The organism is Salmonella sp. SAL04196 (assembly GCF_046550835.1).
Taxonomy (GTDB): domain Bacteria; phylum Pseudomonadota; class Gammaproteobacteria; order Enterobacterales; family Enterobacteriaceae; genus Salmonella; species Salmonella enterica.
Genome location: NZ_JBGDXE010000004.1, coordinates 1 through 57,671 on the forward strand (window position 1 = coordinate 1; position 57,671 = coordinate 57,671).

56 protein-coding genes (1 of these 56 running past the window's edge) are annotated in these 57,671 nt (G+C 53.8%); 21 read left to right on the forward strand and 35 right to left on the reverse strand.

Features of this window, described 5'->3' with window-relative positions:
- The 10 genes from ACLJPE_RS15160 to fkpA form a co-directional block, all read right to left on the reverse strand.
- The coding region (locus ACLJPE_RS15160; RefSeq protein ID WP_072194561.1) for a GTP-binding protein at positions 1-581 on the reverse strand (581 nt) is incomplete at its 3' end.
- 71 nt (positions 582-652) lie between these two features.
- Positions 653-2,767 carry an elongation factor G gene (fusA, locus tag ACLJPE_RS15165; RefSeq protein ID WP_000124693.1) on the reverse strand — a complete coding sequence of 705 codons (2,115 nt, stop codon included), beginning with the start codon at positions 2,765-2,767 and terminating at the stop codon, positions 653-655.
- 96 nt (positions 2,768-2,863) lie between these two features.
- Positions 2,864-3,334, reverse strand: coding sequence for a 30S ribosomal protein S7 (gene rpsG / locus ACLJPE_RS15170; protein WP_001138042.1), 471 nt, complete (start codon positions 3,332-3,334; stop codon positions 2,864-2,866).
- Between the two features lie 95 nt (positions 3,335-3,429).
- Entirely contained in the window at positions 3,430-3,804 is a 375-nt protein-coding gene (gene rpsL, locus ACLJPE_RS15175) for a 30S ribosomal protein S12 (protein WP_000246815.1), read from the reverse strand.
- A 125-nt stretch (positions 3,805-3,929) separates the two neighbouring features.
- Positions 3,930-4,217 (reverse strand): sulfurtransferase complex subunit TusB, encoded by a 288-nt coding sequence (tusB, locus tag ACLJPE_RS15180; RefSeq protein WP_000903402.1) that lies wholly within the window; start codon positions 4,215-4,217, stop codon positions 3,930-3,932.
- Positions 4,218-4,224: 7 nt separating this feature from the next.
- Positions 4,225-4,581 carry a sulfurtransferase complex subunit TusC gene (gene tusC / locus ACLJPE_RS15185; RefSeq protein WP_000820705.1) on the reverse strand — a complete coding sequence of 119 codons (357 nt, stop codon included), beginning with the start codon at positions 4,579-4,581 and terminating at the stop codon, positions 4,225-4,227.
- Positions 4,581-4,967, reverse strand: coding sequence for a sulfurtransferase complex subunit TusD (gene tusD / locus ACLJPE_RS15190; RefSeq protein ID WP_001268010.1), 387 nt, complete (start codon positions 4,965-4,967; stop codon positions 4,581-4,583). Before tusD ends, tusC begins: the two co-directional genes overlap by 1 nt.
- Complete coding sequence (locus tag ACLJPE_RS15195) at positions 4,967-5,689, reverse strand: transcriptional regulator (protein WP_000091471.1); 723 nt, start codon at positions 5,687-5,689, stop codon at positions 4,967-4,969. Before ACLJPE_RS15195 ends, tusD begins: the two co-directional genes overlap by 1 nt.
- A gap of 346 nt (positions 5,690-6,035) precedes the next feature.
- Positions 6,036-6,494 carry an IS200/IS605-like element IS200F family transposase gene (gene tnpA / locus ACLJPE_RS15200; protein WP_052905122.1) on the reverse strand — a complete coding sequence of 153 codons (459 nt, stop codon included), beginning with the start codon at positions 6,492-6,494 and terminating at the stop codon, positions 6,036-6,038.
- Positions 6,495-6,676: 182 nt separating this feature from the next.
- The gene (gene fkpA, locus ACLJPE_RS15205) at positions 6,677-7,495 is read right to left on the reverse strand and encodes an FKBP-type peptidyl-prolyl cis-trans isomerase (RefSeq protein WP_000838225.1); all 819 of its coding nucleotides are present in this window, start codon (positions 7,493-7,495) and stop codon (positions 6,677-6,679) included.
- Positions 7,496-7,714: 219 nt separating this feature from the next.
- On the opposite strand from fkpA, the gene ACLJPE_RS15210 reads away from it, so the two are divergent.
- On the forward strand, positions 7,715-7,933 hold the full coding sequence (locus tag ACLJPE_RS15210) for a protein SlyX (protein WP_001152701.1): 219 nt from the start codon (positions 7,715-7,717) through the stop codon (positions 7,931-7,933).
- 187 nt (positions 7,934-8,120) lie between these two features.
- On the opposite strand, the gene slyD is transcribed toward ACLJPE_RS15210, so the two are convergent.
- The 4 genes from slyD to kefG all read right to left on the reverse strand — a co-directional run bounded on the left by slyD (position 8,121) and on the right by kefG (position 11,372).
- Complete coding sequence (gene slyD / locus ACLJPE_RS15215; protein WP_000861341.1) at positions 8,121-8,711, reverse strand: peptidylprolyl isomerase; 591 nt, start codon at positions 8,709-8,711, stop codon at positions 8,121-8,123.
- 94 nt (positions 8,712-8,805) lie between these two features.
- Positions 8,806-9,006: a YheV family putative zinc ribbon protein gene (locus ACLJPE_RS15220; protein WP_001007735.1), complete on the reverse strand. Its 201-nt coding sequence runs from the start codon at positions 9,004-9,006 to the stop codon at positions 8,806-8,808.
- A gap of 9 nt (positions 9,007-9,015) precedes the next feature.
- On the reverse strand, positions 9,016-10,821 hold the full coding sequence (kefB, locus tag ACLJPE_RS15225) for a glutathione-regulated potassium-efflux system protein KefB (protein WP_000398133.1): 1,806 nt from the start codon (positions 10,819-10,821) through the stop codon (positions 9,016-9,018).
- Positions 10,821-11,372, reverse strand: coding sequence for a glutathione-regulated potassium-efflux system ancillary protein KefG (gene kefG / locus ACLJPE_RS15230; RefSeq protein WP_000081820.1), 552 nt, complete (start codon positions 11,370-11,372; stop codon positions 10,821-10,823). Before kefG ends, kefB begins: the two co-directional genes overlap by 1 nt.
- Before the next feature lie 265 nt (positions 11,373-11,637).
- Here kefG and ACLJPE_RS15235 point away from each other — a divergent pair, with 265 nt between their 5' ends.
- On the forward strand, positions 11,638-13,545 hold the full coding sequence (locus ACLJPE_RS15235; protein WP_039513594.1) for an ABC transporter ATP-binding protein: 1,908 nt from the start codon (positions 11,638-11,640) through the stop codon (positions 13,543-13,545).
- Positions 13,546-13,560: 15 nt separating this feature from the next.
- Positions 13,561-13,782, forward strand: coding sequence for a LysR family transcriptional regulator (locus tag ACLJPE_RS15240; protein ID WP_039513590.1), 222 nt, complete (start codon positions 13,561-13,563; stop codon positions 13,780-13,782).
- Position 13,783: 1 nt separating this feature from the next.
- Here ACLJPE_RS15240 and ACLJPE_RS15245 read toward each other — a convergent pair whose 3' ends face one another.
- Entirely contained in the window at positions 13,784-14,095 is a 312-nt protein-coding gene (locus ACLJPE_RS15245) for a monooxygenase (RefSeq protein ID WP_000047689.1), read from the reverse strand.
- Between the two features lie 197 nt (positions 14,096-14,292).
- On the opposite strand from ACLJPE_RS15245, the gene ACLJPE_RS15250 reads away from it, so the two are divergent.
- The 3 genes from ACLJPE_RS15250 to ACLJPE_RS15260 are packed head-to-tail and all read left to right on the forward strand — an operon-like array spanning position 14,293 to position 16,496.
- Entirely contained in the window at positions 14,293-15,360 is a 1,068-nt protein-coding gene (locus ACLJPE_RS15250; protein WP_001214117.1) for a hydrolase, read from the forward strand.
- Positions 15,357-15,575 (forward strand): YheU family protein, encoded by a 219-nt coding sequence (locus tag ACLJPE_RS15255; RefSeq protein ID WP_000586568.1) that lies wholly within the window; start codon positions 15,357-15,359, stop codon positions 15,573-15,575. Before ACLJPE_RS15250 ends, ACLJPE_RS15255 begins: the two co-directional genes overlap by 4 nt.
- A 51-nt stretch (positions 15,576-15,626) precedes the next feature.
- Entirely contained in the window at positions 15,627-16,496 is an 870-nt protein-coding gene (locus tag ACLJPE_RS15260; protein WP_039513586.1) for a phosphoribulokinase, read from the forward strand.
- 95 nt (positions 16,497-16,591) lie between these two features.
- Here the strand turns inward: ACLJPE_RS15260 and ACLJPE_RS15265 are convergent, their stop codons facing one another.
- Positions 16,592-16,996 (reverse strand): OsmC family protein, encoded by a 405-nt coding sequence (locus tag ACLJPE_RS15265; protein WP_001148919.1) that lies wholly within the window; start codon positions 16,994-16,996, stop codon positions 16,592-16,594.
- 307 nt (positions 16,997-17,303) lie between these two features.
- Here ACLJPE_RS15265 and crp point away from each other — a divergent pair, with 307 nt between their 5' ends.
- Together crp and ACLJPE_RS15275 are read left to right on the forward strand one after the other, a co-directional pair.
- On the forward strand, positions 17,304-17,936 hold the full coding sequence (crp, locus tag ACLJPE_RS15270) for a cAMP-activated global transcriptional regulator CRP (protein ID WP_000242758.1): 633 nt from the start codon (positions 17,304-17,306) through the stop codon (positions 17,934-17,936).
- Positions 17,937-17,984: 48 nt separating this feature from the next.
- Positions 17,985-20,072, forward strand: a complete 2,088-nt coding sequence (locus tag ACLJPE_RS15275; protein ID WP_000269311.1) for a YccS/YhfK family putative transporter — start codon at positions 17,985-17,987, stop codon at positions 20,070-20,072.
- Positions 20,073-20,114: 42 nt separating this feature from the next.
- Here the strand turns inward: ACLJPE_RS15275 and ACLJPE_RS15280 are convergent, their stop codons facing one another.
- The 5 genes from ACLJPE_RS15280 to ppiA all read right to left on the reverse strand — a co-directional run bounded on the left by ACLJPE_RS15280 (position 20,115) and on the right by ppiA (position 23,461).
- Positions 20,115-21,332, reverse strand: coding sequence for an aspartate aminotransferase family protein (locus ACLJPE_RS15280; RefSeq protein WP_000190031.1), 1,218 nt, complete (start codon positions 21,330-21,332; stop codon positions 20,115-20,117).
- Positions 21,333-21,417: 85 nt separating this feature from the next.
- Entirely contained in the window at positions 21,418-21,981 is a 564-nt protein-coding gene (gene pabA / locus ACLJPE_RS15285; RefSeq protein WP_000601879.1) for an aminodeoxychorismate synthase component 2, read from the reverse strand.
- 34 nt (positions 21,982-22,015) lie between these two features.
- Complete coding sequence (locus ACLJPE_RS15290) at positions 22,016-22,618, reverse strand: putative adenosine monophosphate-protein transferase Fic (protein ID WP_052893984.1); 603 nt, start codon at positions 22,616-22,618, stop codon at positions 22,016-22,018.
- The gene (locus tag ACLJPE_RS15295; RefSeq protein WP_039513610.1) at positions 22,608-22,775 is read right to left on the reverse strand and encodes a YhfG family protein; all 168 of its coding nucleotides are present in this window, start codon (positions 22,773-22,775) and stop codon (positions 22,608-22,610) included. The genes ACLJPE_RS15290 and ACLJPE_RS15295 overlap by 11 nt, the downstream gene beginning before the upstream one ends.
- Positions 22,776-22,888: 113 nt before the next feature.
- Complete coding sequence (gene ppiA, locus ACLJPE_RS15300) at positions 22,889-23,461, reverse strand: peptidylprolyl isomerase A (protein ID WP_000920478.1); 573 nt, start codon at positions 23,459-23,461, stop codon at positions 22,889-22,891.
- A gap of 276 nt (positions 23,462-23,737) precedes the next feature.
- Between ppiA and tsgA the strand changes: the two genes are divergently transcribed.
- The 7 genes from tsgA to ACLJPE_RS15335 all read left to right on the forward strand — a co-directional run bounded on the left by tsgA (position 23,738) and on the right by ACLJPE_RS15335 (position 36,921).
- Entirely contained in the window at positions 23,738-24,919 is a 1,182-nt protein-coding gene (tsgA, locus tag ACLJPE_RS15305) for an MFS transporter TsgA (RefSeq protein ID WP_039513579.1), read from the forward strand.
- Between the two features lie 319 nt (positions 24,920-25,238).
- Entirely contained in the window at positions 25,239-27,782 is a 2,544-nt protein-coding gene (nirB, locus tag ACLJPE_RS15310; protein ID WP_000049253.1) for an NADPH-nitrite reductase large subunit, read from the forward strand.
- Positions 27,779-28,105, forward strand: a complete 327-nt coding sequence (nirD, locus tag ACLJPE_RS15315; RefSeq protein WP_000084814.1) for a nitrite reductase small subunit NirD — start codon at positions 27,779-27,781, stop codon at positions 28,103-28,105. The genes nirB and nirD overlap by 4 nt, the downstream gene beginning before the upstream one ends.
- A gap of 194 nt (positions 28,106-28,299) precedes the next feature.
- Positions 28,300-29,109 (forward strand): nitrite transporter NirC, encoded by an 810-nt coding sequence (gene nirC / locus ACLJPE_RS15320; RefSeq protein ID WP_000493576.1) that lies wholly within the window; start codon positions 28,300-28,302, stop codon positions 29,107-29,109.
- Between the two features lie 11 nt (positions 29,110-29,120).
- The gene (gene cysG / locus ACLJPE_RS15325) at positions 29,121-30,494 is read left to right on the forward strand and encodes a siroheme synthase CysG (RefSeq protein ID WP_031602271.1); all 1,374 of its coding nucleotides are present in this window, start codon (positions 29,121-29,123) and stop codon (positions 30,492-30,494) included.
- A 336-nt stretch (positions 30,495-30,830) separates the two neighbouring features.
- Positions 30,831-36,557 carry an autotransporter domain-containing protein gene (locus ACLJPE_RS15330; protein ID WP_052893983.1) on the forward strand — a complete coding sequence of 1,909 codons (5,727 nt, stop codon included), beginning with the start codon at positions 30,831-30,833 and terminating at the stop codon, positions 36,555-36,557.
- A 193-nt stretch (positions 36,558-36,750) separates the two neighbouring features.
- A complete protein-coding gene (locus ACLJPE_RS15335) occupies positions 36,751-36,921 on the forward strand; it encodes a YhfL family protein (protein WP_000472321.1) in 171 nt (56 codons plus the stop codon).
- A gap of 144 nt (positions 36,922-37,065) precedes the next feature.
- On the opposite strand, the gene trpS is transcribed toward ACLJPE_RS15335, so the two are convergent.
- The 12 genes from trpS to ACLJPE_RS15395 all read right to left on the reverse strand — a co-directional run bounded on the left by trpS (position 37,066) and on the right by ACLJPE_RS15395 (position 47,351).
- A complete protein-coding gene (gene trpS / locus ACLJPE_RS15340) occupies positions 37,066-38,070 on the reverse strand; it encodes a tryptophan--tRNA ligase (protein ID WP_000165562.1) in 1,005 nt (334 codons plus the stop codon).
- Positions 38,063-38,821: a phosphoglycolate phosphatase gene (gene gph / locus ACLJPE_RS15345; protein ID WP_000359652.1), complete on the reverse strand. Its 759-nt coding sequence runs from the start codon at positions 38,819-38,821 to the stop codon at positions 38,063-38,065. The genes trpS and gph overlap by 8 nt, the downstream gene beginning before the upstream one ends.
- Positions 38,814-39,491, reverse strand: coding sequence for a ribulose-phosphate 3-epimerase (gene rpe / locus ACLJPE_RS15350; protein ID WP_039513570.1), 678 nt, complete (start codon positions 39,489-39,491; stop codon positions 38,814-38,816). Before rpe ends, gph begins: the two co-directional genes overlap by 8 nt.
- 17 nt (positions 39,492-39,508) lie before the next feature.
- Entirely contained in the window at positions 39,509-40,345 is an 837-nt protein-coding gene (gene dam, locus ACLJPE_RS15355; RefSeq protein ID WP_000742132.1) for an adenine-specific DNA-methyltransferase, read from the reverse strand.
- A 180-nt stretch (positions 40,346-40,525) separates the two neighbouring features.
- Positions 40,526-41,803: a cell division protein DamX gene (gene damX / locus ACLJPE_RS15360; RefSeq protein WP_000343142.1), complete on the reverse strand. Its 1,278-nt coding sequence runs from the start codon at positions 41,801-41,803 to the stop codon at positions 40,526-40,528.
- Between the two features lie 97 nt (positions 41,804-41,900).
- Positions 41,901-42,989, reverse strand: coding sequence for a 3-dehydroquinate synthase (gene aroB / locus ACLJPE_RS15365; protein ID WP_000439820.1), 1,089 nt, complete (start codon positions 42,987-42,989; stop codon positions 41,901-41,903).
- 56 nt (positions 42,990-43,045) lie between these two features.
- On the reverse strand, positions 43,046-43,567 hold the full coding sequence (gene aroK, locus ACLJPE_RS15370; protein ID WP_000818621.1) for a shikimate kinase AroK: 522 nt from the start codon (positions 43,565-43,567) through the stop codon (positions 43,046-43,048).
- Between the two features lie 464 nt (positions 43,568-44,031).
- A complete protein-coding gene (hofQ, locus tag ACLJPE_RS15375; protein ID WP_000832820.1) occupies positions 44,032-45,270 on the reverse strand; it encodes a DNA uptake porin HofQ in 1,239 nt (412 codons plus the stop codon).
- Entirely contained in the window at positions 45,185-45,586 is a 402-nt protein-coding gene (locus ACLJPE_RS15380) for a HofP DNA utilization family protein (RefSeq protein ID WP_000648142.1), read from the reverse strand. The genes hofQ and ACLJPE_RS15380 overlap by 86 nt, the downstream gene beginning before the upstream one ends.
- Positions 45,576-46,049, reverse strand: a complete 474-nt coding sequence (locus ACLJPE_RS15385) for a hypothetical protein (RefSeq protein ID WP_000992486.1) — start codon at positions 46,047-46,049, stop codon at positions 45,576-45,578. The genes ACLJPE_RS15380 and ACLJPE_RS15385 overlap by 11 nt, the downstream gene beginning before the upstream one ends.
- Entirely contained in the window at positions 46,033-46,572 is a 540-nt protein-coding gene (locus tag ACLJPE_RS15390) for a PilN domain-containing protein (RefSeq protein WP_000951377.1), read from the reverse strand. The genes ACLJPE_RS15385 and ACLJPE_RS15390 overlap by 17 nt, the downstream gene beginning before the upstream one ends.
- Positions 46,572-47,351: a hypothetical protein gene (locus ACLJPE_RS15395; protein ID WP_000874737.1), complete on the reverse strand. Its 780-nt coding sequence runs from the start codon at positions 47,349-47,351 to the stop codon at positions 46,572-46,574. Before ACLJPE_RS15395 ends, ACLJPE_RS15390 begins: the two co-directional genes overlap by 1 nt.
- Before the next feature lie 120 nt (positions 47,352-47,471).
- Here ACLJPE_RS15395 and mrcA point away from each other — a divergent pair, with 120 nt between their 5' ends.
- A complete protein-coding gene (gene mrcA / locus ACLJPE_RS15400) occupies positions 47,472-50,024 on the forward strand; it encodes a peptidoglycan glycosyltransferase/peptidoglycan DD-transpeptidase MrcA (protein WP_000673824.1) in 2,553 nt (850 codons plus the stop codon).
- 95 nt (positions 50,025-50,119) lie between these two features.
- Here the strand turns inward: mrcA and nudE are convergent, their stop codons facing one another.
- Positions 50,120-50,683: an ADP compounds hydrolase NudE gene (gene nudE, locus ACLJPE_RS15405; protein WP_000045725.1), complete on the reverse strand. Its 564-nt coding sequence runs from the start codon at positions 50,681-50,683 to the stop codon at positions 50,120-50,122.
- 322 nt (positions 50,684-51,005) lie between these two features.
- Between nudE and igaA the strand changes: the two genes are divergently transcribed.
- From igaA to hslO, 4 genes are all read left to right on the forward strand, one after another.
- Positions 51,006-53,138: an intracellular growth attenuator protein IgaA gene (gene igaA / locus ACLJPE_RS15410; RefSeq protein ID WP_000104092.1), complete on the forward strand. Its 2,133-nt coding sequence runs from the start codon at positions 51,006-51,008 to the stop codon at positions 53,136-53,138.
- Between the two features lie 64 nt (positions 53,139-53,202).
- Positions 53,203-53,871, forward strand: coding sequence for a GMP/IMP nucleotidase (yrfG, locus tag ACLJPE_RS15415; protein WP_001520508.1), 669 nt, complete (start codon positions 53,203-53,205; stop codon positions 53,869-53,871).
- A gap of 10 nt (positions 53,872-53,881) precedes the next feature.
- Positions 53,882-54,283, forward strand: a complete 402-nt coding sequence (gene hslR / locus ACLJPE_RS15420) for a ribosome-associated heat shock protein Hsp15 (RefSeq protein ID WP_000660718.1) — start codon at positions 53,882-53,884, stop codon at positions 54,281-54,283.
- 24 nt (positions 54,284-54,307) lie between these two features.
- Positions 54,308-55,186: an Hsp33 family molecular chaperone HslO gene (hslO, locus tag ACLJPE_RS15425; protein ID WP_001135571.1), complete on the forward strand. Its 879-nt coding sequence runs from the start codon at positions 54,308-54,310 to the stop codon at positions 55,184-55,186.
- Positions 55,187-55,296: 110 nt separating this feature from the next.
- On the opposite strand, the gene ACLJPE_RS15430 is transcribed toward hslO, so the two are convergent.
- Positions 55,297-57,006 carry a DUF4153 domain-containing protein gene (locus ACLJPE_RS15430; RefSeq protein WP_031602073.1) on the reverse strand — a complete coding sequence of 570 codons (1,710 nt, stop codon included), beginning with the start codon at positions 57,004-57,006 and terminating at the stop codon, positions 55,297-55,299.
- Positions 57,007-57,385: 379 nt separating this feature from the next.
- Between ACLJPE_RS15430 and pckA the strand changes: the two genes are divergently transcribed.
- Positions 57,386-57,671 carry the beginning of a phosphoenolpyruvate carboxykinase (ATP) gene (gene pckA, locus ACLJPE_RS15435; protein WP_001265685.1) on the forward strand. The gene runs 1,334 nt beyond the window's last position, so only the first 286 of its 1,620 coding nucleotides appear in the window; the start codon lies at positions 57,386-57,388; the stop codon falls past the right edge of the window.

The following is a 57,671-nucleotide window of genomic DNA, read 5'->3' on the forward strand; positions in this document are numbered from 1 at the left end:
CCAGCCAGTTCGATGATTTTCGCTTCCCACTCTGCGTCGCCTTCCAGCGCTTTCAGAGCAGAACCACGAACGATCGGAGTGTCGTCGCCCGGGAAGTCGTACTGAGACAGAAGTTCACGAACTTCCATTTCAACCAGTTCCAGCAGCTCTTCGTCATCAACCATGTCGCATTTGTTCAGGAACACGATGATGTACGGAACGCCTACCTGACGACCCAGCAGGATGTGCTCACGGGTCTGCGGCATCGGGCCGTCAGTCGCAGCAACAACCAGGATCGCGCCGTCCATCTGAGCAGCACCGGTGATCATGTTTTTAACATAGTCGGCGTGCCCCGGGCAGTCTACGTGTGCGTAGTGGCGGGTCGGGGTATCGTATTCAACGTGAGAAGTGTTGATGGTGATACCACGCGCTTTTTCTTCCGGAGCGTTATCGATCTGGTCGAATGCACGAGCAGCACCGCCGTAGGTTTTAGCCAGTACGGTGGTGATTGCAGCGGTCAGGGTAGTTTTACCGTGGTCAACGTGGCCGATGGTGCCGACGTTAACGTGCGGTTTTGTACGTTCAAATTTTTCTTTAGACACGGCTATATTCCTTACTATAGCGCTCTCCCCTTCAGGAGAGAGCACGGGATTTTGGTTTTTAACCCTGCGGCTTATTTACCACGGGCTTCGATTACGGCCTGAGCAACGTTGTTCGGCGCATCATCATACTTCAGGAATTCCATAGTGTACGATGCGCGACCTTTGGTCAGAGAACGCAGCTGAGTTGCATATCCGAACATTTCAGACAGCGGTACTTCAGCGTGGATCTTAACGCCTGTAACTTCAGATTCCTGACCTTTGAGCATACCACGACGGCGGCTAAGGTCGCCGATAACGTCACCGGTATTCTCTTCAGGTGTTTCTACTTCAACCTTCATGATCGGCTCAAGCAGAACTGGTTTTGCTTTCTTAAAGCCTTCTTTAAAGGCGATAGACGCAGCCAGTTTAAACGCCAGCTCAGAGGAGTCAACGTCATGGTAAGAACCGAAGTGCAGACGCACACCGAGATCAACTACCGGATAACCCGCCAGCGGGCCAGACTTCAGCTGCTCCTGGATGCCTTTATCAACGGCCGGGATGTATTCGCCAGGAATTACACCACCTTTGATGTCGTTGATGAACTCGTAACCTTTCGGGTTAGAGCCCGGCTCCAGCGGGTACATGTCGATAACAACATGACCATACTGACCGCGACCACCAGACTGTTTCGCGTGTTTACCTTCGATGTCGGTAACTTTCGCGCGAATCGCTTCGCGGTAAGCAACCTGAGGTTTACCCACGTTAGCTTCAACGTTGAATTCACGCTTCATACGGTCAACGATGATATCCAGGTGAAGTTCACCCATACCAGCGATGATGGTCTGGTTAGATTCTTCGTCAGTCCATACGCGGAATGACGGGTCTTCTTTCGCCAGACGGCCCAGAGCCAGACCCATTTTTTCCTGGTCAGCTTTGGTTTTCGGTTCTACCGCGATGGAGATTACCGGCTCAGGGAATTCCATACGTTCCAGAATGATCGGGTTTTCCGGATCACACAGGGTGTCACCGGTAGTCACGTCTTTCAGGCCGATAGCAGCCGCGATGTCGCCCGCGCGAACTTCTTTGATCTCTTCACGTTTGTTGGCGTGCATCTGAACGATACGACCGAAACGCTCACGTGCGGTTTTCACGGAGTTCAGTACGGTATCACCAGAGTTAACCACACCGGAGTACACACGGAAGAAGGTCAGGTTACCCACAAACGGGTCGGTAGCGATTTTGAACGCCAGCGCAGAGAACGGCTCGTCGTCGCTTGCGTGACGCTCAGCCGGAGTATCTTTACCGTCGTCCAGAATACCGTTGATCGCAGGTACGTCTACCGGGGATGGCAGGTAATCAATTACCGCATCCAGCATCGCCTGAACACCTTTGTTCTTGAATGCAGAACCACAGGTTACCAGGATGATTTCGTTGTTCAGAACGCGCTGACGCAGAGCTTGTTTGATCTCTTCTTCAGTCAGTTCTTCACCACCCAGGTATTTTTCCATCAGCTCTTCAGAAGCTTCTGCGGCGGACTCGATCAGGTTCTGGTGCCATTCGTTAGCCAGGTCCTGCATGTCAGCCGGGATATCTTCGTATTCGAAGGTAACGCCCTGGTCGGCATCGTTCCAGTTGATGGCTTTCATTTTCACCAGGTCAACAACGCCGGTGAAACCTTCTTCAGCACCAATTGCCAGCTGCAGCGGAACCGGGTTCGCGCCCAGACGGGTTTTGATCTGACCAACAACTTTCAGGAAGTTCGCGCCCATGCGGTCCATTTTGTTAACGAACGCAATACGCGGAACTTTGTATTTGTTTGCCTGACGCCATACGGTTTCAGACTGCGGCTGAACACCACCAACTGCGCAGTAAACCATTACCGCACCATCGAGAACACGCATGGAACGTTCTACTTCGATAGTGAAGTCAACGTGCCCCGGGGTGTCGATGATGTTGATGCGATGCGGTTCATACTGCTTAGCCATACCAGACCAGAATGCAGTAGTCGCTGCGGAGGTGATAGTAATACCACGCTCCTGCTCCTGCTCCATCCAGTCCATGGTAGCTGCGCCGTCATGAACTTCACCGATTTTGTGGTTTACACCGGTGTAGAACAGAATACGTTCGGTAGTAGTGGTTTTACCGGCGTCGATGTGCGCACTGATACCGATATTACGGTAGCGTGCGATGGGTGTTGTACGAGCCATTTGATTCCTCGTTGATATCTTTAGGCGTTCAGTTAAGTTATCCAAAACGGGCGACTTACCTGAAGCGCCCGCCTGGTGACTATGACTCCGAAGGGATTACCAACGGTAGTGTGCGAACGCCTTGTTGGCTTCTGCCATACGGTGAACGTCTTCACGTTTCTTAACTGCAGTACCTTTGTTGTCTGCAGCGTCAGAAAGTTCGTTCGCCAGGCGCAGAGCCATGGATTTATCACCGCGTTTACGAGCAGCTTCTACGATCCAACGCATTGCCAGAGCATTACGACGGACCGGACGGACTTCAACTGGTACCTGATAAGTAGAACCACCTACACGGCGGGATTTAACTTCTACAGTCGGGCGAACGTTTTCGAGAGCGACTTCGAAAGCTTCCAGTTCAGATTTACCAGAACGCTGAGCCAGGGTCTCCAGCGCGCTGTATACGATTGATTCTGCAGTAGATTTTTTACCATCTACCATCAGGATATTGACAAATTTAGCCAGCAGTTCTGATCCGAACTTCGGATCCGGCAGAATTTTACGCTGACCAATGACGCGACGACGTGGCATGGAAATACTCCGTTGTTAATTCAGGATTGTCCAAAACTCTACGAGTTTAGTTTGACATTAATTTAAAACGTTTGGCCTTACTTAACGGAGAACCATTAAGCCTTAGGACGCTTCACGCCGTACTTAGAACGAGCTTGCTTACGGTCTTTAACGCCGGAGCAGTCAAGCGCGCCACGAACGGTGTGGTAACGAACACCCGGGAGGTCTTTAACACGACCGCCACGGATCAGGATCACGGAGTGCTCCTGCAGGTTGTGACCTTCACCACCGATGTAGGAAGTCACTTCAAAACCGTTAGTCAGACGAACACGGCAAACTTTACGCAGTGCGGAGTTCGGTTTTTTAGGAGTGGTAGTATATACACGAGTACATACGCCACGTTTTTGCGGACATGCTTCCAGCGCAGGCACGTTGCTTTTCGCAACTTTGCGAGCACGTGGTTTGCGTACCAGCTGGTTAACTGTTGCCATTAAATAGCTCCTGGTTTTAGCTTTTGCTTCGTAAACACGTAATAAAACGCCCTCACACAATATGAGGACGCCGAATTTTAGGGCGGTGTCGAAAAGGTGTCAAGAAATATACAACGATCCCGCCATCACCAGGCCATCTGGTTGGCATACTTAACCGTGAGTCTGACAAACTCAGTATAGTCAACCCTGACGACACTGTCTGAAATTTGACCACCCAGGCCGCGGGCGTCAATGTCTTCTTTCAAGGCATAGACCGTTATGGGGGCATCGCGCAGACTTTCAAGGTAGCGGTTACCTTCAATCGCGACGGTAACGCCATCCTGGAGCAACAAAAGCGCATCGCCCTCTTTTAGCAGGCGCAGCAAAGCGGGAAAATCAACGCTCGAAGCGCAATGAGGTAAGGTATGCAGCATAAACGACTCAGAATCTCAGGATGACATCATAGTTGCCAAGCTCGCGGCGTAGCGCCACGGGTTCCAGCGGCGTGGCGTCTACCACAAAATTAACGTTTTCCAGACCACGCTCGCGCAGCGATGCCGCGCAGATCCAGCATTGATCAATATCGTACAAATCAAAGAGCTTGAAAGTAGCAATATAATCACGCGCCAGCACAGCGTCTGGTTTTTGTCCCGGTAATAACTGAAAGACGCCGTCGCTGATAAAAAAGACGCCCAGCGCTTCCGTTAGCGCTGACGTCGCCAGCAGCGCATCCAGTCCTTCACGGCCTGAGGCGCTGCCGTGCGGCGCGGTGGAAAAGACAAATGCAATACGTTTCATTAAAACTGCACCACCCGATCGCAGGTGAGAGATGCCTCCGCCAGCGCGCCCAGTCCGCTTAGCGTAAAGCCCGGCTGAAGATTGGCGGACGGCAACGCCAGTCTGCCAGCTTCAGTTTCATCAATAATACCGCGACGAAGCGCCGCCGCGACACAGATGTTCAGCGCTACGCCATGCTGCGTATTCAATTTCTGCCAGGCGCGTACCAGATCATATTCATCGCTCGCCGGCGAGGTCAGGAGATTGGCGTTATAGACACCTTCCCGATAGAAAAAGACGCTGGCTAACTCATGCCCCTCATTGAGCAGCGCGTGGGCGAACTGCAATGCGCTGCTGGCCTGCTGGGTGCCATATGCCGGCCCGGTGACCATAATGGCATAACGCATTATTTATCCTGCCCCTGAAAATCGCCGCTTTTGAACTGGCGAATATAGAGGTAAACCGTGTGTTTTGAGATATTCAGACGATCGGCTACCTGGTTAATGGCGTCTTTAATATCGAAAATGCCTTTTTCGTACAGGTTAAGGACGATCTGACGATTTTTCGCGTTGTTAGAGACATTACGATCGGCATTCACTTCTTCGATCGTGAACTCCAGCGTCTGGGTGACTAAATCTTCGACTGAGGAGGCAAAATTAACCGCTGAGCCGACTTCCGGCGTTTCCGGCGGAATAAAGGTATTCATAATCTGTGAAAATGGCACATCAAGATTCATGTTGATGCACAGTAGACCAATGACGCGCTGCTCGCGGTTGCGAATGGCAATCGTCAACGACTTCATCAAGACACCGCTTTTCGCGCGCGTGAAATAGCATTTCGACACGCTACTGTCCGCCCCTGTCATGTCGTGCAACATGCGCAACGCCAGGTCGGTAATCGGCGAGCCAATTTTACGGCCCGTATGTTCGCCATTGGCAATACGAATGGCTGAACATTTTAGATCCTGCAAAGAGTGCAATACGATTTCACAATGGGAACCTATAAGCATCGCTAACCCGTCCACTACCGCTTCGTAGGATTTCAGAATATCGAAGTCGGTTTGCTCGAAGGGACGCTGATCCAGCAAATCAAGTTCACTGGTTTCGTTGGTTAAAAGCGACCTGGACATGAAAAAAAACACTCCTTTTCAGGAGCCTGTCGTTATGTTTTCAGGGCAGGCTCATTATTTACGCGGATGATTAAATTAATACAGTGAGGGTTCATCTTTCCAGTACTAATTTGCTCGTCTATTTCAGACTACGTGCGCGTTGGCGGTCATTCAGCCTACGGTCTCGCCCTTAACGACCAGCACAAGCGCCGTTATCCGCAAATCAAATTATGGTGAGTAATATATCCGGCCTGCATAAATAAATATCCTCCGGCATAGCCGGAGGTTTTTCAGATGCGCCTGTAAGGCTCTCTTACCAGCCGCGCCCTAACAGGCGCATACGATCTGACATTTGCATCAAATTTCGTTACTTACGGCCCGTAAACGGGCTGCCCGGATAAGGGATCGATAATTGCTCACCCATTTTATCCTCTTCAAGCTGGTGCTTTATGTAGTCCTGTATCTTCGCCGTGTTCTTACCCACCGTATCGACATAGCACCCTCTGCACCAGAACTCCCTGTTCCTGTATTTGAATTTTAGATCCCCAAACTGCTCGTAAAGCATCAGACTACTTTTACCATTCAGATATCCCATGAAGCTCGACACACTCATCTTCGGCGGGATCTCCAGAAGCATGTGAATATGATCTGCACAACATTCCGCTTCCAGAATTCGTACGTTTTTCCATTCACACAATTTTCTTAATATGCTGCCTACTGCCCTTCGCTTCTCTCCATAGAACGCTTGTCTTCGGTATTTGGGCGCGAAAACTATGTGATATTTACAGTTCCATCGGGTGTGCGCTAAGCTCTTTTCGTCCCCCATTGGGACCCCCTTTTGATTTCTTGTTGAACTTTTGCAGTTGCCAGACCGCAAGATGTTTTAACAAATCAAAAGGGGTTTTAATAACTGACTTAAAGCTGAAAGCTTTCCGGAACCCCCAGCCTAGCTGGGGGTTTTCCATAGACAAAAAAACCGCCGCTATTACAAGCGGCGGCTCTCAGTTTTTATTTTTTAGCAGCATCTGCGGCTTTAGCGTCAGCCGCATCGGCAGGTTTAGCATCCGCTTTCGGCGCTGGTTTGATATCCAGCAGCTCTACGTCGAATACCAGGGTGGAGTTCGCCGGGATACCCGGAACGCCCGTTTTACCGTAGGCCAGCGCCGGTGGGATAACCAGCTTGATCTTGCCGCCTTTCTTAATATTTTTCAGGCCTTCAGTCCAGCCAGGGATAACGCCGTCCAGACGGAAGGAGAGCGGTTCGCCGCGCGTGTAAGAGTTATCAAACTCTTTACCGTCGATCAGCGTACCTTTGTAGTTCACCACAACGGTATCGCTATCTTTCGGCGCCTCGCCTGTGCCTTCTTTCTCTACTTTGTAAAGCAGACCGGTAGAGGAGGTTTTCACGCCTTTCTCTTTAGCAAAAGCGTCGCGGAACGTTTTACCTTTTGCTTCGTTATCGGCAGCGTCTTTTTCCATCTTCGCCTGAGCAGCGCTCTTCACACGTGCTTCAAACGTCTGCAGCGTTTGCTCAATTTCCTGATCGGACAGTTTGCTCTTATCGGCAAAGGCATCCTGAACGCCGGCAATCAACTGATCTTTATCCAGTTTGATGCCCAACTTTTCCTGCTCTTTAAGCGAATTTTCCATGTAACGACCCAGCGAGGCGCCCAGCGCATAAGCCGCTTTTTGGTCGTCGTTTTTAAATGCTGCTTTGCTATCAGCGGTAGCTGCCGGTTTCGCCGCATCAGCAGCAAAAGTGATCGGTGCGTGCATAGCAACGGCCATCGTAGTTGCCAGCAGCGTGGCTTTAAACAGTGATTTCATCCATATCTCCAGGGCCGGGGCATCTCGCCCCATGTTAACTTACGTAAGAAGCGTACTATAAATCGTTGCAGAACAAATCAACATACGAACACGCCCTATTATCACTTCTTTTCAGACTCTTTTTGTTTAAATTAGTTTCGTAGTGCGCGTAATGGTTGCTGTGAAAGCCGGTAAAGTTAAGTAGAATCCGCCGACGGAGACAACATAAAGAGGTACATCATGCAGGATATCACGATGGAAGCTCGTCTGGCTGAACTGGAAAGCCGTCTGGCGTTCCAGGAGATTACCATAGAAGAACTAAACCTGACGGTAACCGCACATGAAATGGAGATGGCGAAGCTGCGCGATCATCTGCGTTTGCTCACGGAAAAGTTAAAAGCCAGTCAGCCGTCAAATATCGCCTCTCAGGCAGAAGAAACGCCGCCGCCGCATTATTGAGACGAAAAAAAAGCGGGGATAACCCGCTTTTTTGTGCCCGATGATTTATCGAACCAATGATAATACCCTAAGGATTTCGAGTCACAGCAAGGCGGCAAGCTTGAAAATTCCCCGGGAGCATAGATAACTATGTGACCGGGGTTTGAAAGCGTAGCCAACACCGCGGTGGCTTGAAAGACGACGGGGATTAATGGCAACCGCAGCCGCCTTTACCACCGCCACCGCAGCAGCCTTCGCCGCCGTGCTCGTGACCATGGTCATGACCATGACCGCCACAGCAGCCGTCTTCACCGTGATCGTGGTGGTGATCGTGCGCGCCGTGAACATGGCCGTGAGCCAGTTCTTCTTCAGTCGCTTCACGAATCGCAACAACTTCGACGTTAAATTTCAGATTCTGGCCCGCCAGCATGTGGTTACCATCAACCACAACGTGATCGTCTTCCACTTCGGTAATCTCTACCGGTACCGGGCCCTGGTCGGTTTCCGCCAGGAAACGCATCCCTACCTGCAGTTCATCAACGCCCATAAAGACGTCTTTAGGCACACGCTGCACCAGATTTTCGTCATACTGGCCGTAAGCGTCGTTCGCGCCAACAGCGACATCAAATTTGTCGCCGACTTCATGGCCTTCCAGCGCGGTTTCCAGACCAGAGATCAGGGAGCCGTGACCGTGCAGGTAATCCAGCGGCGCACTCACCGGAGACTCATCAACCAACACACCGTCTTCTGTACGTACCTGATAGGCCAGGCTGACCACCAGGTCTTTTGCTACTTTCATGATATCTCCTGAGCATGGGAAGAATAGTGGCGCAGATTGTAGCGGAATTCTGCAGCCGTGTACCCCTTAGCTTAAAAAAACCTGCGGCATATCGCTAGTCCGGATGAAAAATCCCGATCACTTGCTCTTCTTTGCGAACATGCTCGCGAACGTCTTTATCCGCTTCCCGCATTTGATGCCCGCACTTAACGCATTCAACAATATCGACATTATTTTCACGCCACATCGCCATTGTATCCTGCGCCTGACAGGCCGGACATTTCGCGCCTGCAATAAAACGTTTACGGATTGCCATTGTTCACCTCTACTCAAATTCATCCCAGCCATCCAACTGGCGCCGTTCCTGTTGCATTTCGCGCTGAAAAATCTCCTCCAGTTCGCGTCGGGCCTCTCTGGCGCGCGAAATCTGTACCATGTCGCTATGCTCCGGGATCAGTTCCCGCAACATTCGCATATCCAGCCGACGAAAATGCAACTGCGCGCGTTGCGCCTGATGCGGATGCATACCTAACGACACCAGAGTTTTACGTCCCAATTCCAGCGCGCTGGAAAACGTTTCACGGGAAAACTGCGTGACGCCAGCCTGTAATAACTCATGGGCCTCCACACGTCCACGCGCTCGCGCAAGAATATGCAGATGAGGAAAATGCTGCTGACACAGCGCCACCAGCTTCATCGTGTCTTCCGGTTCATTACACGTGATGACTATCGACTCCGCCGCCTCCGCGCCCGCAGAACGCAGCAGCTCGACTTGTGTAGCGTCGCCGTAATACACTTTATAACCATATTTGCGCATCAGATTAACGGCGCCGATATCGCGTTCCAGCACGGTGATACGCATCTTATTCGCCATCAATAAGCGAGCGATCACCTGACCAAAACGGCCAAAGCCGACGACAATTACCTGGGGCTTATCATCCTCAACCCACGGCTTTTCATCATTCTCTTCCGGGCCATTAAGGCGGCGCGATAACCACTTATCAATCCCTTTCATCAGTAGCGGCGTGGTCATCATTGATAACGTGACAGTCACCAATAATAACGCCATCTGATCGCCCTGAAACAGGCGCTGAGAAGAGGCGGTAGAAAAGAGCACAAAAGCGAACTCGCCCCCCTGACTCAGCACGCTGGCAAACTGCATCCGTTCAGAACTTCTTATTCCATATAGCCGCGCCAGCAGATACAGCGTCAGCATTTTTATGACGACCAGAATAACAACGCTCGCCGCCACCCACAGTAAATGGGTATAAAGTACGCCGAGATTTAGCGACATACCGACGGAGATAAAGAACAGCCCAAGCAGTAAACCTTTAAAGGGATCGATAGCGTTTTCCAGCTCATGCCGGTATTCGCTCTCTGCCAGTAAAACGCCGGCAATGAAGGTTCCCAGGGCCATCGACAGTCCCAGCGCGTCCATAAATAAGGCGGCGCTCAACACCAGCAACAACGTCGCGGCAGTGAAGACCTCCCGCACGCCGGACGCAGCAATAAAACGAAATACCGGGCGCAACAGGTAACGACCGCCAATCAGCATTACCGCGAAGGCCAATACCTTCATTGCCACTTTAAACCAGTCGAAATGCTCGTCGGCCGATCCCGCCAATAAAGGCACCAACGCCAGTGCGGGGATCACCGCTAAATCCTGAAACAGTAAGACGGAAAACCCTAACTGCCCGGACTCGCTACGGTTCATGCCTTTCTCGCGCATCAGTTGTAGCGCCATCGCCGTCGAAGACATCGCCAGGCCAATCCCGCCGACGACCGCCGCCTGCCATAAGAAATCAGCAAGCATCAATAACCCCGCCAGCACCGCCGCGCTTAACAGCACCTGAGCAGCGCCGACGCCGAAGATAGAGCGCCGTAGTTGCCAAAGCCGGGACGGATTGAGTTCGAGACCAATGATAAACATCAGAAACACGACGCCCAGTTCGGAAAAGTGCAGGATCTCGTCAACGTCGCTGATAAATCCCAGCCCCCACGGACCGATGGCGATTCCCGCCAGCAAATACCCTAGCACCGCGCCGATGCCCAGCCTGGCCGCCAGCGGCACCGCCGCCACCGCCGCGAAGAGAAACAACACTCCCGCTGTCAATAAATCAGCACCTTCCATCAATAGCCTCCCGCGCTCACAGGATTCGCCAGCCACTCGCCATAGGCTTTCGCATGACTGGCCAGCGTCTGCGGCGACTGGCGCCGCGCCCAGTACACAATAATGGGCGGCATCCAGTGCATCCGGCACATGGCCGCGGTCAATTCAAAGGGGCGCAGTACATCGCTCATTGGATAGCGGTTTAGCGCGTCATACCGGTAAGCGCTCTCCGGCTCGCCGGTCGTAATCACGCTACGCCAGTACTTTCCCACCAGTTGGTTTCCCCCTGGTCCGCTGGCGAACCCCCGACTCAAAACGCGATCAAGCCATTCTTTCAGTAAAGCCGGACAGCTATAGGTGTAAAGGGGATGCTGAAAAACAATGACGTCGTGCTCACGTAACAGGGCTTGTTCATAGGGCGTGTCGATAAAAAAATCAGGATAGCGCGCGTAAAGATCGTGCACGGTTACGTTATTGTGCTGTATGGCCGGTTTAAGCAGTACCCGGTTAGCAACCGAGTCCTGAGATTCCGGATGGGCATACAACAGCAAGACTTTCGCTGGCTGAGACATCAATCCCCCTCCCGGTTGTTTTGGGTCGATACATGCCATTCTTCGGGCCGCTTCTACGTTGACAGCGTTTGTTCAACTCAGGAACGTACTCTATGTCCGCCGCTGGGGATTAATGAGAGATATTCTTGTCCCTCACCAAAGGCGGCCTGAATGATTTTGTGTATCGTTGTTGTTTTGAGCTACCATTGCGCTCCAGCGCGGCGGTACGCCCGAATATTACATTATCATAATGATAAATTAACATAGTCTGAACATACGGCGCCTTATGATTGTTTTCTCCTCGTTACAAATTCGTCGCGGCGTGCGCGTCCTACTGGACAATGCCTCGGCTACCATTAATCCAGGCCAGAAAGTCGGCCTGGTGGGTAAAAACGGCTGCGGTAAATCTACCCTGCTGGCATTGCTAAAAAATGAAATCAGCGCCGATGCCGGGAGTTTTACCCTGCCCGGAACCTGGCAATTAGCGTGGGTGAATCAGGAAACACCTGCGTTGCCTCAGCCAGCGATTGAGTATGTCATTGACGGCGACCGTGAATACCGGCATCTGGAGGCGCAGCTTAACGACGCCAACGAACGTAACGACGGACATGCTATCGCCTCCATACATGGCAAGCTGGACGCCATCGACGCATGGACCGTTCGTTCGCGCGCCGCCAGCCTGCTACACGGTCTCGGCTTCTCTAACGATCAGCTGGAACGTCCGGTCAGCGACTTTTCCGGCGGCTGGCGGATGCGCCTTAACCTGGCCCAGGCGTTGATTTGCCGTTCCGATTTACTGCTGCTCGACGAACCGACCAACCACCTCGATCTGGATGCCGTTATCTGGCTGGAAAAATGGCTGAAGAGCTATCCAGGCACCCTGCTTCTGATCTCCCACGATCGCGATTTTCTTGACCCGATAGTGGATAAAATTATCCATATCGAACAGCAGACTCTGTTCGAGTACACCGGCAACTACAGCGCGTTTGAAGTTCAGCGCGCCACGCGCCTGGCGCAACAGCAGGCGATGTATGAGAGCCAGCAGGAGCGTGTGGCGCATCTGCAAAGCTACATCGACCGTTTCCGCGCCAAAGCGACCAAGGCCAAGCAGGCACAAAGCCGTATCAAGATGCTGGAGCGTATGGAGCTGATTGCGCCAGCTCATGTCGACAACCCGTTCCATTTCAGCTTCCGCGCGCCGGAAAGCCTGCCGAACCCGCTGCTGAAGATGGAAAAAGTCAGCGCAGGTTATGGCGATCGCATCATTCTGGAATCCATCAAGCTGAACCTGGTGCCCGGCTCGCGTATCGGCCTGCTGGGCCGCAACGGCGCGGGGAAATCGACGCTGATCAAGCTGCTGGCGGGCGAACTGGAACCGTTGCACGGTGAAATTGGCCTCGCCAAAGGCATTAAGCTCGGCTACTTCGCCCAGCACCAACTGGAGTTCCTGCGCGCCGATGAATCCCCGTTGCAGCATATGGCGCGTCTGGCGCCGCAGGAACTGGAGCAGAAGCTGCGCGACTATCTCGGCGGCTTCGGCTTCCAGGGCGACAAAGTAACGGAAGAGACGCAACGTTTCTCCGGCGGCGAGAAAGCGCGCCTGGTGCTGGCGCTGATCGTCTGGCAGCGTCCAAATCTGCTGCTGCTCGATGAACCGACCAACCACCTGGATCTCGACATGCGTCAGGCGCTCACCGAAGCGCTGATTGATTTCGAAGGCGCATTGGTCGTCGTGTCGCACGACCGCCACCTGATTCGCTCCACCACTGACGACCTCTATCTGGTTCACGACAAAAAGGTCGAACCGTTCGACGGCGACCTGGAAGATTATCAGCAGTGGTTGAGCGATGTGCAGAAGCAGGAAAACCAGGCCGACGACGCGCCGAAGGAAAACAACGCCAACAGCGCCCAGTCACGCAAAGATCAGAAGCGTCGCGAAGCCGAGCTACGCACTCTGACGCAGCCGCTGCGTAAAGAGATTACCCGTCTGGAAAAAGAGATGGAAAAGCTCAACGCCCAGTTAGCGCAGGCGGAAGAGAAGCTCGGCGACAGCAGCCTGTATGACCCCAGCCGTAAAGCGGAGATGACCGAGTGTCTGCAACAGCAGGCCAGCGCCAAATCCGGGCTGGAAGAATGTGAAATGGCATGGCTTGAGGCGCAGGAGCAGCTTGAGCAAATGATGCAGAACGACTAACGCGCGGGGCGGACGATGAACCTGTCAATCACCGATGACATTACCTTCCGCAAGCTCACCATCTTCATGATGTTTGTGGAGAAAGGTAACATCGCCCGCACCGCCGAGGCGCTGCACACGCTGGAAAAGAACGTTCGTTGTCCGCTGTTCGTCCATAAAGGCCTCTTCGGTACTCGTCCCGGTATAAAGATTACCGTTGCGGTCGGCAGCACCGGAACAGAAGCCTGCGTTATGTGATTTAGCGGCAAAGGTTGCCGTGATTTATTTTCGTCAGCGCGTCGTTCACGCCAAATAATTTAAACGTCACCTCATCAACGCCAAGATTTTTCAGACGCGCAGTGTGTTTTTTAATATAAGCCTGCGCCGTTTCTTCGGATTCAAACAAGTAAATGCCGCCAGCTTGCTGGTTTTTCTCGCTTTCTGTCCAGATTTTCCAGATGAAGCCCGGCTCCTCATTGATAGACTCCGCCAGCCCGACCAGTTGCTGGGTCATCTCCTCGCCAAAAGGGCCGCTAAAGTTAAAATGGATCTGTAAAAGTGTCTTCGACATGCCTTCTCCTTGAGTCGCATAACTATCGTGTTGCCACACTACCACGATTAATTCGGCTGATGCAGGGGTTCACGCGATTTCTGTGGGGTATTGCGCGCGCCTTGCATACCGCCCCCTCTGGTGAAATGAGGCGCAATTTTATTTCGCCAGACGACCAATTGAACGGAAAATCACATATTGACTAATCTGTGAACCTTATGCGCGGTATAGTATTGTTTCCAATTATCAATTGTTCTGGTGCTATGGTTGAGATCACGTCCACAGAAATGACCCCGCCTGTCAATGACTCTCATGAATTTATTCCCATGCGTGGCATTCGTAATCGCCATTTACAAACTATGCTGCCGCGCTTAATCCGCCGCAAAGTGAAGTTCAACGCCCACTGGCAGCGGCTGGAGCTACCGGACGGCGATTTTGTCGATCTGGCATGGAGCGAAGAACCGCAACAGGCAAAGCATAAACCGCGGCTGGTGGTCTTTCACGGTCTGGAAGGCAGCCTGAACAGCCCCTATGCCCACGGGCTGATTGAGGCGGCGCAAAAGCGCGGCTGGCTGGGCGTGGTGATGCACTTTCGCGGCTGTAGCGGCGAACCCAACCGTCTGAATCGTATTTACCACTCCGGTGAAACGGAGGACGGAGCCTGGTTTTTACGCTGGCTACAGCGGGAGCTCGGCGCCGTTCCGACAGCCGCCGTGGGCTATTCGCTCGGCGGTAATATGCTGGCGTGCCTGCTGGCGAAAGAAGGCCGCGATATTCCCATCGAGGCGGCGGTGATTGTTTCTGCGCCCTTTGTTCTCGAAGCCTGTAGCTACCACATGGACAAAGGGTTTTCCCGCGTCTATCAGCGTTATTTGCTTAATCTGTTAAAAGCGAATGCGTCACGCAAGCTGGCGGCGTATCCCGGTTCGCTGCCGGTGAATCTGGCGCAACTGAAATCAATGCGCCGCATTCGCGAGTTTGACGACCTGATCACCGCGAAAATTCACGGCTTTGCCGACGCCATCGACTACTATCGTCAGTGTAGCGCCATGCCGTTGCTTAACCAGATTGCTAAACCGACGCTGATTATTCACGCTAAAGACGATCCGTTTATGGATCATCATGTGATCCCTAAAGCGGAAGATCTGCCCCCGCAGGTGGAGTATCAGCTGACTGAGCATGGCGGACACGTAGGATTTATCGGCGGTACGCCGCTGCGCCCTGAAATGTGGCTGGAACGCCGAATTCCTGACTGGCTGACAACATACCTGGAGGCGTCATCATGATCATTCCCTGGCAGGGGCTGGCCCCCGACACGCTGGACAACCTGATCGAAAGCTTTGTGTTGCGCGAAGGCACCGATTATGGTGAACATGAACGTTCGCTTGAACAAAAAGTCGCTGACGTAAAACGCCAACTGCAATCCGGCGAGGCCGTGCTGGTATGGTCTGAATTACATGAAACGGTCAATATTATGCCGAAAAAGCAGTTTCGCGAATAAAACGCCTTTGCCGACAATACATTATTACTAAAGCTCAATCATGGAGTTGCCATGTCAGCCAAACATCCGGTGATAGCAGTAACAGGGTCAAGCGGCGCGGGGACCACCACCACCAGCCTCGCGTTTCGTAAAATTTTCGCGCAGTTAAATCTGCACGCCGCCGAGGTGGAAGGCGACAGTTTTCATCGTTACACCCGCCCGGAAATGGACATGGCGATCCGCAAAGCGCGTGACGCCGGGCGGCATATCAGCTATTTCGGGCCTGAAGCCAATGACTTCAGCCTACTGGAACATACTTTTATTGAGTACGGGCAGACGGGTAAAGGCCAGTCGCGTAAATATCTGCATACCTATGATGAAGCCGTACCGTGGAATCAGGTTCCCGGCACGTTTACCCCCTGGCAGCCGCTTCCCGAACCGACCGATGTGCTGTTTTATGAAGGACTGCACGGCGGCGTCGTCACCCCGCAACATGATGTCGCGCGTCATGTTGATCTGTTGGTTGGCGTGGTGCCTATCGTCAACCTCGAGTGGATTCAGAAACTAATCCGCGACACCAGCGAGCGCGGACACTCCCGTGAAGCGGTGATGGATTCCGTGGTGCGTTCCATGGACGACTACATCAATTACATTACGCCGCAGTTCTCGCGTACCCATATTAACTTCCAGCGCGTGCCGACCGTCGACACGTCCAATCCGTTCGCCGCAAAGGATATTCCCTCGCTGGATGAGAGTTTTGTGGTGATCCATTTCCGCAATCTGGAAGGGATCGATTTTCCCTGGCTTCTGGCGATGCTCCAGGGCTCGTTCATTTCTCACATTAATACATTAGTGGTGCCGGGCGGCAAAATGGGGCTGGCGATGGAGCTGATTATGTTGCCGCTGGTGCAGCGATTAATGGAAGGCAAAAAAATCGAATAACCGCGGTGAAATGCCCGATGGCGCTACGCTTATCGGGCCTACGAGATAAAAACGGGTAGGCCGGATAAAGCCACGCCGCCATCCGGCATCACATGTTACGCCGCAATCACTTCATACGAATGGGTAATATTGACCGCTTTTTCCAGCATTAGCGCCACCGAGCAATATTTTTCCGCGGAGAGATCGACAGCGCGCGCGACGGCAGCCTCTTTCAGATCGCTGCCGGTAACGATAAAATGCAGATTAATGTGCGTAAACAGGCGCGGCGCGTCTTCCCGGCGCTCGGATGTCAGCTTCACTTCGCAGTTGGTGACATTCTGACGGCCCTTTTGCAGGATTGATACCACATCAATAGCGCTACATCCGCCAGCCGCCATTAATACCATCTCCATCGGACTCGGCGCTTTGTCACCGGAGTTGCCATCCATTAAAATCTGGTGGCCGGAGGAGGACTCTCCGAGGAACGTGAGCCCTTCAACCCACTTTACACGCGCTTGCATATTTCGTAACTCCAATGTTTCAATTTTCCTGAAAGATTACGCGCATACAACAAAAGTCGCAATGGAAGGCGACCTGGGTCATGCTGAAGCGAGACACCAGGAGACACACGGCGAAAGCTATGCTAAAACAGACAAGATGCTACAGTAATACATTGACGTACTGCATGTATGCAGAGGACATCACATTACAGGCTACAATCTATTTTCGTAGCCCCCTTCCCAGGTAGCGGGAAGTATATTTTTGCAACCCCAGAGACAGTGCCGTTTTCTGGCTCTGGAGACAGCTTATAACAGAGGATAACCGCGCATGGTGCTTGGCAAACCGCAAACAGACCCGACTCTTGAATGGTTCTTGTCTCATTGCCACATTCATAAGTACCCGTCAAAGAGCACGCTGATTCACCAGGGTGAAAAAGCAGAAACGCTGTACTACATCGTTAAAGGCTCCGTGGCAGTGCTGATCAAAGATGAGGAAGGGAAAGAAATGATCCTTTCTTATCTGAATCAGGGTGATTTTATTGGTGAACTGGGCCTGTTTGAAGAAGGTCAGGAACGCAGCGCCTGGGTACGTGCGAAAACCGCATGTGAGGTCGCTGAAATTTCCTACAAAAAATTTCGCCAATTAATCCAGGTCAACCCGGATATTCTGATGCGCCTCTCTTCCCAGATGGCTCGTCGCTTACAAGTCACCTCTGAAAAAGTAGGTAACCTCGCCTTCCTTGACGTCACCGGGCGTATCGCTCAGACGCTGCTGAATCTGGCGAAACAGCCCGATGCCATGACGCACCCGGATGGGATGCAGATCAAAATCACCCGTCAGGAAATCGGCCAGATCGTCGGCTGCTCCCGCGAAACCGTTGGTCGTATTTTGAAAATGCTGGAAGATCAAAACCTGATCTCCGCGCATGGCAAGACCATCGTCGTCTACGGCACCCGTTAATTCCGTCAGAATGGCGCGTTTTATCATGCGCCATTTTTGTTTGCATCGATGTGGCGAAGACTGATTTATCACCCAGAGATTAATTACGCACTACGGCAAACGCTGGTGCTGTGCCTGCCTGTGGCTGTCGGTTTATTGATAGGCCAACTACACCTGGGCTTGCTTTTCTCTCTCGTTCCCGCCTGCTGCAACATTGCAGGTCTGGATACCCCGCACAAACGCTTTTTTAAACGCCTGATCATCGGCGCGTCGCTGTTCGCCGGATGCAGTCTGGTAACGCAACTTCTGCTGGCGGAATCCATCCCCCTGCCGTTGATCCTGACCGGGCTCACGCTGGTGCTTGGCGTGACGGCGGAAATTAGCCCGCTTCACGCGCGGCTACTGCCAGCGTCGCTGATTGCCGCCATCTTTACCCTGAGTCTTGCGGGATACATGCCCGTCTGGGAGCCGCTGCTCATTTATGCGCTGGGCACGCTATGGTACGGCGTGTTTAACTGGTTTTGGTTCTGGCTATGGCGCGAACAGCCGCTGCGCGAGTCATTGAGTTTGTTATACCGTGAACTGGCCGATTATTGTGAAGCGAAATACAGCCTGCTCACCCAACATATCGATCCGGAAAAAGCGCTGCCTCCCCTGCTGATACGCCAGCAAAAAGCGGTCGATCTCATTACCCAGTGTTACCAACAGATGCATATGCTTTCGGCGCACAACAATAATGATTACAAGCGTCTACTACGGGCTTTTCAGGAAGCGATGGATTTGCAGGAGCACATCTCCGTCAGCTTGCATCAGCCGGAAGAGGTACAGAAACTGGTAGAACGCAGCCATGCGGAAGAGGTGATTCGCTGGAATGCGCAAACGGTCGCCGCCCGCCTGCGCGTGCTGGCGGATGACATTCTTTATCATCGTCTGCCGACGCGCTTCTCCATGGAAAAACAGATTGGCGCTCTGGAGAAGATCGCCAATCAGCATCCTGAAAATCCGGTAGGCCAGTTCTGCTATTGGCACTTCAGTCGAATCGCCCGTGTGCTGCGTACTCAGCGACCGCTGTACGCCCGCGACCTGATGGCCGATAAACAGCGTCGTCTGCCGCTACTTCCGGCGCTGAAAAATTATATGTCGCTTAAATCGCCGGCGCTACGCAACGCCGGACGCATCAGCGTGATGATGAGCATCGCCAGTCTGATGGGCAGCGCGTTGCACCTGCCTAAACCGTACTGGATCCTCATGACAGTGCTGTTTGTCACCCAAAACGGCTATGGCGCGACGCGCGTACGTATTCTACACCGTTCGGTCGGAACGCTGGTCGGCCTGGTGATTGCCGGCGTCACGCTGCACTTACATATTCCCGAAAGCATTACGCTGGCGGTCATGCTGGTACTAACGCTGGCAAGTTATCTGATTATTCGTAAAAACTACGGCTGGGCGACGGTCGGCTTTACGGTGACGGCGGTATACACCATCCAGTTACTGACATTAAACGGAGAGCAGTTTATTGTGCCGAGGCTGATCGATACGCTGATTGGCTGTTTAATTGCCTTTGGCGGCATGGTCTGGCTGTGGCCGCAATGGCAAAGCGGGCTATTACGTAAAAACGCCCATGATGCGCTGGAAGCCGATCAAGAAGCTATCCGACTGATCCTCAGTAACGATCCGCAGGCCACCCCGCTCGCTTATCAAAGAATGCGGGTCAACCAGGCGCATAACACGTTATTCAACTCGTTAAATCAGGCAATGCAGGAACCCGGGTTCAATACCCACTATCTGTCGGATATGAAACTGTGGGTCACGCACAGCCAGTTTATTGTCGAGCATATCAACGCCATGACGACGCTGGCGCGGGAACACACCATGCTGACGCCGGATCTGGCGCAGCGCTATCTGGAATCTTGCGAGATTGCGATTCAGCGCTGCCAGCAGCGCCTGGAGTACGACAGGCCAGGCGGCTCCGGCGATGTCAATATTCTGGAGTCGCCGGACATGCCGTCACATGGCTTATTGAGCACTCTGGAACAACATTTACAGCGCATCATTGGCCATCTGAACACCATGCACACCATTTCGTCGATGGCCTGGCGTCAGCGTCCGCATCACGGTATCTGGCTGAGTAAGCGGCTACGGGATACAAAAGGTTAAGACCGGCTGCCGGATACGCTACGCTTATCCGGCAATCCGCCATCAGGCAACCACCTTCCCTACCGCCTGCGCAAAGCGCTGCATTCCTTCATTGATATCCGCCTCTTCCACCACCAGCGATGGGGCAAAACGCATCACGTCGGCTCCGGCATTGAGCACCATCACGCCAGCCTCCGCGCCTGCGTACAGAAAATCGCGCGCCCGACCTTTGTACTCCGGCTTCAGTTCCGCGCCAATCAGCAGCCCCATGCCGCGAATATCGCTGAAAATGTCAAATTGCTCGTCAATCGCCTGCAAATGTTGCACAAACTGTTGCCGCTTAGTGTGAATGCCTTGTAGTACCTCTGGCGTATTAATAATATCGAATGCCGCGCCAGCCACCGCACAGGCCAGCGGATTACCGCCATAGGTTGAACCATGCGAACCGACATGGAAGGCCGAGGCGATTTCCTGCGTGGTCAGCATGGCGCTCACCGGAAAACCGCCGCCTAACGCTTTGGCGCTGGTGAGGATATCCGGCGTGACGCCGTAGTGCATATAGGCAAACAGGTCTCCGGTGCGCCCCATCCCACACTGCACTTCATCAAACACCAGCAACGCCTGATGCTCGTCACACAGGTCGCGTAACCCTTTGAGGAATTCCGGTGTAGCCGCCTGCACGCCGCCTTCACCCTGAATCGGCTCGACCACCACCGCGCAGGTGTGGTCATCCATTACCGCTTTCACCGCATGGAGATCGTTGAAGGGAACGTGAACAATATCGGCGGGTTTCGGCCCAAAGCCGTCGGAATATTTTGGCTGCCCGCCTACAGAGACAGTAAACAAGGAACGGCCATGAAAGGCGTTATGGAAGGCAATGATTTTCGTTTTGAACGGGCTATGGCGCACGCAGGCATAATGACGCGCCAGTTTAAAAGCGGTTTCGTTCGCTTCGGTGCCGGAATTCATAAACAGCACGCGCTCGGCAAACGTGGCGTCGATCAGTTTACGTCCCAGACGCAACGCTGGTTCATTGGTAAAAACGTTACTGGTATGCCACAAGGTTTCCCCCTGGGATTTCAGCGCCTCGACCAGTGCCGGATGGCAATGGCCCAGCGCAGTCACTGCAATCCCGCCGGCGAAATCGATATACTCTTTGCCCTGCTGATCCCATACGCGGCTGCCTTTACCTTTGACCGGAATAAAGTCCGCCGGTGCATAAACAGGCAGAATCACCTCATCAAAAGTTGCGCGCGTAATAGCCGTTTGTTCAGTTGCCATATCATTACCACCCGGTTAAGTAGAAATGCCAGTGAAATTATAATCACAAAATATGAATAAAAAATCACTCAATAGCAACCACAAATCAACGCCGGAGGAAATTTTCCAGCAGAGCGTGTCCTTGTTCGCTGAGAATACTTTCCGGGTGGAACTGCACGCCTTCCAGATCCCACTCGCGGTGGCGAATGCCCATAATCTCCTGCGTTTCACTCCAGGCGGTGATCTCAAAACACTCTGGCAACGTGGCAGGGTCGACAATCAGCGAGTGGTAACGTGTCACGGTTAACGGGCTGGGCAATCCCCGAAACACGCCCTGTCCATTATGCGTAACAGGTGACGTTTTACCGTGCATCACTTTCGCTGCCCGCACCACCGACGCGCCAAAGGCCTGCGCCATCGCCTGATGACCCAGGCAAACGCCCAGCATCGGAATACGTCCGGCATAATGGCGGATAACCGCCAGTGAAATGCCAGCGTCATTTGGCGTACAGGGGCCAGGAGAGATAACGATTTTTTGCGGGTTCAAAGCGTCAATGTGCGCCAGCGTCAGCGCATCATTGCGCCGGACCTGCACTTCCGCGCCCAGTTCACAAAAATACTGGTAGAGGTTCCAGGTAAAGGAATCATAGTTATCGATAAGCAGGATCATGGCGGCTCCGGGTGGTCAGTAGAACCGCACTATTTTACTCAGTTTCGCGAGCTTCGCTTATCGCTTTCTGAAAAATCGCCTGCAAAGCGGAGAGATCGCCCATCGCGCCGCTCTGGTTCGCCTGCTGCCATGTTTCAACCGCAATACCTTGCCAACTCAGCGCGTAGCCTGCATGTAAGGCCAGCTGTTCAAAGAAGATGCGCTGCGCCAGCCCGCTCCCTAAACGAAACGGATGGAGTACGTTAATTTCACAGTAGTAATGCGCCAGCCGCTCGACAAACTTCTCGTGCGCCAGACCGACCAGATAGCCCTCTTCTTCCAGATCCTGCATCAGAGCGTTGCCCTCTTTTTCGATATAGGCAAAGTGGCAAAAACGGGTATCGCCCTGGTAAATATCGACCTCCCGCAGTTGCCCTGCCCAGTCGAAAATATCCTGATAGAGCTGGCGATGAATCGCGCACAGATGAGGCAAGCCGCGTACCAGCGGCCCCAGTTCAATCGTGGCGGCACGGAGCGCGGTCATTTCATATGCCGCTCGCGCCAGTCGCTGGGCCTGATGAATCCCCAGCCGATTACGCATCACATTCAGCCCCGGATAGAGGTACGGATCGCGCCCTTCGCCAAATTTATCGCTCATAGTGCCTCCGAAGCTCGTCAAGACGTGCCAGCGCTTCATCGGCGGTTAGGGTTACTAAGGGGCTCTCAATACCTTCGAGACGGCGGCTTTGCTGGAAGTTAACGTTGCGCCGCTGTTCCCAAAAGCGTGACTTTTGTTTATCGGTAAGTTTCTTCACCTGGCCTCCCTGAATATGTCTGTGCTTGACCACAAGTATAAGCAGCAATTTCAGGTTACGCTGAGACAGGGAGAAAACGCGGGCGGCTCGCACCCGCGCAGTCATATTTTATTTTATGGCAGGACTTTCGCGGAAAGGATAACGACTGGTTTTGTCGGCACATTCTGATAAGGCCCGACATCGTGCGTTGGTACCTGTGAGATTTTATCGGCGACATCCATACCTTTTACCACTTTTCCAAATACCGCATAGCCAAAGTCGCGCTGGCCGTGGTCGAGAAAAGCGTTATCCGCGACGTTAATAAAGAACTGGCTGGTGGCGCTGTCTTTATCTGCGGTGCGCGCCATCGCGATCGTGCCGCGAGTATTACGCAGACCGTTGTCGGCTTCATTCTTAATCGGCGGATTCGGTTTCTTCTGCTGCATCTGCTCGTTAAAACCACCGCCCTGAATCATAAAGCCAGGAATAACGCGGTGAAACGTAGTGTTGTTATAGAAACCACTGTTGACGTAATCGACAAAGTTTTTCACAGAAACCGGCGCTTTCTGGCTGTTCAGCTCCAGCTCAATATTCCCGGCGGAGGTGGTTAACAGCACATGAGGATCGCCTTTTGCTGCCAACGCTGCGGGAGAAAGAGCAGAAAGAGCGAAAACAGCTGCGACAGCCGCCAGAGTCGATTTGAGCATGAGATTTCCTTAAAGAGAGCAGAAATAAAGCAAGTGGAATGATTTTAAAGAGCCTTCCTGGGCCAGGCCAGCCCTTTACCTAATTTTACGTATATGAAACAAATGTAACGTTACGACGCAACGCCGTATTCTTGCAATATGATGTGACAAACATCACATTAAAAAATGTAATGAACATTACTATCACTAATAATTATTTAAATGCATCACAAAAGCGCCTAAAATCTGCCCGCTTAACGCGCCCTCCACGCGCTTCACTTCTCTTCAAGGCCAGACATGACTAACAGCAACCGCATCAAGCTCACATGGATCAGCTTTCTTTCCTACGCCCTGACCGGGGCGCTGGTGATTGTCACCGGGATGGTGATGGGAAATATCGCAGACTATTTTCAGCTGCCCGTTTCCAGCATGAGTAACACCTTCACTTTCCTGAACACCGGGATTTTGATCTCGATCTTCCTCAATGCGTGGCTGATGGAAATCATCCCGCTGAAAACACAGCTACGCTTTGGTTTTATCCTGATGGTGCTGGCGGTGGCCGGGCTGATGTTCAGCCACAGCCTGGCGTTGTTCTCAGCGGCGATGTTTGTGCTGGGGCTGGTCAGCGGGATCACCATGTCGATTGGCACCTTCCTGATTACGCAACTGTATGAAGGGCGTCAGCGCGGTTCCCGGCTGCTGTTTACCGACTCCTTCTTCAGCATGGCGGGGATGATTTTTCCTATGGTCGCCGCCTTCCTGCTGGCGCGTAGTATTGAGTGGTACTGGGTCTACGCCTGCATCGGCCTGGTCTACCTGGCGATTTTCATCCTGACCTTCGGCTGTGAATTTCCGGCGCTGGGTAAACATGCGCAGCACTCTCAGGCACCTGTCGCCAAAGAAAAATGGGGCATTGGCGTACTGTTTCTCGCCGTCGCCGCGCTGTGCTATATCCTCGGTCAATTGGGCTTTATCTCCTGGGTGCCGGAATATGCCAAAGGCCTCGGCATGAGCCTGAATGACGCCGGGGCGCTGGTGAGTGATTTCTGGATGTCCTATATGTTTGGTATGTGGGCGTTCAGCTTTATCCTGCGCTTTTTCGATCTGCAACGCATTCTGACCGTACTGGCGGGTATGGCGGCGATCCTGATGTATCTGTTTATTACCGGCACGCAGGCGCATATGCCGTGGTTTATTCTGACGCTGGGCTTCTTCTCCAGCGCCATTTATACCTCCATCATTACGCTGGGATCGCAGCAAACGAAAGTGGCCTCGCCTAAGCTGGTTAACTTTATTCTGACCTGCGGCACCATCGGAACGATGCTGACCTTCGTCGTCACCGGCCCGATTGTGGCGCACAGCGGTCCACAGGCGGCGTTACTCACCGCGAATGGTCTGTATGCGGTGGTCTTTGTGATGTGCTTTGCGCTCGGCTTTGTATCCCGTCATCGTCAGCATAGTTCGCCAGCGGCGCATTGATAATGATTGCCGGATGGCGACGCGATGCGTCTTATCCGGCCTACAGCGTAAGCTGTTGGTAGGCCGGATAAGGCGACGTCGCCCTCCGGCACTCTATCCCCCCCTCCTGACGAGGTAGGCCTGTTGGTCTAAAAACCCCTCATTTTGTATGTTATTTGTACAAACCTGAAAAGCCTGACAATTCCACCACTTATAAAAATCCAGACAAATCAGCCATATACCCATTAAGAGGTATATAAAGGTGAATTTGATTTACATCAATAAGCGGGGTTGCTGAATCGTTAAGGTAGGCGGTAATAAAAAAGAAATCGAGGCAAAAATGAGCAAAGTCAGACTCGCTATTATCGGTAATGGTATGGTCGGCCACCGCTTTATTGAGGATCTCCTTGATAAATCCGACGCTAGCCTGTTCGACATTACCGTGTTCTGTGAAGAACCCCGTAAAGCCTATGACCGTGTCCACCTGTCATCCTACTTCTCTCACCACACCGCGGAAGAGCTCTCTCTGGTGCGTGAAGGATTTTACGAGAAGCACGGCGTGAAGGTACTGGTTGGCGAACGCGCAATTACCATTAACCGTCAGGAGAAAGTGATTCACTCCAGCGCGGGTCGTACCGTTTATTATGACAAGCTGATCATGGCGACCGGTTCATATCCGTGGATTCCGCCGATTAAAGGCTCCGAAACACAGGATTGCTTCGTTTACCGTACCATTGAAGACCTCAACGCTATCGAAGCCTGCGCCCGTCGCAGCAAGCGCGGGGCGGTGGTCGGCGGCGGTCTGCTGGGGCTGGAAGCCGCTGGCGCGCTGAAAAACCTCGGCGTGGAAACGCACGTCATTGAATTTGCGCCAATGCTGATGGCGGAACAGCTCGATCAGATGGGCGGCGAGCAGCTACGTCGCAAGATCGAAAGCATGGGCGTGCGTGTACACACCAGTAAAAACACGCAAGAGATTGTTCAGCAGGGTAACGAAGCGCGTAAGACTATGCGTTTTGCCGACGGCAGCGAGCTGGAAGTCGATTTTATCGTCTTCTCTACCGGTATTCGCCCACGCGACAAGCTGGCTACCCAGTGCGGTCTGGCCGTCGCGCAGCGCGGCGGGATCGTGATTAACGACACCTGCCAGACGTCCGACCCGGATATCTACGCTATCGGCGAGTGCGCCAGTTGGAACAACCGCGTTTACGGTCTGGTGGCACCGGGCTATAAAATGGCCCAGGTCGCCGTTGACCATATCCTCGGCAGTGAAAACGCCTTTGAAGGGGCGGATCTCAGCGCCAAGCTGAAGCTGCTGGGCGTGGACGTCGGCGGCATCGGCGACGCGCATGGCCGCACGCCGGGCGCGCGTAGCTACGTTTACCTCGATGAAAGCAAAGAAGTCTACAAACGTCTTATTGTCAGCGAAGATAACAAAACGCTGCTCGGCGCAGTACTGGTCGGCGACACCAGCGATTACGGCAATTTGCTGCAACTGGTACTGAACGCCATCGAACTGCCGGAAAACCCGGATTCGCTGATCCTGCCGTCGCACGCGGGCAGTGGTAAACCCTCTATCGGCGTGGATAAACTGCCGGACAGCGCGCAGATCTGCTCCTGCTTCGATGTGACTAAAGGCGATCTGATCGCCGCTATCAATAAAGGCTGCCATACCGTGGCGGCGCTGAAAGCGGAAACCAAAGCCGGAACCGGCTGCGGCGGCTGCATCCCGCTGGTGACGCAGGTACTGAACGCCGAACTGGCGAAACAGGGTATTGAAGTCAACAACAACCTGTGCGAGCACTTTGCTTATTCTCGTCAGGAACTGTTCCACTTAATCCGCGTGGAAGGCATTAAAACCTTTGAAGAACTGCTGGCGAAACACGGTAAAGGCTACGGCTGCGAAGTGTGTAAGCCGACCGTCGGTTCGCTGCTGGCGTCGTGCTGGAACGAATACATCCTCAAACCGCAGCACACGCCGCTACAGGATACTAACGACAACTTCCTGGCGAATATCCAGAAAGACGGTACTTACTCGGTGATCCCGCGCTCCGCTGGCGGTGAAATCACCCCGGAAGGTCTGGTGGCCGTGGGTCGTATCGCCCGCGAGTTTAACCTCTATACCAAAATTACCGGTTCTCAGCGTATCGGTCTGTTTGGCGCGCAAAAAGACGATCTGCCGGAAATCTGGCGTCAACTGATTGAAGCGGGCTTCGAAACCGGTCACGCGTACGCCAAAGCGCTGCGGATGGCGAAAACCTGCGTCGGCAGCACCTGGTGCCGCTACGGCGTGGGCGACAGCGTCGGTTTCGGCGTGGAGCTGGAAAACCGCTACAAAGGTATTCGTACCCCGCACAAGATGAAGTTCGGCGTCTCCGGCTGTACCCGTGAATGTGCGGAAGCGCAGGGTAAAGATGTCGGTATCATCGCCACTGAGAAAGGCTGGAACCTGTACGTTTGCGGTAACGGCGGCATGAAACCTCGTCATGCGGATCTGCTGGCAGCCGATCTCGATCGCGACACGCTGCTCAAGTATCTCGACCGCTTTATGATGTTCTACATCCGTACCGCCGACAAACTGACCCGTACCGCACCGTGGTTAGACAACCTGGAAGGCGGCATCGACTATCTGAAATCGGTCATCATCGACGACAAGCTGGGCCTGAACGAACATCTGGAAGAAGAGATGGCGCGCCTGCGCGCAGCGGTGGTCTGCGAGTGGACGGAGACCGTCAACACGCCAGCGGCGCAGGTTCGTTTCAAACACTTTATCAACAGCGACAAGCGCGACCCAAATGTTCAGGTTGTGCCGGAACGCGAACAGCATCGTCCGGCCACGCCGTATGAACGTATCCCGGTCACTCTGGTGGAGGAAAACGCATGAGCCAGTGGCAAAACATCTGCAAAATCGATGACATTCTGCCGGGAACCGGCGTCTGCGCGCTGTCAGGCGGCGAACAGGTGGCGATTTTCCGTCCTTACCATAGCGATCAGGTATTCGCGATCAGCAACATCGACCCGTTCTTTGAAGCCAGCGTGCTGTCTCGTGGACTGATTGCGGAACACCAGGGCGAACTGTGGGTCGCCAGCCCGCTGAAGAAACAGCGCTTTCGCCTGAGCGATGGTTTGTGCATGGAAGACGAACAGTTTTCTGTGAAACATTACGACGCGCGGGTAAAAGACGGCGTGGTGCAGTTGCGCGGTTAATTATTTTTGGGAGGCGCAACGCCTCCCCTTTTTTGTATTTTTTTCATTTTAATTGTTATCACAAAATCATTTGTACTGCATCGCGGCGGCAACTGAGCAAATCCCCAGTCACATAGTTCACTATGTGACTGGGGTGAGCGAGGGCAGCCAACAAAGAGGCAGTGCAAAGGATGAAGTGAGAAAAGGATAATCAAATGTTTACAGACACTATCAATAAGTGTGCGGCTAACGCTGCGCGCATCGCACGCCTGTCGGCGAATAATCCGCTCGGCTTCTGGGTCAGTTCGGCAATGGCCGGGGCTTATGTCGGTCTCGGCATCATTCTTATTTTCACCCTCGGCAATCTGCTCGACCCGTCAGTGCGTCCTTTGGTGATGGGAGCGACCTTTGGTATCGCCTTAACGCTGGTCATCATCGCCGGTTCCGAACTGTTTACCGGCCACACCATGTTCCTGACGCTGGGCGTCAAAGCTGGCACCATCAGCCACGGTCAAATGTGGGCTATCCTGCCGCAAACCTGGCTTGGCAACCTGGTCGGCTCCGTCTTTGTCGCCCTGCTTTACAGCTGGGGCGGCGGCAGTTTGTTGCCGGTCGATACCAGCATCGTTCACTCAGTCGCGCTGGCGAAAACCACCGCGCCCGCCACGGTACTGTTCTTCAAAGGCGCGCTGTGTAACTGGCTGGTTTGTCTGGCAATCTGGATGGCGATCCGCACCGAAGGCACGGCGAAATTTCTTGCTATCTGGTGGTGCCTGCTGGCGTTTATCGCTTCCGGCTACGAGCACTCCGTCGCGAATATGACGCTGTTCGCCCTCTCCTGGTTTGGTCATCACAGCGACGCTTATACCCTGTCCGGAATCGGACACAATCTGTTGTGGGTCACTCTGGGTAATACTTTGTCCGGCGTCGTGTTCATGGGATTGGGTTATTGGTATGCTACGCCGAAATCGGAGCGTCCTGTTCCGCAAAAAACCAACCAAATTAAGGTTACAGCCAACCATTAAGGGGTAATGTCGTGGACCATTTGCCTATATTTTGTCAATTACGCGACCGCGACTGTCTGATCGTCGGCGGTGGCGATGTCGCAGAACGCAAAGCACGGTTATTGCTGGAAGCAGGCGCACGTTTAACGGTCAATGCGCTCACCTTTATTCCACAGTTCACCGTATGGGCAAATGAAGGCATGTTGACTCTGGTTGAGGGATCGTTCGACGAAACGCTTCTCGACTCGTGTTGGCTGGCGATCGCGGCTACCGACGACGATACCGTCAACCAGCGCGTCAGTGAAGCGGCGGAGTCACGCCGCATCTTCTGCAACGTGGTGGATGCGCCGAAAGCCGCCAGCTTTATCATGCCCTCCATTATTGACCGCTCGCCGCTGATGGTCGCCGTCTCCTCGGGCGGCACTTCTCCGGTGCTGGCGCGTCTGCTGCGCGAGAAACTGGAGTCGCTGCTGCCGCAGCATCTGGGGCAGGTCGCGCGCTATGCCGGACAACTCCGCGCCCGAGTGAAAAAGCAGTTTGCCACGATGGGCGAACGTCGTCGCTTCTGGGAAAAATTTTTCGTCAATGACCGGCTGGCGCAGTCGCTGGCGAATGCCGATGAGAAAGCGGTTAACGCGACAACCGAACACCTGTTTAGCGAACCGCTGGATCACCGTGGCGAAGTCGTGCTGGTTGGCGCCGGGCCGGGCGATGCCGGACTGCTCACGCTGAAAGGGTTACAACAAATCCAACAGGCGGATATCGTGGTTTACGATCGCCTCGTCTCCGACGACATTATGAACCTGGTACGCCGCGATGCCGATCGGGTCTTTGTGGGGAAACGCGCGGGTTACCACTGCGTCCCACAGGAGGAAATCAACCAGATCCTGCTGCGTGAAGCGCAAAAAGGTAAACGCGTGGTACGCCTGAAAGGCGGCGATCCCTTTATCTTTGGTCGCGGCGGCGAAGAACTGGAAACGCTGTGCCATGCCGGTATTCCTTTCTCGGTCGTGCCGGGGATTACCGCGGCTTCCGGCTGCTCCGCCTACTCCGGTATTCCGCTAACCCATCGCGATTACGCCCAGAGCGTACGTCTGGTCACGGGTCACCTGAAAACCGGCGGCGAGCTGGACTGGGAAAACCTGGCGGCAGAAAAACAGACGCTGGTGTTCTACATGGGGCTTAATCAGGCAGCGACTATCCAGGACAAACTGATCGCATTCGGTATGCAGGCCGATATGCCGGTTGCGCTGGTAGAAAACGGCACCTCCGTGAAGCAACGCGTCGTCCACGGTGTGCTGACGCAGCTCGGGGAATTAGCGCAACAGGTTGAAAGCCCGGCGCTGATTATCGTTGGCCGGGTCGTTGGTTTACGCGATAAATTAAATTGGTTCTCTAATCATTAATTAAAATAAGGCCCTGTTATTCAGGGCTTTATTTTACAACTATTCGTAACCCCAAATTATTTTTACTTAAAATTAAATTAAGCAATCCATTTTAAATACACCACGTGAATTTAAATATTAATAATATTGCGTAAAAACCCTTTTATTCGTCAAATTCCCCCATCATTCATTCACCTAATAAATAACACCGTTAAGCACTCAATTTGACCTGACCTGGTTATCGGGTGATAAAATAAACACTAAAGCATAATTTTCTTCTGGCCATTTCATCATTGCCTGTATCGCTCTCTGCATATGTTTAGTACGCAAGGAAAATATTAATTAAGGATGAACCCTATGCAAAAGAAAAAACTTATTTCTATCGCGATCGCTTTAACGCTACAAAGTTATTACATTCCGGCCATCGCCGCAGAAAATAACGATGATGAAAAAGAATGTCCCAGTAATATCTCCTCCCTGCCTAAAGAAAAACGCGCAAAACTCTCACCGACCTGCCTTGCTACATTACCTGAAAATGATAATCACTGGGGCTGGGTTGCTGGCGGCGTTGCTGCCCTGGTCGCAGGTGTGGCTATTGGCGTTGAAAATAACGGTGGCGGAGATTCTACTCATTCTTATACCCCCCCTACGCCCGACAATGGCGGCAACGTCACCCCGCCCGATGATAGCGGCGATGACGATGTGACCCCGCCTGATGATAGCGGCGATGACGATGTGACCCCGCCTGATGATAGCGGCGATGATGATGTAACCCCGCCCGATGATAGCGGCGATGATGATGTAACCCCGCCCGATGATAGCGGCGATGACGATGTGACCCCGCCCGACGATAGCGGCGATGATGATGTAACCCCGCCTGACGATAGCGGCGATGACGATGTAACCCCGCCTGACGATAGCGGCGATGACGACGACACGCCCACAGATAATTCTGTTACTACCTTCAGCAACGGCGTCACCATCGATAAAGGCAAAGACACCCTGGCCTTCGATAGCTTCAAACTGGATAACGGCAGCGTTCTCGAGGGCGCCGTGTGGAATTATTCAGAACAGGATGACCAGTGGCAGTTGACCACCGAAGACGGCAAAACGCTGAACGTCACCGGCTGGGACGTGACTGACGCCAATGCCGCCGTGATTGAAGGCACCCAGGAAAACGGTCTCTACTGGAAGTACGACAGCCGGGGCTATCTGATTATTGCCGACGATAACACCACGGTTATCACCGGCGACGGCGAATCGCATACCTCCGATCGCGGCATGGATATCAGCGGCCAGGATCGCACCGGCGTGATTATTTCCGGCGATCGAACCGTCAACACGCTCACCGGGGACTCCAGTGTGACCGACGGCGCCACCGGCATGGTGATCTCCGGCGACGGCACCACCAACACCATTTCGGGCCATTCAACGGTAGACAACGCCATCGGCGCGCTGATTTCCGGTAATAATACCACCACCGATTTCTCCGGCGACATTACCGTGAGCGGCGGCGGCACCGCCATCGTCATTGATGGCGACAACGCCACGGTTCAGAATACCGGTACTTCCAGTATCAGCGGCGCAGGCTCCACTGGCACCACCATTGACGGCAATAACGCGCGCGTCAGCAACGACGGCGATATGACCATCACCGACGGCGCCACCGGCGGCCATATTATCGGCGACAACGCGGTTATCGATAATGTCGGGGACACCACCGTCAGCGGCGCGGGGTCCGCTGCGTTGTATGTCGATGGCGATAACACGCTCATTATCAATGAAGGCGATCAGACCATCTCCGGCGGCGCGACCGGTACGCGAATTGACGGCAGTAAGGCCCGTATCGCCAATACCGGCGATATCGCAGTGGATGGCGCAGGCTCTGCCGCTGTAGTTATCAATGGCGACAACGGCAGTCTGACCCAGGCGGGCGATCTGCTGGTCACCGACGGCGCGATGGGTATCATCACCTACGGCACCGGAAATGAAGCAAAAAATACCGGTAACGCCACCGTCCGCGATCAGGACTCGGTGGGTTTTGTGGTCGCTGGCGAACAAAACGCCTTCCGCAACAAAGGGAATATTAACGTCAGCCTCAACGGCACCGGCGCGCTGGTGAGCGGCAATACGTCACAGGTTACGCTGGATGGCGATATTAACGTTATTTCCGAGCAGGACAGCGATGGCGTATTCCGCGGCGCGACGGGCGTAAACGTGAGCGGCGACAGCAACACCGTCAATATCGCTGGCAACGTGAATATGAGCGCTGAGCACGAACAGGATTCTCTGATTGCCAGGCAGCCCTCACTAATCGGTATCACCGTGAGCGGCGCCAACAACGATATCGCCCTTAATGGCGCACTTGACATCAACGTCGGCGATCTGTCGACAGTCAGCGGGCAAGCTCTGGACGTCACCGGTCTGGACATTACAGGTGACGGTAACAACGTAAATATCCGCGGCGGTATTGACATTACCCATAGCGAGGGTGGGGATACCTCGTCCAGCACCGTCACAGGTATCAATCTCAACGGCGACAGCGAAGTTACGCTAAGCGGCCAGTCCACAATAGATACAACCACCGTTACAGGAGGCGAGGTCATACTGGCCAGGGTCAGCAACGGCGGTTCTCTGATTCTGGATGACGACTCAACCATTGATATTAATGCTAATTATATAAATGTTGACGCTTACACTGACAATGCGCTATTAATCGCTAACGGAGAAAATTCATCAATTGCGAACCAGGGCGATATCACAAGCCACGGCGTCTATTCCATTATGCGCGCCGACAATGGCGCAACCATCAGCAACAGCGGTGAGATCCTGATTTACGCAACCAGCAACAACGGCGGCGACGATCGTACTGCCGTTACCCGCGCCAACGGCGCAGGTTCAGTGGTTCATAACCAATCTGGCGGCGATATCACCATCATATCTGACCGGCAACCTGTAAAAAATTACGGTATTTCCTATTTCCCGCTGAAATGGTACAGCCATACCTTCTATGCAATGCTCGCTTCTGGATATGGCGATGTTGTCAATGATGAAGACGCCGCCATCCATTTGCAGGGTGCTGGCGTATATGGGGTTAGCGCCAGCAGAGGAACGGCGCTGAACGCAGGCGATATTTATCTGGACGGTTTTGTTCCGACGCTGGATGATGAAGGTAATATTACCAGTACAGACTACTGGCATCCGTCATCGCTCTATCTCACCAGTTCAGGAATGGTCGCAGGCTCAACCGACGGTGATGGCGACGCCACCGCCACCAATACCGGCACCATTAACGTTAACAACGCCGGGTTTGGCATGATGGCGCTCAATGGCGGCGTCGCCATTAACCAGGGCACCATTAATCTCACCGCCGATGAGGGCGTCACCAAAACCGATGATAACCAGCTGGTCGGCATGGCGGCGCTCAACGGCGGGACCGTCATCAACGATACCACTGGCACCATCAATATCGATGCCTCTTACGGTAAACCGTTCCTGGCCGACAACAACAGCAGCGTGATTAACTACGGCACCGTGTGCTTTGACAGCAACTGTCAGAGCAGCGACCAGTACAACCCGACCGACAGCAACGTCTCCCTGGCTTTTGCTGATGGCGATGTCATTACCGCCGCAGGTGAAACGCTTACTGGCGAAACCATTATCACCAGTCCGATCGCAACGCAGACCGTACACGTCACCAACGCAGGCATCGTCAGCGGCGGCAAGGTCACCGTCAGAAATTACGGTGATGTCATCAACGAAGCCACCGGCAGCATCAGCAGCGTCGGCATCGACAAAGGCGGCGTCTACACCAACGAGGGAACAACGGCTGCCGTTTCCGTAGACGGCGGCATGTTCAACAATACCGGCACCGTGACCGGGAAAACGGGGACCACGGTAGCGGGTTCCATTATCAACAACAGCGGTTCCATGAACGCGGTTGAGCAGTGGGCCAGCACCATGAATAACACAGGCACAGTGTCGGCCTGGGTCGGCGCATCGGGCAGTACGGTACTGAATAACTACTCAGGCGGCGAAATCGATAAGCTGAACTTTACCGGTGCCGCAACCGTTAATAACGCAGGGATCATCAACAATGGTTCTGTTGATAAAGGCGGTACGTTTAATAACCTCGAAGGCGGCGTCGTAACGCTAATAAACGACGGCCTGTGGGCTGGCGCCTTCAATAACTGGGGAACGGTGAATAGCGATGCCGATATCGCGACGGGAAAAAATACACACACTCTGTATAACGGCAGCACTGGCGTCATCAACGGGCAGATCACCACGGCGAAAAATAACGGCGGCAGCAAGGCAATTAACGACGGTACCATCAACATTGATAAAACCGGCAATGTGGCGATGTCGGCGCATGGCAGCGCGAAGATGGTCAACAACGGTGAAATTAACGTCGGTACTAAAGGCACCACGCAGACCGGCATGGTCGGGATGCAGCTTGAGTCTGACGCAAAATCCGATGCGGTTATCGAAAACAACGGCACCATCAATATCTACGCCAGTAATTCGTATGCATTCAGCCAGTTAGGCAGCAACGGCCATATCGTCAACAACGGTACGGTTTATATTGATGACAGCGTAACCGGCTCCGGCTTTATCAAGCAGAGCGGTAAAACCATCGAAGGCAGCGGTGAAAACGGCGACGGTACGGAAGTGCATTATGTTGACTTTATTGCGCCAACGGAACCGACCATTAACGATGGCATGACGACCGTGACCACCGGCGACAGCGCAGGCTCATCCACCACCAACAACCTGTCCGGCTACGTGGTCGGCACCAGCGCCGACGGCAGCGCCGGTAAGCTTAAAGTCAGCAACGCCAGCATGAACGGCGTGGAAATCAACACCGGCTTTGCCGCAGGCACCGCCGACACCACCGTCAGCTTCGACAACGTGGTCGAAGGCAGCAACCTGTCTGACGCCGGCGCAATCCAGTCCACTACCGTGGTGTGGAACGCGCAGGGAAGCCAGGACAGCGACGGCAACGTTGACGTCACCATGACCAAAAACGCCTATGCCGATGTCGCGACCGACGCCAGCGTCTCCGGCGTGGCGAGCGCGCTGGACGCCGGTTATACCAACAACGAGCTGTACACCAGCCTCAACGTTGGCACCACCGCCGAACTGAACAACGCTCTGAAACAGGTCAGCGGCGCTCAGGCCACCACCGTGTTCCGCGAAGCGCGCATCCTCAGTAACCGCTTTAACATGCTGGCCGACGCGGCCCCGCAGATTAAAGACGGCCTGGCGTTTAACGTAGTGGCGAAAGGCGATCCGCGCGCTGAACTGGGCAACGACACTCAGTACGACATGCTGGCGCTGCGCCAGAAGCTGGATTTGACCACAAGCCAGAATCTGACGCTGGAGTACGGTATTGCGCGTCTGGATGGCGACGGTTCGAAAACCGCGGGCGATAACGGCCTGACCGGCGGCTACAGTCAGTTCTTCGGCCTGAAGCACAGCATGGCGTTTGAAGAAGGTCTGGCGTGGAATAACAGCCTGCGTTATGACGTGCATAACCTGGACAGCAGTCGCTCCGTCTCGTATGGCGACACCAACAAGGTGGCGGATTCCGACGTACGTCAGCAGTACCTTGAGTTCCGCAGCGAAGGGGCAAAAACCTTCACTCTGATGAGTGATACGCTGAAAGTCACGCCGTATGCCGGGGTGAAATTCCGCCACACCATGGAAGATGGCTACAAAGAGCGCAGCGCCGGAGATTTTAACCTGTCCATGAACTCTGGCAACGAAACGGCGGTAGACTCTCTTGTCGGTCTGAAGCTGGATTACGCCGGGAAAGACGGCTGGAGCGCCACCGCTACCCTGGAAGGCGGCCCGAACCTGAGCTACAGCAAGAGCCAGCGTACAGCGTCATTACAGGGTGCGGCGGGTCAATCGTTCGGCATAGATGACGGTCAAAAAGGCGGCGGAGTTAATGGCCTGGCAACCATCGGCGTGAAATATAGCAGCAATGATACTGCGCTACATCTGGATGCGTACCAGTGGAAGGAAGACGGTATCAGCGATAAAGGCTTTATGCTTAACGTTAAGAAAACATTTCGTTAAATAAACGACATTATATAACACTAATACAGGCCGCTTATTATTAAGCGGCCTTTTTTAAATCATATTTACTGGTAAAGATGAAGTCCTTATTTGGACTACCTGCATGGTTTATTAATTGCTATCGTACTATACGCTAAATAGATCTTATATTTATTCCACCATTAGTGTTCGTTTTATCAACAAGGATTTTGACATGTTCAAATTTGTAAAAATTGCCATTGTGGCAGGGGTTCTGGCAACGCTCACCGCCTGTACCGGTCATATCGAAAACAAAAAAAACAACTGCAGCTACGATTATTTGCTGCACCCTGCAATTTCTATTTCTAAAATTATTGGTGGTTGCGGCCCGGCTGCCGATCAATAATAGAAACGACTGCGCAGATACAAAAAAACCGGGATTTTCCCGGTTTTTTTACAGGTCAGATAAACGGTACGGCGCAGATGCCTTGTCCAACTTACGCTCGTTTGTAGGCCCGATAAGCTCGCGCCATCGGGCACGCAATACCCCTTACGGTTTCGCCACAAAGCCAATAGCTTCGTAAACGGCTTTCAGCGTTTCGGCCGCACGTGCGCTGGCTTTTTCCGCCCCGTCTTTCATCACCTTCTGCAAGAACGCTTCGTCGTTGCGGAAACGATGATAGCGCTCCTGCAACTCAGACAACATTCCGGAAACCGCCTCCGCCACTTCGCCTTTCAAATGGCCATACATTTTACCTTCAAACTGTTTTTCCAGTTCAGGAATGCTCTGACCGGTCACGGCGGAAAGAATATCCAGCAGGTTAGAGACACCCGCTTTCTCTTTCACATCATAACGCACTACCGGCGGCTCGTCGGAGTCAGTGACCGCTCGTTTGATTTTCTTCACTACCGATTTCGGATCTTCCAGCAGGCCGATGACGTTATTACGGTTATCGTCCGATTTGGACATTTTCTTTGTCGGCTCCAGCAGCGACATCACGCGCGCGCCGGATTTTGGAATAAACGGTTCCGGTACTTTGAAAATATCGCCATACAGCCCGTTGAAACGCTGGGCGATATCGCGGCTCAGTTCCAGATGCTGCTTCTGATCTTCGCCTACCGGCACCAGATTGGTTTGGTACAACAGGATGTCTGCCGCCATCAGCACCGGGTAATCAAACAGGCCGGCGTTAATGTTTTCCGCATAGCGCGCAGATTTATCTTTAAACTGCGTCATACGGCTCAGCTCGCCGAAATAGGTATAGCAGTTCAGCGCCCAGCCAAGCTGCGCATGTTCCGGCACATGGGACTGAACGAAAATAGTGCTCTTTTCAGGATCAATACCACATGCCAGGTACAGCGCCAGCGTATCCAGCGTCGCTTTACGTAGCTGCTGCGCGTCCTGACGCACGGTAATAGCATGTTGGTCTACGATGCAGTAGATGCAATGATAGTCATCCTGCATGTTTACCCACTGACGCAATGCCCCCATATAGTTGCCAATGGTCAATTCACCTGAGGGCTGTGCGCCACTAAAAACGATGGGCTTAGTCATTTTTTATTTCCTGGTTATCGCTATGCGGAAGCCCAAGTGCGGGCAAAAGATCGTTAAAACTGTCATAAATGACGTCCGGCTCGCTAAGAGCGATCGCTTCGCCATAATTGTAGCCGTATGTCAGGCCAACCGAAGGGCAGCCCGCCGCTTTTGCAGCCTGAATATCATTACGCGAATCGCCGACAAAAAGCATCTGCTCCGGCATCATGCCCAGCCGGCTTGCCACCAGCAACAGCGGCTCCGGATGCGGCTTCTTATTTTGCACATCATCGCCGCCGATAACCACACTAAAGTATTTGGCGATATCAAGCGATTCCAGCAACGGCGCGACGAACGGCGTCGGTTTGTTGGTCACCAAACCTAATGACAATCCGCTGGCGTGCAGCGCGCCCAGCGTGTCGGCGACATGCGGAAATAAAAAGGTGCCTTCTTCCGCCACTTCGCCATAATACCTGTCGAACAATTTACGCAGAATGCGTACCTGTTCCTCGGCAGGAATATCTTCATCAACGGGCGGTTTCCCCATCGTCTTACGCAGCGTGGCGCGCTCCTCGCGAGCCCAGGTCAGCGCGCGTTCCATCAATACGTCTGCGCCGTTACCAATCCAGGTAATCACGCGCTCCTCGCCCGCGACCGGCAGTTCCAGCGCATACAGCGCCATATCCACCGCCGCGGCAAGACCCGGCGCGCTATCCACCAGCGTGCCGTCAAGATCAAAGGCGACGCCCCGAATATTCTGCAACTTATCCATGACTTACCTTTGCCAGCTCACTGCGCATTTCATCAATCACTTTTTTGTAGTCGGTCTTATCGAAAATTGCCGACCCTGCAACAAACATGTCCGCGCCTGCTGCGGCGATCTCGCCGATATTGTTCACCTTCACGCCGCCATCCACTTCCAGGCGAATGTCGTAACCGGACGCATCAATGCGGCGTCGCACTTCGCGCAGTTTATCCAGCGTCTGCGGAATAAAAGACTGGCCGCCGAAGCCTGGGTTCACGGACATCAGCAGGATCACATCCAGTTTGTCCATGACGTAATCGAGATAACTGAGCGGCGTTGCCGGGTTGAATACCAGCCCCGCTTTACAGCCGTGCTCTTTAATCAGCTGTAGCGTGCGGTCAACATGTTCGGAGGCTTCCGGGTGAAAGGTAATGATGCTCGCGCCAGCGGCGGCAAAGTCGGGCACGATACGGTCGACTGGCTTGACCATCAGGTGGACATCAATAGGCGCGGTAATACCGTACTGACGCAGGGATTTCAGCACCATCGGGCCGATAGTCAGGTTCGGCACATAGTGATTATCCATGACGTCAAAGTGTACAACATCAGCACCGGCAGCCAGCGCTTTGGCGGTGTCTTCACCCAGGCGAGCAAAATCAGCCGACAGAATTGAGGGGGCAATCAAATACTGTTTCATCCGCTTCTCCTTGAGAATTATTTTCTTGCAGGCGTGGCGACTCCTGGTTGGTACAGAGCCAGCAGTTCGTCCACCTTTTTACGTGTGCCGCCGTTGCTGCTTATACTGCGTCTAACTTTGACGACATGCAATTTTGCGAGTTGATACCACTCGCGTGTGAGCGCCGTATCATGGTTGGAAATGAGCACCGGTATCCGGTTACTGACCAGATTCTCAGCGATTTCCGCCAGATGCGCTTGTTGCGTCAGGCTAAAACTATTGGTGTGATACGCTGTGAAGTTAGCCGTGGCGGACAACGGCGCATAAGGCGGATCGCAATAGACCACCGACGACTTGTCCGCACGCGCCATACTGTCTGCGTATGACTCACAGTAAAAGAACGCATTCTGCGCTTTTTCTGCAAAGTGGTACAACTCCGCTTCCGGGAAATAAGGTCTTTTATAACGACCAAACGGTACATTAAATTCCCCGCGCAAGTTATAGCGACAGAGTCCGTTATAACCGTAGCGGTTCAGATATAAAAATAGTACCGCCCGACGAAAGGGGTCCTGGCAGGTGTTGAACTCCTCACGGAGTTGGTAATAGACCTCAGCCTGGTTAGTTTCAGGCATAAACAGCTCGCGCGAAGCCTGTACGTACTCGTCAGTACGTAACTTCACGATGTTATAGAGGCTAATAAGGTCGCTGTTGATATCGGCGAGGATATAACGAGAAAAGTCGGTGTTAAGAAACACCGATCCGGCACCCACAAAAGGTTCGACAAGGCACTCGCCTTTTGGCAAATGTCGTTTGATATCATCAAGCAGAGGGTATTTTCCCCCTGCCCACTTCAAAAAAGCGCGATTTTTTTTCATGCTGACTAACTAATTACACCTTCTCCGGCTGTGGAGAAAGCTCCGACAGCATCCTGCGCTTTAGGCTGTGCCGCGTTGCTTTACGGCGCATTTGACGGTAGCAAATGCGCCCCTCGCGCCTGTCCTGAACAAAAATAGCTGTCAGCGACACTCACAGGCAATTGCAGGACACAGCCTGGATTATTTCAGATCGGCCTGAACCTGATGCAACGGTTTTGCCCACGGGTTTTTCGCCTGCACATCGGCAGGTAAGGTGGACACCGCACGTTTAGCATCCTCTTTCGAAGCATACATCCCCGTTACCAGCACATACCACGGTTGTCCATTACGCGTCGTCTCGTATACCACATAATTTTTCAGGTTCTCTTTCTTCGCCCAACCGTTCAGGTTGTCGTAATTTGAAGAACTACTGAGCTGCAATGTGTAGTGGCTGGATGGCGCGCTCTTTAACGCGCCAACGTTGCCGGCGCTTTTCCCGCCGCCTGCGACAGGCGTCGTCGAGGCTTGCGCTGGCTTCGCGGTTTGTACTGGCGCAGCGCTTGCCGTCGCTGTCGGCGCAGCCGTCGTGGTGGTCGCTTTCGGCGTCGCGGCTGGCGCTGCCGGTTCCGTGCGTTTCACTGGCGCGACCGGTTTCTTCGGTTCCGCAGTCGTGGTTTTCGCCGTGGTCTGCGGTTTCTTAGGTTCAATGACGGCCTGTTTACGTTCCGGACGCGTGGTATGACGCTCGGCAGGTTCGCTAACCGCCGCCTGACGCGTCGTGCTGCCATTGCGAACTGGCGCGACGGTTGCAGGCTCTGTCGGCAACGTAGAGTTCACCGCAACATTGTTCATCTGCTCTGGATTCTGCGTCAGCGCATTATTCAGATCGCCCTGCACTTCCACGCGCTGCTGACCGTCAGCGACCACAGGCGACTGTCCCTGCGTCGGCGTTGAAGAAATCGGCGGCAACGAAATATCCTGCGACGTATTGCCCGCGGTTTGTTCTGCGGAGGTGGCGCCCGGCGCAGGCTGGGTCGCATTCGCCTGATCGGCGGCGTTACCGGAAAGATCGATACTCTTTTCGCCAGAGGCCGACGGCTCGCTGGAAGACGTTGAGGGGGCTTTCAGCGCGGAGCCGATACCGATAATCAATAGCAGCAGCACCAGTACGCCAACGCCCATCATCATGTACTGACGAGAGGCTGGCTTATGGGCCGCTTTTTTACGCTTACGTGGACGGCGTTCAACACGCTCTTCGTCCACCGTATCGTCTTCATCGGATTCGTACTCTTCTTCAACTTCAGGTTCTTCACTACGCGCTTTACGCGTACGCGTCGGACGGCGATCGTCGGCATCCAGATCAACGTCATCAAAGTTGATCTGTGGCTCATTATCGCGTTCTGAAGATTGACGAGAACGACCAGTACGACGATCGCTGGGATCGGGTTTCAGCTCGTCTTCTGGTTTGAATTCATCCATTTAACACCCCACTCAAAGGTTAATGCTTACGACATTGCACATAACCTGAAGCTAAAAGACTGACATCTACGCAATATCAGTCTGACCTTTCTTGTTGTTACGCCTGCTGACAGTCAGCAATCGCGCTAAGAACGACTTCGTGCGACACTCCGCCGCGCACTTCACTTTTCCCTATGGCCAGCGGAAGCACTAAACGCAGCTCCCCCGCTAACACTTTTTTATCTCGCAGCATGTGCGGCAAATAGTCCTGCGCGGACATCTCGCAAGGGCCATTGACTGGCAACCCGGCCCGTTCGAGTAGAGCGATGATGCGCTGCGTATCAGCAGAACTGAACTGCCCCAAACGCTCGGATGCGCGCGCAGCCATCACTATACCTGCGGCAACGGCTTCACCATGTAACCAATTGCCATATCCCATTTCCGCTTCAATGGCGTGGCCAAAGGTATGTCCAAGATTCAGTAAAGCACGTAAGCCCGCTTCACGCTCGTCGGCGGCAACAACTTCGGCTTTCAGCTCGCAACAACGACGAATACAGTACGCCATCGCCGGACCGTCCAGACGCAATAGCGCATCCAGATTATCCTCAAGCCAAGTGAAGAAGTCTGCGTCGAGTATAATGCCGTATTTGATCACCTCTGCCAGTCCCGATGCCAGTTCGCGTGCGGGAAGCGTTTTCAGGCAATCAAGATCGACAACCACAGAAGCGGGTTGGTAAAACGCGCCAATCATGTTTTTGCCAAGGGGATGGTTGACGGCGGTTTTCCCGCCCACGGAAGAATCAACCTGCGACAGTAAGGTAGTTGGCACCTGGATGAAACGTACGCCTCGCTGGTAGCTGGCCGCCGCAAAACCGGTGAGATCGCCAATCACGCCGCCGCCAAGCGCGACCAGCGTGGTATCACGACCATGCGGTTTTTTCAGTAACGCCGTAAACACCGTATCCAGCACCGTCAGGCTCTTATACTGCTCGCCGTCAGGAAGAATCACGCTGTCTACGTTAACGCCCGCCCGTTCGAGTACGCCGCGAACCTTGTCCAGATAAAGCGGCGCCAGGGTTTCGTTGGTCACTAACATGACCTGATCGCCTGATTTCAGCGGCAAGAATGAAGCTGGTTCGTTAAACAAACCAGCCGCGATGGTGATCGGGTAACTACGTTCCCCGAGAGTGACTGTAATCCTCTCCATGACGCGACATCCACCTTAGTTACTTGTGCCCGCTTACCCAGCGTATTCTGCTTGAATTAGTTGCTTTCCAGCATATGAATAATCTGGTTTGCCACAACCTTAGCGCTTTGATCGTCGGTGCGAATGGTGACGTCGGCAATCTCTTCGTACAGCGGATTGCGTTCGTTAGCCAGCGCTTCCAGAACTTCGCGAGGCGGTGCTTCAACCTGCAACAGCGGGCGTTTTTTATCACGCTGCGTACGCGCCAGTTGTTTTTCGATGGTCGTTTCAAGGTAGACCACGACGCCACGCGCGGAGAGACGGTTACGCGTTTCACGCGATTTTACAGAGCCACCGCCGGTTGCCAGCACAATACCCTGTTTTTCCGTCAATTCGTTGATAACTTTTTCTTCACGATTACGGAAGCCGTCTTCACCTTCAACATCGAAGACCCAGCCCACATCAGCTCCGGTTCGTTTCTCAATCTCTTGATCAGAATCGTAAAATTCCATATTGAGTTGTTGAGCTAACTGGCGCCCAATAGTGCTTTTTCCGGCACCCATAGGCCCAACCAGAAAGATATTGCGTTTCTCTGCCATTTTTTCGGTACTACTAAGACTATTCGTTAATGGTAAACCCGCTTCACAGACACCCAGCGCAGCAGGACATGAACTGAAACCTCATAAGATATTGCGAGAGTCAGACTGAAAATTATCTCAATACTCAAGCGGGTTTGGCAACTGAATAAATCACCAAGCCTGATTGTTGCAAAACCCGAGTTAGCGTTGCCGGATGGCGACCAGAACAACATATCCGGCCTACAAATTGCTCTACTTTCAAACAATTGTGCGCAATCCGCAGAACCAATACGTCTGCATCAGCGGACATTCAGCCGTTTATCATCGGTCTTATGCACACCTTCGGCAAGGCAAAGCGCATTAATCAATGCGTCAGCAACGAAAAGCACGACTCTCAAATCGGTACTCCTTGTATGCTAAATACATCCGCACGTCAAATCCCGCAGATGCGTTCAGTGCAAAAACAGCGCTTTTTTATGCATAAATTATTCTGTCGCCACCAGTCTGGGGGTGATAAACACCACTAATTCGCGTCGCTCGTCCTCTTTGCCGTCATGGCGGAAGAGCTGACCAAGCCAGGGAATATCCCCCAGCAGCGGCACGCTATCGCTACCCGATTTATTTTTTCGCGAAAAAATACCGCCCAGCGCCAGCGTCTCGCCGCTTTTTACCTCTACCTGCGTTTCAATTTCCTGTTTATCTATCGCCAGCACTTCGCCGTCAGCCTGTTGTAGTACCTGACCGGGGACATTCTGGCTGATATGTAACTTCAGGCGGATGCGCCCTTTTTGCAAAACGGTGGGCGTCACTTCCATTCCCAGCACCGCTTCTTTAAATTCCACGGAGGTCGCGCCGCTTTCGCCGCTGGAAACCTGATAAGGAATTTCGCTGCCTTGCTTGATACTGGCTGGCTGCAGATGCGAAGCCAGCAGCCGGGGGCTGGCGATAATATCCAACTGCTGCTTTTGTTCCAGCGCTGACAGCTCTAGATCCAGCAAGCGTCCGTTAATGCGCCCGATGTTAAACCCGACGCGTGAGGTGGCGGCGGCGACGGATAAATCACTGGAAAGCGTCGTCACGTCACCCACCGCGCCCGCTTGCGTCGCGTCAGCCAGCGTCCACTTTACGCCCAGTTCCCGTAGACTCTTTTCGTTAATGGTGACGATATGCGCCGCCAGTTCCACCTGCGCCACCGGCAGATCCATTTGCGATACCCATTTTTCCAACTCCGCCAGGGCCGCGCGATTATCGCGCAACAGCAGGCGGTTGGTGCGCTTATCTACCATGATGGTTCCCTTCGCGCTCAGGAGTTTCTCGCCCGCTTTCGCCAGTTCGGCGGCATCGGCGTATTGCAGGCTAATGCTGCGGTTTTCCAGCGGTAAATTAGCCTGAAGCCTTAACCGCTCGGCATCCTGCCGCGCACTGTGTTCTTTCTGCCAGGCCTGTGAATGAACATGGAGAATATTCCCCTCCTGACGCAGCACCAGCCCAGCGCTATTGACCACCGTCTGTAGCGCCTGTTTCCACGGCACATCCGTCAGATGTAGCGATAATGTCCCGCTGACGTCCGGCGACACCACCAGATTCTGCCGCTCCTGCTCGGCTAAAGTCTGCAAAACCTGCACCACAGGGACGTCGTCAACCACCAGCGTCACTTTCGCCGCTTTTCCCGCCTGTGCGGCGGGCATCAAGACTATCAGTATTATGGCTATCCATCGCTTCATTGCCCGCTCCCTGACGTAGCCACCGCCACTGCGGCGGCGCACAATTTTTACCGGTCGTTAACGTTAAGGCTTCCGCCGTCAGGCGGACAATCGTCCAACCGTTTTCCAGCGTCTGCCCTTCTTCCACTCGCCGCCATTTTTGCTGGCTATCTTTAAGAATGCCTGTCCATCGCTCGCCTTTACGTACCGCGCCCTGATATCGCCACTGCGAGAGTTCCGCTATCCGGCAGCGATCTTCCGGCGGGCGGAAGGGATCGCGCATTCCTGTCAACGTCAGCAAACAAAAACAGAGCAATACACTACGGCTAGCCTTCATTCGCCAGGCGCTCCAGTTGCAGCGTTATCAATAATTCCGCCCCCTCTCTACGCAATGAAAACCGACTTACGCTCATCTCGCTTTCGGCCAACCGGACAAACAGTGACGGCACCGCATCCCAGGACGTTTTCAGCGCCATTTCTCCCCCCTGCGCCGATGGCTGCCAGTGCAGCAAACGCAGGGGAGGAGCCTGGAAATCTAACGGCGAAAAAGGACGCGGATTTTCAACGGTGCGCCCGAAAAGCGGTTCAGCCGCGACGCTCAGACGGCGCAGATGACGCCACTGTTGTCGGGCGGCCTCGCGCTGCTGGCTTAACCGCGTTTGTTGCGTATCCAGCGTTTTCCAGCCGGGATAGCCCACAGATAACGCGACCGTCAGCGTCAGGCACAGCACGCCTGCACACCAACAAAAAACCCGACCACGGCGCGACATCCCGTACCAGATATCAAAGAGCGCGTTCACGGGCGGCGCTCCTCGTTAACTGATAATGGAACTGCCAGCGCCCTTGCGCATCCTGCCGCGTGGCGCCCGTGCGGTTTAGCGGAAAACTGACATAGTGACGAAGCGATGTCTCAAGCGTGAGCAGGGCGTCAAACGTTCTCGCCAGCCCTTCCAGCTCTAGCGTCTCTTGCTGATAATTGAGGCTTGTCAGCCATGCCTGATCTGGCAACAGGTTGGCAAGGTCAGTCAAGATAGATTGCCAGGCTTGCGTCAGTTCACGCTGCGCCTGACGTTGTAATCGCGCCTGTTGCTGCCGCTGACGCTGCTGCAACTGCGGTATGTTCGCCGCAAGCGCCGTCGTGCGTCCGTTTTCCGCCGTCAGTAGCAGTTCATTAATCCTCCCCTCCTGCCAAAAAACCAACCGGGCGATCGTCGCGAGGCTTGCTATCAGCAGCAGGGACGCGCCCCATACCACGCACCACAGCCGCAGACGCGCTACGTAATGTTGGTGCCGCCAGGGGAGCAAATTGACAGAATGCGCCATCAGCGTATCTCCCCCATGGCTAAACCCAGCGCAATCGCAAAGCGATAACCGTCCGGCGGAACCGGCGGTTGGCGGACGGTAACGACGCGCCAGGGGTCGAATTCGCCTTCGGCGCATAACGAAATATGTTCCGGCACGACGGATAACGTCGCGGCAAGATCATGCAGCGTCGTCGCCTCGCACGCCGATTTACGCCCCCACGCATAGCGCGTCGCCCACAGCCACTGGCTCTCATCGCGCCAGACCAGACATTGCCGCCCCGAAGGTATAAACGGCAGCAAGCGCTGTAACGCGCAGGCATCGGGAGTTACAGCAGCGATGCGCACATTGAGCGTTTGCGCCAGCGTTAACAGCGCTGAAATTTCTTTGCTTTGCACGGCGGTAACGTTGAACGCGGGGCTCAGCGCATCGTCCTGAAAGTCGAAACGCAATAAGTCCGGATCCATATCCAGCTCACGCGCCATCGTTTGTGAAAGCCATGCGACTTGCTCACGTTCCCGCAGACGCATCGGCGGATGTGGAAAAGCGCGTTGCAATGTCCGATTTGCGGGAAAAGAGAGATAAATACGGTGACGTAGCGGCAGCTCGCGGCTCCAGGGTCGCAGTACGTGAGCCAGCGATTGCGGGTCAGGAATCGTACCCTCTGCCGTGGAGGCGTTCATCAGCGGCAGTCGCCACCAACGTTGCAGAGACCAGCCCGATGCGCCGCGAATAACGGCGATGGCCAGCGCTTCATGCTGCTGAATATGCAATCCTATTTGCCAGGTTTTAAAAGCCATAACGGTCGATCTCCTTATCACCCGTCGCGTTAACGGGTATATCAATGCGTCTGGCTTGCCTTTATACTACCGCGCGTTTGTTTATAAACTGCCCAAATGACACTAAATGGGAAATCTCCAGTGAAGTTCGTAAAGTATTTATTGATCCTTGCAGTATGTTGCATCCTGCTGGGAGCAGGCTCGATTTATGGCCTTTATCGCTATATTGAGCCGCAGCTACCTGACGTCGCGACATTGAAAGATGTGCGTTTGCAAATTCCGATGCAGGTTTACAGCGCGGATGGCGAACTTATCGCGCAATATGGCGAAAAACGTCGTATTCCCGTTACGCTCGATCAAATTCCGCCGGAAATGATCAACGCCTTTATCGCCACCGAAGATAGCCGCTTTTATGAGCATCACGGCATTGACCCGGTAGGTATTTTCCGTGCGGCCAGCGTCGCGCTCTTCTCCGGTCACGCATCGCAGGGAGCAAGTACCATTACCCAGCAACTGGCGCGAAACTTCTTCCTTAGCCCCGAACGCACGCTGATGCGCAAGATCAAGGAAGCGTTTCTGGCGATTCGTATTGAGCAGATGCTGAATAAAAATGAGATCCTCGAACTCTATCTGAACAAGATCTATCTCGGCTACCGCGCCTATGGCGTTGGCGCGGCGGCACAGGTCTACTTTGGTAAGACGGTCGACCAGCTTAGCCTAAGCGAAATGGCGGTTATCGCCGGGCTACCTAAAGCGCCTTCTACCTTTAACCCGCTCTACTCGATGGATCGGGCGATAGCGCGCCGTAACGTAGTGCTTTCGCGAATGTTAAGCGAGGGATATATCACTCAGGCGCAGTACGATCAGGCCCGTAGCGAACCTATCGACGCAAATTATCACGCGCCGGAAATCGCCTTCTCCGCACCTTATCTGTCGGAAATGGTGCGCCAGGAAATGTATAACCGTTATGGCGAAAGCGCCTACGAAGATGGTTATCGTATTTACACGACCATCACCCGCAAAGTGCAGCAGGCCGCGCAACAGGCGGTGCGTAATAACGTGCTGGACTATGACATGCGCCACGGTTATCGCGGCCCGGCGAATGTGCTATGGAAAGTGGGCGAAACGGCGTGGGACAGTAAAAAAATTACCGATACGTTGAAAGCGTTGCCGACCTACGGACCGCTGCTTCCCGCCGTGGTCACCAGCGCTAATCCGCAAGAGGCGACCGCTGCGCTTGCCGACGGTACGTCCGTTTCGCTACGTATGGAAGGAATGCGTTGGGCGCGGCCTTACCGCTCGGATACACAGCAGGGGCCGACGCCGCGTAAAGTTACCGATGTCGTCCAGACAGGTCAGCAAATCTGGGTTCGTCAGGTGGATAACGACTGGTGGCTGGCGCAGGTACCGGAAGTGAACTCCGCGCTGGTTTCGCTTAACCCGCAAACAGGCGCGGTACTGGCGCTGGTCGGCGGTTTCGATTTTAATCAGAGTAAATTTAACCGCGCGACGCAAGCTTTGCGTCAGGTGGGGTCGAACATCAAACCGTTCCTCTACACCGCCGCAATGGATAAAGGGCTGACGCTTGCCAGTATGCTCAACGATGTGCCGATTTCCCGCTGGGACGCCGGGGCAGGTTCAGACTGGCGTCCGAAAAACTCCCCGCCGCAGTACGCCGGACCGATTCGTTTACGCCAGGGGCTGGGGCAGTCGAAAAACGTGGTGATGGTACGCGCCATGCGCGCCATGGGCGTCGACTATGCGGCGGAGTATCTGCAACGCTTCGGCTTCCCGGCGCAGAATATCGTGCATACCGAATCGCTGGCGCTGGGCTCCGCCTCCTTCACGCCGATGCAGGTTGCGCGCGGTTATGCGGTGATGGCGAACGGCGGTTTCCTGATCGACCCGTATTTCATCAGCAAGATTGAGAACGATCAGGGCGGCGTGATCTTCGAAGCGAAACCGAAAATCGCCTGCCCGGAGTGCGATATCCCGGTCATTTACGGCAATACGCAGAAATCCGACGTGCTGGAAAACACCAATGTGGAAGAGGTCGCGGTTTCGCAAGAGCAGCAAAACAGCGCCGTACCGATGCCTGAGCTGGAACAGGCAAACCAGGCGCTGGTCGCGCAAAACGGCACGCAGGAGTACGCGCCGCATGTGATCAATACGCCGCTGGCGTTTCTGATCAAAAGCGCGCTGAACACCAATATCTTCGGCGAACCCGGCTGGATGGGTACCGGCTGGCGTGCGGCGCGCGACCTTAAACGTCGCGATATCGGCGGCAAAACCGGTACGACCAACAGCTCGAAAGACGCATGGTTCTCCGGCTATGGTCCTGGCGTCGTCACTTCCGTATGGATCGGCTTTGACGATCACCGCCGTGATTTAGGCCGCACTACCGCTTCCGGCGCGATCAAAGATCAAATCTCCGGCTATGAGGGCGGCGCGAAGAGCGCGCAACCTGCATGGGACGCCTATATGAAAGCCGTGCTGGAAGGCGTGCCGGAACAGCCGCTAACGCCGCCGCCGGGCATTGTCACGGTGAATATCGACCGCAGTACCGGACAACTGGCGAGCGGCGGTAACAGCCGTGAAGAGTATTTCATCGAAGGCACGCAGCCGACACAACAGGCGGTACACGAGGTGGGAACCACCATTATTGATAATGGTGAAACACACGAACTGTTCTGATCAAAAAAGGCGCTCCGGCGCCTTTTTTATTGTGTTTAGCGGATGACGGCGAACGGGGAGACGAACCTCCCGTTGGCTTGATCAACGCCGCGCCATCAGGCAATTCGGCCCTGCGCTTTCAACCACTCGCGTACCAGAAACAGCGCGCTGACGTTGCGGGCCTCGTTAAAATCGGGGTCTTCCAGCAGATCCATTAAATGCGCCAGCGGCCAGCGTACCTGCGGCAATGGCTCAGGCTCGTCGCCTTCCAGCGACTCCGGATAGAGATCTTCCGCCACCACGATATTCATTTTGCTGGAAAAATAAGAGGGCGCCATGCTGAGTTTTTTTAAGAAGGTCAGGTTATGCGCGCCAAACCCGACCTCTTCTTTGAGCTCCCGGTTCGCCGCTTCAAAAACGGTCTCGCCCGGGTCGATCAATCCTTTCGAGAAGCCCAGCTCATAGGATTCGGTTCCCACCGCATACTCACGAATAAGAATCAGATGCTCATCAACGATCGGCACAATCATTACCGCCTCACGGGTTGATGGTCGCATACGTTCATACACGCGACGCACGCCGTTGCTGAACTCCAGATCCACGCTTTCTACGTTAAACAGTCGGGATTGTGCGACGGTTTCCACTTTCAGAATGGTGGGTTTTTGTAATGATTTGCTCATTGTGAGAATCTTTGCAGTGTAATCTGTGGTCATTGTGCGACATACCGCACGGTTTCGGCAATGCGAATTGCCGTTTATTTACATTTATGTAACGTAATAAAAATTAATTCTTATTTCAAATTAAAAGTCAATAGGTTGAAATAACTCCAGGAATTTGCTGATATTCCGTTTTTGGTGGTATTGCTATGATTTGCCTTCACTGGGATGCGCTTTACAATGCTCAAGTTCAACTCCACGCTTGCCGATAGCCAACCACAGAAAAATGTTTATTGGACAGGGTGCGACTGACCACGCCTGACAGACTTAGTAAGATGGGGAAAGCATGAGCACCATTCTGATTTTTATAGCTGCTTTGCTGGCCTGCTCTCTACTGGCAATATGGCGGTTCCGGGTAAAGTCCAGACGAGGGAGCTTACCGTGGATCAGCGCCTTTCAGGACGCGCAAACGCGTAAACTGTTGCCCGAAGAGCGCAGCGCGGTAGAAAACTATCTCGATAACCTTAGCCAGATCCAGCAAGTTCCGGGGCCGACAGGTGCCAGTGCTGCGCCCATCTCGCTGACGCTGAACGCGGAAAGCAACAGTGTCGTGATACTGACCCACTCCATCACCCGCTACGGCATTACCACTGACGATCCTAATAAATGGCGCTACTACCTCGACTCCGTCGAAGTCCATCTGCCGCCTTTCTGGGAACAGTACATCAATGATGAAAACAACGTTGAGCTGATCCTCACGGATACGCTGCCGCTGGTGATCTCTTTAAACGGCCATACGCTGCAAGAGTATATGCAGGAGTCGCGCGGCTACGCGCTACAGAATACGGCCTCTACGCAGGCGTCGATTCGCGGCGAAGAGAGCGAGCAGATTGAGCTGTTGAATATCCGTCAGGAGACCCACGAAGAATATGCGCTCAGCCGCCCGGCTGGCTTGCGCGAAGCGTTGTTAATCGTCGCCTCCTTTTTGTTATTCTTTTTCTGTCTGATAACACCAGACGTTTTTGTACCGTGGATGATAGGCGGCGCGATCCTGCTGCTGGCAGCCGGACTTTGGGGACTTTTTGCGCCGCCGTCGAAAAGCGCGCTGCGGGAAATTCACTGTCTGCGGGGAACGCCCCGCCGCTGGGGACTGTTTGGGGAGAATAATCAGGAGCAGATTAACAATATTTCGCTGGGCATCATCGACCTTATTTACCCTGCCCACTGGCAACCCTACATTACGCAGGATCTTGGGCAACAAACGGATATTGATATTTACCTTGATCGCCATGTCGCCCGCCAGGGCCGGTTTTTATCCCTGCATGATGAAGTGAAAAACTTTCCGTTGCAGCACTGGTTACGCAGCACTGTTATTGCTATCGGTTCGCTGCTGGTGTTGTTTATGCTGCTGTTCTGGATCCCGCTGGATATGCCAATCAAGTTCACGCTATCGTGGATGAAAGGCGCGCAAACCATTGAAGCGACAACGGTAAAACAGCTTGAAAAGGCTGGCGTGCGGGTGGGTGATACGCTGCACCTGAGCGGTAAAGGAATGTGTAATATTCATTCCGGGGCGACCTGGAGCGGCCAGTCTAACTCACCGTTTATGCCGTTCGATTGCTCGCAAATCATCTGGAATGACGCGCCTGCGCTACCGCTGCCGGAATCAGACCTGGTGAATAAAGCGATGGCGCTAAGCCAGGCGGTAAATCGTCAGCTCCATCCAAAACCCGAAGACGACTCGCGCGTCAGCGCATCTTTACGCTCCGCGATCCAAAAATCGGGCATGGTATTATTAGATGACTTTGGCGATATTGTTCTGAAAACCGCTGATTTGTGCGCGGCGGAAGACGAGTGCGTGCGCCTGAAAAATGCGCTGGTTAATCTCGGTAACAGTAAGGACTGGAACGCGCTGGTGAAACGCGCGAACGCCGGCAAACTGGACGGCGTCAACGTGCTGCTACGCCCCGTAAGCGCAGAGTCGCTGGAAAATCTGGTCACGACCTCAACGGCGCCGTTTATTTCTCGCGAGACCGCGCGTGCCGCCCAGTCGCTGAATAGCCCCGCTCCCGGCGGATTCCTGATCGCCAGCGATGAAGGCAGCGAACTGGTTGATCAGGCCTGGCCGTCAACGCCGCTGTATGACTATCCCGCGCAGGAACAGTGGAGCGCCTTCCAGCGTCTGGCGCAAACGCTCATGCAGACGCCATTTAGCGCCGAGGGCATTGTCACCAGCGTGTATACCGATGCCAACGGTACGCAGCATATCAGCCTGCATCGTATCCCCGATAAATCCGGCTGGTGGCGTTACCTCGGCACCACGCTGCTGATGTTGGCAATGATAGTGAGCGCGGTCTACAACGGCATTCAGGCGTTCAGACGTTATCAACGCCACCGTACCCGTATGGCGGACATCCAGGAATACTATGAAAGCTGCCTCAATCCCAGGTTAACCGTCTCTCCGGAAAATCTCATCTGATAGCGCCGCCGTGCGACAGGGTATGCTACCCTGTCGCGCAAATTGCGTTACCCTGGAGTTCCCCATGCATATTGATATTGACTGGCAAAACGTGGATACCGTTTTGCTGGATATGGACGGCACGCTGCTCGATCTCGCGTTCGATAACTATTTCTGGCAAAAGCTGGTACCGGAAACCTACGGCGCGCAGCAGGGTATTTCGCCGCAGGACGCGCAGGAATATATTCGCCAGCAGTATCATGCCGTACAGCATACGCTAAACTGGTACTGTCTGGATTACTGGAGCGAGCGTCTGGGTCTGGATATTTGCGCCATGACGACGGCGCAAGGGCCGCGCGCCGTTTTGCGCGACGATACCGTACCGTTTCTGAATGCATTAAAAGCCAGCGGGAAACGTCGGATTCTGCTCACCAATGCGCATCCACATAACCTGGCGGTGAAGCTGGAGCATACCGGTCTGGCCTCACACCTTGATTTATTACTTTCCACCCACACATTTGGTTATCCCAAAGAGGATCAGCGGTTATGGCGCGCTGTCACTGAGGAAACGGGAATAAGCGCAGAGAAAACGCTGTTTATCGATGACAGCGAACCGATTCTCGACGCCGCCGCCCGGTTTGGTATTCGCTACTGTCTTGGCGTGACGAATCCCGATTCCGGCCTGGCGGAAAAGCACTATACGCGCCATCCGTCTCTGAACGACTACCGCCGTCTGATCCCCTCGCTGATGTGAAGGAGACGCCATGAAAGAAAAGTCCTCCGTTGAGGTCAGACTGGATAAATGGCTGTGGGCCGCGCGTTTTTATAAAACCCGCGCGCTGGCCCGCGAGATGATTGAAGGCGGTAAGGTGCATTACAACGGCCAGCGCAGTAAGCCGAGCAAAATCGTCGAGCTGAACGCTACCCTTAGCCTGCGTCAGGGAAATGACGAACGGACGGTGATCGTTAAAGCCATCACCGAACAGCGCCGTCCGGCCAGCGAAGCCGTCGCTCTGTATGAAGAGACGGCGGAAAGCGTGGAAAAACGCGAAAAAATGGCGCAGGCGCGCAAGCTTAACGCCCTGACCATGCCGCATCCGGACAGGCGACCGGACAAGAAAGAGCGCCGCGACCTGTTACGATTTAAACACGGCGACAGCGAATAACTGTCACCCGCAAGAGAGATGATTATGCCGCAACATGACCAATTACATCGTTATCTGTTTGAAAACTTTGCCGTTCGCGGCGAGCTGGTGACCGTTTCGGAAACCTTGCAACAGATCCTCGACAATCATACCTACCCGCAGCCGGTGAAAACCGTACTGGCCGAACTGCTGGTCGCCACTAGCCTGCTGACCGCAACGCTGAAGTTTGCCGGTGACATTACGGTACAGCTCCAGGGCGACGGGCCGTTAAGCCTGGCGGTGATCAATGGCAATAATCAGCAGCAGATGCGCGGCGTGGCTCGCGTTCAGGGCGACATCCCTGACAATGCGGATCTCAAAACGCTGGTTGGCAACGGCTATCTGGTGATCACCATTACGCCGGAAGAGGGTGAACGCTATCAGGGCGTGGTGGGTCTGGAAGGCGATACTCTGGCGGCGTGCCTGGAAGATTACTTCCTGCGCTCCGAGCAGTTGCCGACGCGCCTGTTTATCCGTACCGGCGATGTCGACGGTAAACCGGCGGCAGGTGGAATGTTGCTCCAGGTGATGCCAGCACAGAACGCGCAGGCGGAGGATTTCGACCATCTGGCTATGTTGACGGAAACCATTAAAAGCGAAGAGCTGCTGACGTTACCGGCAAATGACGTGCTGTGGCGTTTGTATCACGAAGAAGAAGTCACGCTCTACGATCCGCAAGATGTTGAATTCAAATGCACCTGTTCACGCGAACGTTGCGCGGGCGCGCTGAAAACATTGCCGGATGAAGAAGTGGACAGCATTCTGGCGGAAGAAGGCGAAATCGATATGCACTGCGATTACTGCGGCAATCATTATCTGTTCAATGCGATGGATATCGCGGAGATCCGTAACAACGCCTCTCCTGCCGATCCACAGGTTCACTAATCGCCTCGTAGTCAGCAACGTCATTGCCTGATGGCGCTGCGCTTATCTGGCCTACAGCATCCCGCTCCGTAGGCCGGATAAGGCATTTATACCGCCATCCGGCAAAAAGCTTACTCGTTGTAGTAATCCACATCCAACCGCTTACCATCAATAATGATATCGCGCCAGGCTTTGGGGGCTGAGTCTAACCGATGCCCGGCAATCGCGTGCAACAGTTGCGTCTTAGAAAACCCGTCCGGCAATCGGGCGAACGCTTTCTGCGTCCATTTCCCCTCTTTTAAGCCGTAGACCTGGCTCTCGGCAACAATAAAGTTATACAGCACCTGCTCAGGCTGACCGTCGCCGTTAAGATCCTGACTCACCAGCACGCAGGCATCCGGTTCAAGGCAGGAATCGTCCGAATAACTCTGCTCTTTGACAAACGCCCAAAATGCGGCATCCGGCTTCTGGCTACCGGGCGCAATCATCACCACCCGCGCTAAATCGTCCGCCGTCGGAGAGACCTTATTTCTCTGCAAAAACGTCATCAGTTCACGATTGCGCTTTCTGTTCTGCGTAAACGCCTCGTCATCCCGCAACGATTTCAGCGCTTCCTGGCCAGGTTTGCCGCTGTGATCCAGCATATACAGGCTGATCTGATCCGCAGTAATTTTACCGCTATGGTAACGCGCCATATGGCTGTTGACGCTAATACGCCAGACATCAAGTACAGGCGAGGCCAGCAACAGCAATATCACCAGTGTCAACAAAGAGACGCTCAGTATCACCTTGCCTTGCCACTCACCAGGGTCGCGTCCGCGGCGTAACAGACCGATCAGATAACCGAAGGACCATACCAGCAAGACAGACGCCGTCAGCGCGCCATACAGACGATCCGGCGTCCAGCCGTATTGCTGAATGCGTACCCATAACGCCCAGCCCGCCAGCAGCATATATATCGGGGCAACGCACAGCGAGGCGCTAATCATGCCGCGTAGTACGCGCGGATAGGGTAATACGCGCTTTTGCGGTTCGTTGACAATCGCCACGAGGAGCAGCAGCATCAGCGTCAGCGTGGATAGCAGCCCCGCAGCGGAAACACGCGCAGAAATCGCTTCCAGTCCGGTAAAGGGTAACGTCACAATAAACAGCAATGCCAGCAGCGACACCACCGGCAGTAAACCTGTCGCGATCAGCGTCAGCAGCTTTTGCACCGCCGCCACAAGGCGCGACTGCGTGCGGGCGAGAATGACCGCCAGCGCCGTAATCAGGCCGATGGTCACATAAATAAAGGCTTCAGTTTCAAAGAAGAGGGTGCTGAAAAAGCGGATGCCCACCAGCCTGAATAGCGCGCTCCAGAGCAGAAGCACCAGCCAGAACAGTCCGTTGGCGACCAGGACGATAAACAATGTCAGTACGTTATGCCATAACCGCAGATAAAACTGGGGATAACGCGCCGAACCGGTTTGCGAATGTAGCTGATATTGCATCCAGGGCAATACCAGCATCGCCATCAACACAAGCCGGAGACCATACAGCCAGAGGAGCTCAGCCAGGCGCCATTTCTCCACCGCCTCAACCTGCCATTTCAGCCAGCCGCTCATTGCCAGCACGACCACAAAGATCAGCCCCAGCCAGCCCCACAGCGCGCGCTGTTTAAAAGAGACCACGGTAAGCAATAGCATTGACGACAACGCTATCGTCGCAGGCATACCATAGAACAGCCAGTCGCTATTTTGTGGTACCAGCCAGGCCATCAGCAGGTAGCACAAGACGCCCTGCAGCAAACCGGTGAGCAACATACCCCAGCGAGTAGTACGTGAAAGCGCTACACTTTCCATGTCGTTATCCAGAATGATGAGAAAGTCGCATTATTGCATCATCTGTTCACCGCCAGGCGTCGTCATGCATAATTCAGAAAAAAACGCAGAGAGGTGAATCGATATTGTTAATGTTGGTGTTACGTAACTTTCTTACATGAATGCGATTACAGTCACATTATGTCGGTCAAAAACACTTCCTTTTAACGTTTTCAGAACATTTTCCACAACAAAAGTAGGTTTCCTGCCATAATAACCGCCGCTGCGTGACAGGAGTCACAGTGTTTTTCGTCAATCGTGATTTTGTCCAGATACGTAAATCTATGAGCCTTGTCGCGGTTAACCAACCTCAAAAAACCTTACTATTTTCGGTAATATATATTGGCTAAGGAGCAGTGATATGCGCGTTAACAATTTAACCCCGCAAGATCTCAAGGCTTATGGTATCAACGACGTCCAGGATATCGTTTACAATCCCAGCTACGACACCCTTTATCAGGAAGAACTTAATCCTGGTCTGGAAGGCTATGAGCGTGGCGTGTTAACTAACCTGGGCGCTGTTGCCGTTGATACCGGTATTTTTACCGGTCGTTCGCCTAAGGATAAGTATATTGTTCGCGACGACACCACGCGTGATACGCTGTGGTGGTCCGATAAGGGTAAAGGTAAAAACGATAATAAGCCGC

What these genes read in the sequence shown, in the direction of transcription:
- rpe (WP_039513570.1), bottom strand. Translation starts at nt 39,491, where the DNA reads ATGAAACAGTATTTGATTGCCCCCTCAATTCTGTCGGCTGATTTTGCT.
- aroB (WP_000439820.1), bottom strand. Translation starts at nt 42,989, where the DNA reads ATGGAGAGGATTACAGTCACTCTCGGGGAACGTAGTTACCCGATCACC.
- tsgA (WP_039513579.1), top strand. Translation starts at nt 23,738, where the DNA reads ATGACTAACAGCAACCGCATCAAGCTCACATGGATCAGCTTTCTTTCC.
- crp (WP_000242758.1), top strand. Translation starts at nt 17,304, where the DNA reads ATGGTGCTTGGCAAACCGCAAACAGACCCGACTCTTGAATGGTTCTTG.
- fusA (WP_000124693.1), bottom strand. Translation starts at nt 2,767, where the DNA reads ATGGCTCGTACAACACCCATCGCACGCTACCGTAATATCGGTATCAGT.
- ACLJPE_RS15275 (WP_000269311.1), top strand. Translation starts at nt 17,985, where the DNA reads ATGTGGCGAAGACTGATTTATCACCCAGAGATTAATTACGCACTACGG.
- fkpA (WP_000838225.1), bottom strand. Translation starts at nt 7,495, where the DNA reads ATGAAATCACTGTTTAAAGCCACGCTGCTGGCAACTACGATGGCCGTT.
- ACLJPE_RS15390 (WP_000951377.1), bottom strand. Translation starts at nt 46,572, where the DNA reads ATGGCGCATTCTGTCAATTTGCTCCCCTGGCGGCACCAACATTACGTA.
- rpsL (WP_000246815.1), bottom strand. Translation starts at nt 3,804, where the DNA reads ATGGCAACAGTTAACCAGCTGGTACGCAAACCACGTGCTCGCAAAGTT.
- tusC (WP_000820705.1), bottom strand. Translation starts at nt 4,581, where the DNA reads ATGAAACGTATTGCATTTGTCTTTTCCACCGCGCCGCACGGCAGCGCC.
- ACLJPE_RS15245 (WP_000047689.1), bottom strand. Translation starts at nt 14,095, where the DNA reads ATGTCGAAGACACTTTTACAGATCCATTTTAACTTTAGCGGCCCTTTT.
- tusB (WP_000903402.1), bottom strand. Translation starts at nt 4,217, where the DNA reads ATGCTGCATACCTTACCTCATTGCGCTTCGAGCGTTGATTTTCCCGCT.
- ACLJPE_RS15330 (WP_052893983.1), top strand. Translation starts at nt 30,831, where the DNA reads ATGCAAAAGAAAAAACTTATTTCTATCGCGATCGCTTTAACGCTACAA.
- yrfG (WP_001520508.1), top strand. Translation starts at nt 53,203, where the DNA reads ATGCATATTGATATTGACTGGCAAAACGTGGATACCGTTTTGCTGGAT.
- damX (WP_000343142.1), bottom strand. Translation starts at nt 41,803, where the DNA reads ATGGATGAATTCAAACCAGAAGACGAGCTGAAACCCGATCCCAGCGAT.
- trpS (WP_000165562.1), bottom strand. Translation starts at nt 38,070, where the DNA reads ATGACTAAGCCCATCGTTTTTAGTGGCGCACAGCCCTCAGGTGAATTG.
- ACLJPE_RS15195 (WP_000091471.1), bottom strand. Translation starts at nt 5,689, where the DNA reads ATGTCCAGGTCGCTTTTAACCAACGAAACCAGTGAACTTGATTTGCTG.
- hslO (WP_001135571.1), top strand. Translation starts at nt 54,308, where the DNA reads ATGCCGCAACATGACCAATTACATCGTTATCTGTTTGAAAACTTTGCC.
- hslR (WP_000660718.1), top strand. Translation starts at nt 53,882, where the DNA reads ATGAAAGAAAAGTCCTCCGTTGAGGTCAGACTGGATAAATGGCTGTGG.
- nudE (WP_000045725.1), bottom strand. Translation starts at nt 50,683, where the DNA reads ATGAGCAAATCATTACAAAAACCCACCATTCTGAAAGTGGAAACCGTC.
- ACLJPE_RS15220 (WP_001007735.1), bottom strand. Translation starts at nt 9,006, where the DNA reads ATGGCAATCCGTAAACGTTTTATTGCAGGCGCGAAATGTCCGGCCTGT.
- nirD (WP_000084814.1), top strand. Translation starts at nt 27,779, where the DNA reads ATGAGCCAGTGGCAAAACATCTGCAAAATCGATGACATTCTGCCGGGA.
- ACLJPE_RS15250 (WP_001214117.1), top strand. Translation starts at nt 14,293, where the DNA reads ATGCGCGGTATAGTATTGTTTCCAATTATCAATTGTTCTGGTGCTATG.
- aroK (WP_000818621.1), bottom strand. Translation starts at nt 43,567, where the DNA reads ATGGCAGAGAAACGCAATATCTTTCTGGTTGGGCCTATGGGTGCCGGA.
- kefB (WP_000398133.1), bottom strand. Translation starts at nt 10,821, where the DNA reads ATGGAAGGTGCTGATTTATTGACAGCGGGAGTGTTGTTTCTCTTCGCG.
- ACLJPE_RS15280 (WP_000190031.1), bottom strand. Translation starts at nt 21,332, where the DNA reads ATGGCAACTGAACAAACGGCTATTACGCGCGCAACTTTTGATGAGGTG.
- hofQ (WP_000832820.1), bottom strand. Translation starts at nt 45,270, where the DNA reads ATGAAGCGATGGATAGCCATAATACTGATAGTCTTGATGCCCGCCGCA.
- ACLJPE_RS15335 (WP_000472321.1), top strand. Translation starts at nt 36,751, where the DNA reads ATGTTCAAATTTGTAAAAATTGCCATTGTGGCAGGGGTTCTGGCAACG.
- slyD (WP_000861341.1), bottom strand. Translation starts at nt 8,711, where the DNA reads ATGAAAGTAGCAAAAGACCTGGTGGTCAGCCTGGCCTATCAGGTACGT.
- tnpA (WP_052905122.1), bottom strand. Translation starts at nt 6,494, where the DNA reads ATGGGGGACGAAAAGAGCTTAGCGCACACCCGATGGAACTGTAAATAT.
- ACLJPE_RS15240 (WP_039513590.1), top strand. Translation starts at nt 13,561, where the DNA reads ATGAACCTGTCAATCACCGATGACATTACCTTCCGCAAGCTCACCATC.
- dam (WP_000742132.1), bottom strand. Translation starts at nt 40,345, where the DNA reads ATGAAAAAAAATCGCGCTTTTTTGAAGTGGGCAGGGGGAAAATACCCT.
- ACLJPE_RS15210 (WP_001152701.1), top strand. Translation starts at nt 7,715, where the DNA reads ATGCAGGATATCACGATGGAAGCTCGTCTGGCTGAACTGGAAAGCCGT.
- ACLJPE_RS15265 (WP_001148919.1), bottom strand. Translation starts at nt 16,996, where the DNA reads ATGCAAGCGCGTGTAAAGTGGGTTGAAGGGCTCACGTTCCTCGGAGAG.
- pabA (WP_000601879.1), bottom strand. Translation starts at nt 21,981, where the DNA reads ATGATCCTGCTTATCGATAACTATGATTCCTTTACCTGGAACCTCTAC.
- ACLJPE_RS15395 (WP_000874737.1), bottom strand. Translation starts at nt 47,351, where the DNA reads ATGGCTTTTAAAACCTGGCAAATAGGATTGCATATTCAGCAGCATGAA.
- nirB (WP_000049253.1), top strand. Translation starts at nt 25,239, where the DNA reads ATGAGCAAAGTCAGACTCGCTATTATCGGTAATGGTATGGTCGGCCAC.
- ACLJPE_RS15235 (WP_039513594.1), top strand. Translation starts at nt 11,638, where the DNA reads ATGATTGTTTTCTCCTCGTTACAAATTCGTCGCGGCGTGCGCGTCCTA.
- gph (WP_000359652.1), bottom strand. Translation starts at nt 38,821, where the DNA reads ATGGATAAGTTGCAGAATATTCGGGGCGTCGCCTTTGATCTTGACGGC.
- kefG (WP_000081820.1), bottom strand. Translation starts at nt 11,372, where the DNA reads ATGTCTCAGCCAGCGAAAGTCTTGCTGTTGTATGCCCATCCGGAATCT.
- ACLJPE_RS15260 (WP_039513586.1), top strand. Translation starts at nt 15,627, where the DNA reads ATGTCAGCCAAACATCCGGTGATAGCAGTAACAGGGTCAAGCGGCGCG.
- ACLJPE_RS15380 (WP_000648142.1), bottom strand. Translation starts at nt 45,586, where the DNA reads ATGAAGGCTAGCCGTAGTGTATTGCTCTGTTTTTGTTTGCTGACGTTG.
- tusD (WP_001268010.1), bottom strand. Translation starts at nt 4,967, where the DNA reads ATGCGTTATGCCATTATGGTCACCGGGCCGGCATATGGCACCCAGCAG.
- ACLJPE_RS15255 (WP_000586568.1), top strand. Translation starts at nt 15,357, where the DNA reads ATGATCATTCCCTGGCAGGGGCTGGCCCCCGACACGCTGGACAACCTG.
- igaA (WP_000104092.1), top strand. Translation starts at nt 51,006, where the DNA reads ATGAGCACCATTCTGATTTTTATAGCTGCTTTGCTGGCCTGCTCTCTA.
- ppiA (WP_000920478.1), bottom strand. Translation starts at nt 23,461, where the DNA reads ATGCTCAAATCGACTCTGGCGGCTGTCGCAGCTGTTTTCGCTCTTTCT.
- rpsG (WP_001138042.1), bottom strand. Translation starts at nt 3,334, where the DNA reads ATGCCACGTCGTCGCGTCATTGGTCAGCGTAAAATTCTGCCGGATCCG.
- ACLJPE_RS15430 (WP_031602073.1), bottom strand. Translation starts at nt 57,006, where the DNA reads ATGGAAAGTGTAGCGCTTTCACGTACTACTCGCTGGGGTATGTTGCTC.
- nirC (WP_000493576.1), top strand. Translation starts at nt 28,300, where the DNA reads ATGTTTACAGACACTATCAATAAGTGTGCGGCTAACGCTGCGCGCATC.
- ACLJPE_RS15290 (WP_052893984.1), bottom strand. Translation starts at nt 22,618, where the DNA reads ATGAGCGATAAATTTGGCGAAGGGCGCGATCCGTACCTCTATCCGGGG.